The following is a 56,413-nucleotide window of genomic DNA, read 5'->3' on the forward strand; positions in this document are numbered from 1 at the left end:
CGCAAAGCCACCTCCTATGGAGGTGGATTTTTACTTATTGCATTAGATGTTAATTTTCAATTTGCCACTGAATAAACTCCAGCGCCAACTCGGGCGTGACAAATACCGTAGCATAGATATTGTCCGGGTTGTGTGGGTCCGGATGCACTGCTATTAATTTGTGTGGCAGCTGTGTTTTGCGGGTCTCACCGGTCGCTGGGTTGTACTGTTCTATATGGCCCAGCATACTGTAGCGATACTGCTGCCCGGCTTGCAATAACCAAACACCGACAAAGCTGTTGTCGCTGCTACTATTCACTTCAATATCGTTTTTTTTGCCATCTACGTAACGATACAGCTTACCATCACGGTGATAATGTAACTGGCCTTGTTGATCATACTGAGCAAAGCTGCCGGCAGAGAATGTTAATTGAGTTAACTCGTTACTTATCAGGTCAAGCTGCCACAAATTTTGGCTGTTGCCCTGCAGTCGCGTCAATATAAGGCCGCTGTTGTCCGGCAGCCACACCGGTTGGCCAATATCGTTGTTTTCCAGCTTGGTTATCAGTTGCTGGCGCTGCGTATCATATAAATGCAGATTACCCTGTTGTACAAAAGCGATATAGCGGCCATCACCTGACCAGCTAATACCGTTGACCGGTTGATTATCTGCTATTAACTCAGTCACTTGCTTGTTCCGGCCATCAACACTTAGCCATAATTGCCAGTTGCCGGTCCAGTTGGCAGCAAAGGCATAACGGCTGGCGTCTGTCGGGGATATTGCTATTGCCATATCGCTGCCGGCGGCATTATTTAAAAAGCTGATTTCGCGGTTTGCAGTATCAAAAGCCCGCGTCACCTTAACCAACTGCATACCGCTTTGAGTAGTGGTGTTGGCTGTCATCGGTGAGATGTAAGCCTGGTTTTCTGTCAGCAGAGACATCTCACCAACGATAATATTGTCCGGCAGTTTTAGCAGACTACGGCTTTTATCCGTCAGATTAATCTGCAAAATGCCATTGCCACCCGGTAACAGTAAGCTGCTTTGATCGGCGCTCCATTCCAACCCCAGTAGCAATATCGGTATTGGCAGGCTGGCTACGCGGCTGTGCTCGCGGCTGACAGGATCATAAATATAGATATCAGGGTGGTTAGACTCAGGCATCAGAACATAAGCCAGTTTGCTGCCATCGGCAGACAGTGCCAACAAGGTGACGCCGAGCCCAGCCGAGGGGGCATCAAGCAATGTTTGCACTGTGCCATTGATCAGGTTTTCTGCCAGCAGTGCGTTGCCAGAATATAGGCCGGCACTGCTTTTGCTGTAATATAGCCACTGACCATCTGGGCTAACTTGTGCTGTACCAAGGGTCATACCGGTACAGCCGGTTAAACGCGTTACGCTATAAGTTGGAAATTGGCTAAAATCATAATTTTGATACTCACAATGGCTACCGTCTTCATTTACTGCCTGAACCAATAATTTATTACTCTGCGGCTGCCAGGTTTGCACACTGTATATTTTGCCTTGCTCTTCAATCGCCACTTCCTGCAACAGGTTGCCGGTGTTTATGCCCAATTTGCGTATCATGGTGCGGACACTGCCATCGGGTTGAGAATGACTGTAAGCCAGTAACTGTTTATCCGGCGACACTAAAGGTCTGGATTCAATGCCCTTAAACCAGGTGATTTTCTGTTGCGTGGTGATGTTGAGCGTAATGTCGCCGCTTGTTCGTTTTTCTGTTGCTACCTGTTGTAGCGCGGTATTGTCCGGCAATATTCGGTAGCCGATAAAAACAACAACAAACAGCGTGGCCAGAGCCAATACTATAGCGGGTATCGTCAAACGCCGGCGTGGCAGCGCAGTATTATTGTTTACCGCCGTATCTTCATTAACTTTCGCAGGATTAAAACCGGTTAATTGCAGGCTATAGCCTTTGCGGTGATGAGTTTTAATCGGCGATTCTGTCAGGCTTTCGTGCTGCAACGCTTTACGCAGTTCAGATATGGCGCGGTTTATTGCATTGTCATCGACATAGCTTTGCTGCCAGATGGTATCAATCAGTTGTTGGCGGGAAATGATCTTGCCCGGATTAGCTGCAAAATACTGCAGCAGTTTACACAGCAGTGGCTCCAGCTCTTTACGCTGTGCTGCGTGTTTAATGCTGAAATCAGCCGGCGTAAAGATCCATGGACCAAGCTGTATAACATCCATCTGTTAATTATTCTTTCTATTTTGAACAAGCTGTAACTGTAACAGAAGCAATTGCTGATTCAAGTTAAATAACCACTGCGCGCTAAAGCTTATAAATTCATCATAAGGTTTTCATAAGGTTTGTTTTATTTATTTAAAAACAGAGGTTTATATTTTTTTTTCTTAGCAATAAATTGCTTAGCTTCTGATAAGGGACTTTTTGTCACCGGCTGGCTAGAGTGAGCTCAACAACGTAACGGACAGGCAGTGAGTCCGCAGTTGTCAATAGACAAACATACTTACTGAACCAGAAGGAATAGCAAAATGAAAACATTCACGTCTAATGTCGCCCGCTTAGTTGTCGTTAGTGCATTGTTTGCCAGTTCTGCCGTGTTGGCGCAGCCGCAAGCTGGCAATTCAGAGCAACCGCAAACAGTTAACGAGATAAATATCAATCAACAGCAGCTTGTTGATGATTTACACCAGCAGCTGGTTAGCGGCATTAAGCAGCAGGTATCAACGACGTTGCAATCTATGGCTGAATCATTAAAAAGCCTGATTACAAACTGAATTACTTTAAAGCCTGATACATTATTGTTTATCAGGTTTTGTATTAAATTAACAATAAAAACAAGGAGTTTAGTATGAACCCATCTCAAGTTGACATAGCTGCACCTGTTTTAACTGCGCATGTGGCGCCGACTTTTGCTAAGTCGATTGTATGGTTGCTCGCATTCTTTTTGCTTTATTTGGCGGGGGCAATTTTATATGCAGCTGGTTACGGCGCCTATTTAGGCGGCAGTGGCACAGTTGCTCCTGACGATATCGGCGACATAGTCGTGCAACATATGGCTACTCCAACTGGGCTAACCTTATCTTATCTACTTATAAGTGTCCTGACACTGCCCTGGGTGTTGAAGGCAGCAAACCTCAGCGGTTCGCCGTGGCGTCAGACGCTGGCGCTAAAAGCGGTAACTGCAAAGCAATTGCTACCATGGATAGTGGCATACCTGATCTTCGCTGTGGCGCAAACTCTGATCAATCATTTGTTTGAAGTTGACGCTGGTGACTTTATCGGTGCGATTTTGGGCAGCCGTGATATTGGCCTGTTGCTGGTATTTGTGGTTGCGGCTCCGATACTGGAAGAAGCTGTATTTCGTGGTTATCTGTTCAAAGCCTGGCGCACTGGTTTTCTTGGTTTGTGGGGCACTTTATTACTGACATCTCTACTGTTTACCTTGTTACATGCCGGCCAGTATCCGGGTATTTTACTCGGCATGCTGTTTGCGTTCAGTCTGTTATTAGGGCTGGCACGTGAGCGCAGTGGTTCTTTGTATGTTCCTGTGGCACTGCATGCACTTAATAACCTGATCGCCTGGATATTGGTGGTGTATTTGGGATTGGCGTAACAGCGGTATTCTTGAGCAAAATAATGATAAATAAGGGCTTATTATGGAATTGAAGAATAGTATAAAAACACTTTGTGGCTCGCTGGTGCTGGTCGCATTAAGTTCAACAGCCGTTTTGGCAGAAACATCAATATGGAAAGTCAGCAAGGGTAATGACTATCTGTATATCGGCGGTACCGTGCATCTATTGCCGGAGTCCGCATTTCCACTGCCCGCAGAGTTTGATCAGGCTTATGCTGCGACCGATACTCTGGTGCTGGAGGCGAAAATTCCTGAGCCTACTGATACCGAAATGCAAACCGCTTTGATAAAAGCCATGGCTTACACTGATGGCCGCAGTTTATCTAAGGTACTGTCGCCTGAAGTGTATCAGCAGGTGGCAGACTATTTTGCCCCTTACGGCGTGCAACTTCAGCAGTTGGATGGCTACAAACCGGGCTTTATTATACTGCAGATGCTGTCGATGGAAATGATGAAGGCACAAATGGCCGGCGAAGGTGTCGACAGTTACTTCAATAAAAAAGCTAAAGCCGATGGTAAAACGCTGGCTTATTTGGAAAGCGTGGAAAGCCAGATTAACTTGTTGGCTAACATGGGGGACGGTTATGAAGATGCCTTTATAAAGATGAACCTCGAGCAGTTCGATGACTTTAAAGCTTACTTCACAGCTATCATCGCCGCATGGCGTGCCGGTGATATGGCTGCGCTGGATAGCCTGGCGGTAAAGCCCGCCTGTGAACTGGACCCAGTATTGTATCAAGCGCTGTTTGTGCAGCGTAACAACGACTGGCTACCACAAATTAAGCAAATGTTTGGCAATAACAGCAAAGAACTGGTGTTGGTAGGTGGCGGTCACCTTGCAGGTGCAGACAGCGTACTGGCATTGCTGGAGCACGCGGGCTATACCGTTGAGCAAGTTAATTAGGAGGCGGTTATGTTACTGCGCAGAGGATTAAGCAAGGATGGTGCAGCAGTTCTGTTTGCCGCAGGTTGTTGGATAGCGCTGTGGACCTGGTTCAACTTGCAGCTGATACACAGCTTAAGCATATTTGTTTAACCGGTGTTCAGCAAAACTTCACCCCGGCCCTGTAATCTGCGGCGTTATCTATTAGAATAACCGCACCAGCGATAAGACGCATGATTACAGGGATCCTTCTATGGCATTAAATGTAGTGATTCTGGCGGCCGGCAAAGGCACGCGGATGAAATCAGATTTACCCAAAGTACTGCACAAGGTAGCAGAGCGGCCGATGGTACAACACGTAATCGATACCGCCAGAGCCTTGGGCGCCGCTAAACCACAGTTGGTTTATGGCTACGGTGCCGATGCGTTGCAGGCCGGCCTTAGCGAACAAGCATTGCACTGGGTATTACAGGCCGAGCAGCTCGGCACCGGCCATGCCGTGGCGCAGGCGATACCGAATATCGCTGATGACGATACCGTGCTGGTGCTATACGGCGACGTACCGTTAACCCGTTTAGAAACCCTGCAGCAATTGCTGGCGGTTAAACCGGCTGATGGCCTGGCGATTTTAACGGTCAATTTGGCCAACCCGACCGGTTATGGCCGTATTGTGCGTGAAAACGGCAAAGTAACCGGCATTGTTGAGCAAAAAGATGCCAGTGCTGAACAGTTACTTATTAAGGAAGTGAACAGCGGCATTATGGCGCTGCCCGGCAAACAATTAAAAAGTTGGCTCGGCCGCTTATCTAACAGCAATGCCCAGGGCGAATACTACTTAACTGATGTTATCGCTATGGCACACAATGAAGGCGTGGCTATTGCCACCGCCCAGCCGCAAAATCCGATGGAAGTGGAAGGCGCTAATAACCGCGTGCAACTGGCGGCGTTAGAACGGGCTTATCAGCAGCGTAAAGCTGAAGAGTTAATGCTGGCCGGCGCTAACCTGCGCGACCCGGCGCGGATAGATGTGCGTGGCGAGGTTAGCGTTGGCAATGACGTGATGATTGATATCAATGTTATTTTTGAAGGTAGAGTAGTGTTAGGTAAAGGTGTTAGCGTTGGAGCCAACTGTATATTAAAAGACTGTGTTGTTGGCGATAACACACAAATTAAACCGAACTCGATGATCGAAAAAGCCAGTGTAGGCGCCGATTGTTCAGTAGGCCCCTACGCCCGGTTGCGGCCGGACAGCGTGATGCTGGATGACAGCCATGTTGGTAACTTTGTCGAGATGAAAAAAACCACCCTGGGTAAAGGCTCTAAAGCCAACCATTTAACTTATCTTGGCGATGCAGTAATAGGCGACAAGGTCAATGTAGGTGCCGGTACTATTACCTGCAACTATGATGGCGCGAATAAGTTTGTTACTACCATTAAAGACGGCGCCTTTATCGGTTCGAACAGTGCGTTAGTGGCGCCGGTAACCGTGGGCATAAACGCCACTGTTGGTGCCGGTTCAGTATTGACCCGTGATGCCGCCGATGGCGAGCTGGTGGTAGCCCGCGCTAAACAGCGGCATATTGCTGATTGGCAAAGGCCTGTAAAAATTAAAAAGTAACCGAAACTAAACAGCCCGCAATAGCGGGCTGTTTTATTATTGTTCGGATGGAGTAGCTCCGGTTGCAATTCCCGCTCTGGCTCGTCACAGCAACTAGCTAGGGCCTCCTGCCCAAGCCCTTTCAGGCCAGCGTAGCTGTTCAAATTCGTTCCTGACGAATTTGTCGCCTACTGCCTGCGGCAGGGCTCAGACACTCTGTGACGCCCAAATCGGGATTCCAACCTACACTATCAGTGTGTAACTCATTCAGCTTTGTCTACGAGCACCGCAATAGCGCCATCGCCGGTAACATTACAGGCAGTGCCAAAGCTGTCTTGTGCCATATACAGCGCAATCATCAGTGCTATGGCTGCTTCGCCGAAACCCAGCATTGAACCCAGCAGGCCCACCGCAGACATTACCGCACCGCCGGGTACGCCAGGCGCTGCCAGCATTACTACGCCAAGCATTAAAATAAACGGCAGTACAGTTAATAACGACGGCATTTCGAGGCCATTTACCATGGTAACAACGGCCATGGCGCAGGTCACGATAGTAATGGTAGATCCGGACAAATGAATGGTTGCGCACAGCGGTACGGTAAAGTTAGCCACATCCGGTTTCACGCCATTGGCTTTAGTGGCTTGTAGTGAAACCGGAATGGTCGCCGCGCTCGACATGGTGCCCAGTGCTGTAAAATAGGCGGGCATCATGGTTTTAATTGAGGTAAAAGGCGACTTACCGGCTTTAATTCCAGCAATAGTGTATAGCGTAATAATCCAGCACCAATGCATGACAACCGCCAGTACAAGTACGATGCCGAAGGTTTTCAGTGTGGTAAATACGGTACCCGCTGCCGCCATTTGTGCGAACTCACCCGCGATATACAATGGCAGTAGTGGAATAATGACTTTTTCCAGCATTAGCTGAATAACATCACGGCCTTGATCTGATAACTGTCTTAATTGCCGGGCTTGTGTTGCAGCAATACCTAAACCAAAAATAAATGCCAGTGCTAAGGCTGTCATTACACTAATTGCCGGAGGAATGTCCATTTCGATAAAAGCGGTTAAATGTGTCACTTCTGTTGGCGCAGCAGCAGTATTTGCGCTGGTTAGCATAGGCACTACTACACTGGCAACCAAAAACGCTAAGGTGCCCGCAATGACGGTAGACAAGTAGGCAAAACCCAGCGTGCGACTAAGTAATTTGCCGGAGTTTCGCGGTAAAGCTGCGATTCCGCTGGTAATAAAAAACAGAATAAGTAGTGGCACGGTGAAGAACAACAGTTCGCCAAACAAGCCTTTAAAGGTAATTAATAGTTGTGTTAGCCAATGTGGTGCATACAAGCCACACAACATACCCAGCACTATGCCGGCAATCAGTTTAATTATTAAAGCCATAGTTGTTTCTCGTTATAGTGTGAAGGTCCCTTAGCGTGGCTGAGCATACCATAAGTTGTTTCGGCTGGCTGCGCTTTGCTGGTCGGCTGTGTTTCACGTGGAGCATAAGCCAATTCAGCTAAAAGTCAGCCAACGCATACTATCGTCTGATATTTAGTTACACTGGGTGTGCGTGGCAAAAAATTTGAAACATAACAGCGTTTTAATAAGGCAGATAAACGGATGAGAAAACTTATAGCATTAGCATGGTTAACCTTGCTGTTAAGTTGCAGCCAATTGCAGCAAATGTCAGCTTACAATGTCAGCGAGGCGGATTTAGAACAGTTATTACGTGGCCAGGTATCCAAACTGACGCAGCAGGCCACCGTAGCCGGCATCCCGCTGAAAATGCAGGTTGACAACATGCAGGTAGAAATAGGCCCGGATAATTCAGATCGGGTAAGGTTAAATACGTCGGCCAGTGCTGCGCTGTCGTTATTTGGTTTAAGTTATCCGGCTAACTTGCAACTGCAGGTAGAAGGCGTGCCATATTACGACGGTACGGAAAAAGCCGTGTATTTGCGCTCGGTAAAGTTGCTGGATTCCAATATTGAAGCCTCCGGCTATCGTGGCAACCTGGCACCGGTAAGCAATGAACTGTTTAAACTGGTTAACAGCTTTTTGGCAACGAACCCGGTATACCGGCTGGATACAACTAACCCCACCGTTAAACTGCTGACGGCGGTGCCGCTGAATATGGCGGTACAAAATGGCCGCATAAGCTTTATGCCGGGTAAAAACTAATACAGATCGCGCCGGTAGCGGCCTTGCAGTTGCAAGCGGTTTAGCTCGTTTTCACCCAGGGTGTCGCTTAATACCCCGTGCACTGCGCTGCCCAAGCCTTGCAGGCTGCCGCAGACGTAGATAGCCGCCCCTTGCGCCAGCCACTGCTGTAAGCGATCGCTGTGTGCTGCCAATGCATGTTGGACGTAGTATTTATCCGGCTGATCTTGTGAAAAGGCTAAATCACAATGTGTGATAAAACCTTGCTGTTGCCACTGACGAATGTCTTTAGCAAAGAAAAAGTCGGTGTGCTGGCGCCGCTCTCCAAACAACAGCCAGTTTTGCTGTTGCCCGCGTTTAACCCGTTGCGCCAGCAAAGCGCGAATGCCGGCGATGCCGGTGCCGTTGGCGATAAAAATAACCGGTTTGTTGTCTGCCGGTAAGTGAAATGCACTGTGGCGGCGTAGCCGCAGCTGCAGCGGTTGTTCCTCCATGGCCCAGGCCGTTAACCAGCCGGAGCCGATTCCTAAACTGCCGTTTGCTTGCTGCACCTGGCGCACCAGCAGCGTTAACGGCCCTTCTTCCGGTATTGAGGCAATGGAATAACTACGCAGCGGCAGCTTAGGTTGCGCGGCCAACCAGGACGCTAAAGGCTCGCCGGCGGCCGGTGGTTGCACTTTGTCCAGTTGTAACTCTGCCAGTGCCCAGCATAACGGCACATGGCGGTCATGGTAGTACACTGCCTGACAGCCGTTAATCAAATGCTTGGTCAGCCACAGCGCCACGCTGCATTTGCTGTTTTCCGGTTGTACTTCAAGCAAATCACCGGCTTGCCACTGCAGTGAGGTGGGCACCTGCAGCTTAACGACATAGCAAGGCAAACCGCTGCTGGCCGGGTTAGCAATATAGCGGCTTGCAAGCGCAGCGTTAAACCAGTTTGATTCGGCCGGTTCAGCCGGTAGTGTTTGTCGGGTCAGGCTGCTCAGCAGTTGTTGCCATTGTGATAAGGCTTGTGGCTGGCGCTCTGAGCTGTCCAGCTCCAGCAGCGGCTGCAATGCTGTTGCTTGCCGGCTGTGCAGCCATTGATCCAGCCAATGGCCAAAACCGCAAAACTGCTGATAGCTGCGATCGCCCAGCGCCAATACAGCATACTGCAATTGTCCCAGTGATTGTTGCCACTGTTGCGCCAGTTGATAAAACCGGCTGGCATTGTCCGGCGGCTCGCCTTCGCCATAGGTGCTGACGACAAACAATGCCTTTTGATGTTGTTGTAATTGTTGTTGTGTTAATTGGTCTAATCCGGCTAACGCAACCTGAAAGCCGGCCTCGCGCAGTTGCTTTGCTGTGCGTTCTGCTAACTGTTGTGCCATACCGGACTGGCTGGCATAGCCAACTAACCAGCTTAAGGGCGTGCTGCTGCCGGCAGCGCCGGGTGTGCGATAAACCAGATACAAGCGCAGCGCTAAACCGGCTAGCGCCAGCTGAGTGCTTAGCCACAGCAGCTGTGCATCAAATGCGCTAAACGGCGCCAGCGGTAAATAAAACCAGTACAGCAGGGTAAGTATCAGCGCCAGAAATAAATGCTGCTCCAGCCAGGCTGCTGCGACTGGCGGTGGTAGCGTGTTGCAATAGCGTTTTAACCGCAGTGCGGCGGCCAGCGCTGTAGCGTTAGTGATATAAAGCAGCAGTAAAGAGCTGAGCGGTGCTGAGGTCGGTAGCAAGATGGCATACAGTGGCAATAACAGCAGCAGGGCCAAATTCAGCCATTCCAGGATATTTTGCCAGCGCTGTAACATAAAGCCTCAAAGAAAAAGCAGGGGTAGCAAAACCTACCCCTTAATGTGCAAGACAAGTAAAACAACGACCAGAGAAGCCCATCCGGGGCCGGAACAACGTTCATCCCTGAACGGAGAAGACTATAATACGACTAATTATCAAATGCAAATAATTCTCATTAAATAATTCGAGCATATGGATATCGCAACATTTTGCTTGCAAAAGCAGCAATAGCCAGTAAAATATCTTTCGTTTCGAAACTTAAGCGAAAGAAATGAATAAACGTAATACCCAACAACGGCGGCATCTGATTGTCAGCCAACTGCAGCAACAGGGCGAACTGTCGGTAGAGCAGTTGGCTGTGCAGTTCAATACGTCGGAAGTTACCATTCGCAAAGACTTAACCGTGTTGGACCAGGCCGGTTTACTGTTGCGCCGTTACGGTGGCGCTGTGCCGGTACCGCAGGACTTTGTCAGCGATTCCAGTTTAGAGAAGGTTTCAAAGCGAAAGCTGGCAATTGCTAAAGCCGCTGCCGGGCTGATTAAAGATCACTACCGCATTATTATCGACAGTGGCCGCACTACCGCCGCCTTGTTGCCGGAATTAGCCGGCAAGCGCGGCCTGGTGGTTATGACCAACTCGCTGGCGATTGCCAATACCCTGCGCGAGCTGGAGAACGAGCCAACGCTGCTGATGACCGGCGGCACCTGGGATCCGCAATCGGAAGCATTTCAGGGCCAGTTAGCCGAGCAAATGCTGCGCAACTATGATTTTGACCAGCTGTTTATCGGTGCCGACGGCATCGACCTGGCCCGCGGCACCACCACTTACAACGAGTTATACAGCTTAAGCCGGGTGATGGCGGAAGTGGCCCGCGAAGTGATTGTGATGTTGGAGTCCGACAAGCTGGGGCGCAAAATTCATAACCTGGAATTACCCTGGGCGATGGTCAAAGTGCTGATCACCGATGAAGGCTTATCGGTAGCCGATGCCAAACAAATTGAACAACAGGGTGTGAAGGTAATTCGGGTTCAGGCCTGATTCACTGCCACATCTTAACGTAACATCATAATAGTAAAGATTTTCGGAGAATAATTATGTGTGGAATAGTCGGCGCCGTAGCGCAACGTGATGTAGTGGATATTCTGGTAGAAGGTCTGCGTCGGTTAGAATACCGCGGTTATGATTCGGCCGGTGTGGCCGTGGTAACTGAAGCGGGCGAACTGACCCGTTTGCGCCGTTTAGGTAAAGTAAAAGAGTTATCTGACGCTGTTGCAGCACAGCCGGTTAATGGCGGCACGGGTATTGCCCACACCCGCTGGGCTACCCATGGCGAGCCAAGCGAGCGCAATGCTCACCCACATGTATCCAGCAATATTACCGTGGTGCATAACGGCATTATTGAAAACCACAGCCCGCTGCGTGATGCCTTAAAAGCTAAAGGCTATGTGTTTACCTCTGACACCGACACCGAAGTTATCGCCCACTTAGTCGAAGAAGAACTGAAAAGCGCCGGCTCACTGTTGGCAGCGGTACAAAAATCGGTGAAACAGCTGCACGGCGCGTATGGCACGGTGTTAATGGATAAAACCGATGCCAGCCGCGTGGTAGTGGCCCGCTCAGGCAGCCCGCTGGTGATTGGTTTAGGCATTGGTGAAAACTTTATTGCCTCTGATCAGCTGGCGCTATTGCCTGTGACCCGCCGCTTTATCTTCTTAGAAGAAGGCGATGTAGCTGAAATTACCCGCCATAGCGTCAGCATTTTCGATAAAAACGGCGTGGCCATCGAGCGCGAAGTGCACGAGTCAAATGTGAGCTACGACGCCGGCGACAAAGGCCAGTACCGCCACTTTATGCTTAAAGAAATCTACGAGCAGCCGCATGCCATTAACAACACGCTGGAAGGCCGTTTAAGTGCCGATTCTGTGTTGGATGAAACCTTCGGCAACGGCGCTGCCGAGCTGTTCAAAAAAGTAAAACATGTGCAAATTGTTGCCTGTGGTACCAGCTACCACTCCGGTATGGTAGCGCGCTACTGGTTAGAGTCGTTAGGCGGCATTTCCTGTAACGTTGAAATTGCTTCAGAATTCCGTTACCGCAAATCCTTTGTACAGCCAAACAGCCTGCTGGTGAGCATTTCGCAATCAGGCGAAACCGCCGACACCTTAGCCGCACTGCGTCTGGCCAAAGAAGCCGGCTATTTAGGCAGCTTAACCATTTGTAACGTGGCCGGTTCATCACTGGTACGTGAATCAGATTTAGCCTTTATGACCCGCGCCGGTGCCGAAATCGGCGTGGCCTCTACCAAAGCCTTTACTACGCAATTAGTTGGTTTGGCGATGCTGACGATGGCCATTGGTAAATATAACGGCTTAACCGCCGCGCAACAGCGCGAGCTGACTGATGCGTTAAAGAGCCTGCCAGCGAAACTGGAGCAAACCCTGGCGCTGGCACCACAAATTGAAGCCCTGGCCGAAGAATTTGCCGACAAGCACCACTCACTGTTTTTAGGCCGTGGCGATCAGTACCCAATCGCGATGGAAGGTGCGTTAAAGCTGAAAGAAATTTCCTACATCCACGCTGAAGCCTACGCCGCCGGTGAGTTAAAACACGGCCCGCTGGCACTGATTGACGCAGAAATGCCAATTATTGTGGTAGCACCTAATAACGAGCTGTTAGAAAAGCTGCAATCTAACGTGGAAGAAGTGCGCGCCCGCGGCGGTATTTTATACGTATTCGCCGACGCCGACGCCCGCTTCCAGTCAGACGCGACTATGCGCGTTATCAACGTGCCACACGTCGCCGACATCCTGGCGCCTATCGTCTACACCCTGCCACTGCAGTTACTCAGCTACTACGTCGCCATTATCAAAGGCACCGACGTAGACCAGCCACGTAATTTGGCGAAGTCAGTTACGGTGGAATAAGCTCGTAAGTTGTTTATAGTAAAAATGTGGGGTGAAAATAAAATTTCACCCTGCAAAATAAAGTATCATCATGTAAAATGTACTGGCTCAGACTTTATCTGACAGTTACCAGTTTTTCACGGTGTCTGTCAGATTAGATTTGAGTCAGATTCTTCTGCTCCCAAACCCGCTTTCCATCCAGCAAAGTATCCATTGGCGTTCTGCCATTGCACATCTTGTCTCTTGCCCTGATGAGTTCGGTCATTGTTGTAATAAACCAGCCATTCGTCCAGACTTGGCTTCCAGCGCCTTCAAACGCTTCTCAAAGTTCTCCAGATCGTGTCGTAGCCAGATACGAACACCGTGTTGTAGCTGATACCATGAGCATGGAGGATTTTAGTCAATTCGTTGCTGACTATCGACTGGGTGAGGACTTTGAAACAACACTTGAGCAGGAGCTGCTGCGCCACTTTGACGCTATGATTTCACCTTTCGATCCCGAAACCAAAGTCAGCCAGCATGACAATTTGATCTTATTTGAAACTAAAAGCCATCTGGCTTTATTTCAACGTAACGACGACCACTGGTTACTAACCAAGGCGGTATTGCCGTCGCAGAAATAGCACAGCAAGGTCGATTCATACTTATCTGCCAGTGCTGTCGTAACTCTTGGCAAAGATCAACAAATTGGCGCAATATCCGGACGATATTGCGCTATCGGCTTTTTTATTGCTGGTCAGATGATGGCAGCTGTTTAGCGTCAAACTGCTGCGTTTTCTCTGCCAGTAGTGCTGTTAACTGCTGCTCCAGCTTTTCTACTTTCTCGCGGGTGCGAAGCAATACCTGGCGCTGCACGTCAAATTCTTCGCGGCTGACAAAATCCAAATCGGCCAATTTATGCTGTAGCACCTGCTTTACTTTGGCTTCGACATCATCGGCAAACTGACGCACTTGTGGCGGAATGGCGTTGCCGATTTGTTTGGCGATATCTTCAATTTTTTTCGGGTCTATCATGCTGTTCTCCTGTGTCGCAGCAATAGCTTACGACGTTATGCAAAACCAATACGGTTATTCTACAGACCAAAAGCGCAATGGCGAATGCTATTTGCCGGCAAATTTCGTTACAATGCCTGCTTAAGTGTAAGGGTGAGTCAATGAAGTTAAATCCGCAACAAAATGCTGCTGTTAAATTTATCTCCGGGCCTTGCCTGGTGCTGGCCGGTGCCGGCAGCGGTAAAACCCGGGTGATTATCAACAAAATTGCCTATTTAATTCAGCAATGCGACATGCCGGCACGGCATATCGCGGCGGTTACTTTTACCAATAAAGCGGCGCGCGAAATGCGCGAGCGGATTAACCACGAACTGCCGAAAACCGCCACCCGTGGCCTGACTATCTCTACTTTTCATACCCTCGGGCTGGAGATCCTGAAAAAGGAATACCGCCATATTGGCTATAAAGCCAACTTTACCCTGTTTGATGATCAGGACAGCATGGCGCTGTTAAAAGAGCTGAGCGAAAACGATATTCAGGGCGATAAAGACTTACTGCGCGCACTGCAAAGCCGTATCAGCAGTTGGAAAAATGAATTAACGCTGCCGGCCAAAGCCATTAGCGAGGCGCAGGATGCGCAAAGCATCAGCTTTGCTAATTATTATCAGCATTACACGCAACAGCTTACCGCCTACAACGCACTGGATTTTGACGACCTTATTTTAATGCCTACTTTGCTGTTTCAGCACAACGCAGAGGTACGGCAAAAGTGGCAGCAGAAAATTCAGTACCTGCTGGTGGATGAGTATCAGGATACCAACACCAGCCAATACCAGTTGGTGAAATGGCTGGTGGGTGAGCGTCAGCGTTTTACCGTGGTGGGCGATGATGACCAGTCTATTTACTCCTGGCGCGGGGCAAGGCCGCAAAACCTGGCACTGTTAAAAACTGACTTTCCGTCATTAAATGTGATTAAGCTGGAGCAAAACTACCGCTCGGCCGAGCGCATTTTAAAGGCCGCCAATATATTAATTGCCAATAACCCGCACGAGTTCGATAAGCAGCTGTTCAGTGAAAACGGTTACGGTGTGCCGTTAAAAGTGTTGCCCTGTAAGCACGAAGAAGACGAAGCGGAAAAAGTGGTGGCCGAGATCATCTCGCACCGCTTTATTAACCGCAGCCAATACCGCGACTATGCCTTGTTGTACCGCGGTAACCATCAATCGCGCTTATTTGAAAAAGCGCTGATGACCAACCGCATACCCTACAAAATATCCGGCGGTACCTCGTTTTTTTCCCGCAGTGAAATTAAAGATGTGATGGCGTACTTGCGTTTGATAGTAAACCAGGACGACGATAACGCTTTGCTTCGGATTATTAACGTGCCGCGGCGTGAAATTGGTGCGGCAACCTTACAACAGGTGGGCAACCTGGCCAATGAAAAACACATCAGTTTGTTTGAGGCCTGCTGCGACAGCGAGCTGTCGATGCATTTATCCGCCCGCGCCCATAATGCGGTAAAACAGTTTGCCCAGTGGATAAGTAACATAGCCGATAACGTACAACGCGCCGACCCGGCTGAAGCGATACGCGATTTAATTCGCCAGAGCCATTATGAAGCCTGGTTATTTGAAACCAGCACCAGCCCGAAAGCCGCCGAAATGGCGCTGAAAAACGTTAACGAGCTGTATCGCTGGATCAGCGAAATGCTGCAAGGCAAAGATGACGACGAACCGATGACCTTGCCCGAAGTCGTCACCCGCTTAACACTGCGCGATATGATGGAACGCCAGGAGCAGGACGACAATGCCGATCAGGTGCAACTACTTACTCTGCACGCCTCCAAAGGGCTGGAATTCCCCTATGTATTTATGGTGGGCATGGAAGAGGGTATTTTGCCGCATCAGGTCAGCATAGATGAGGATAACGTTGAGGAAGAGCGCCGGCTGGCCTATGTCGGTATTACCCGTGCCCAACGCGAACTGATTTTTACCTATGCCAAAGAACGCCGCCAATTTGGCGAAGTGATACGGCCGGAGCCCAGCCGGTTTTTGTACGAATTGCCGCAGGATGATTTAGAATGGCAAAGCACAGTACCGGTGAAAACAGCCGAGCAGCGTCAGCAAACCGGCCAGGCGCATATAGACCGCTTACGCCAGCTGCTGAAAAACAACTGACGGTGTGTTGGCCAGCTCTTGTGCCGACAACAAGCCGGCAACATACTTACCCTGCATAAAACAACAGCCTTCTGCCAGCAGCAGGTTAAGTAAATCGGCGTTGTCCACACCGTCGGCCAGTAAACGGAATTTATAACTTAACGCCAGCGACTGCAGCATTTGCAGTAGTTGGCGTTTTTGTTCATTGCGCGGTAGCTGCCGGCAAAAAGCAGCGTCCAGTTTAACAAAGTCGAACAACTGCTGTAGTAGCAAGCCCACAGGCGCGGCATCAGCGGCAAAGTTATGCAATGCCAGCCGCACCCCGGTTTGCTTCAACTGCTGCAACGATGCCTGTGCAGTCGATGTCGTTTGTAACACTTCGCGCTCGGTAAACGCCAGGCACAAGCGATGTTTATGCTGCACTGTGGCTATTTGCCGCTTTAATACCTCAAACAGTTCAGCTTGCTGCACGTGCTGTATGCTCAGACGCACGGTTAACAAACCGGTGTCGTCGCTACTTATCGCTAACTGCCGGCAGGCCTGGTGTAGCATCAGCTGCTCAATTTGTGGCATTAAGCCGGCTTCAGTGGCGTATTTATTAAAATCGTACTGGGTACCCAGTTGCGGATGCTGCCATTGCGTATGCACCTCATAGCCCATCAGGCTACGGGCCTGGCCACACAACACCGGTTCATATACCGCGGTAAACTGTTGCTGCTCTAATGCCTGCTGCATTACCTGCTCCATCGTCAGGGCCTGCAACATTTGTTCGCGCATGGTTTCGTTAAAAATAACAAAGCGGTTGCGCCCCATCGATTTTGCCTGATACATAGCCGCATCAGCATCGCGCAATAAGGCTTCAGCTTTACTGTGATCACTGTCGAAATAAGCAATGCCGATGCTGGCACCGGAATGCACTTGCTGCCCCTGCAGTAAAAATGGCTGCCGTACCTTATCGATAATCCGCTCGGCCACGTCTTCAGCATCGGTGTCATGCAACAGGCTGGTCAGCAACACGACAAACTCGTCACCGCCAAGACGGGCAACTAAATCGTGCTCGCGCACCGTGCTTTGCAGACGTTTGCTAACTTCAATTAAAAACGCATCGCCAACATGATGGCCCAAACTGTCGTTAATCAGCTTAAAGCGGTCTAAGTCGATAAACAGTAACGCCATACTCAGCTGCGGCTGGCGTTTACTCAGGGCAAATTGTTGTTTTAGTTGTTGCAGAAACATTTGCCGGTTAGCCAACCCGGTCAGTGCGTCATGATTGGCTTCATAAAACAGTTTTTGCTCGGCCTTTTTACGCTCCTCTACCTGTAAGCGTAAAAACAGATTGGTTTGGCGCAGCTCGCGGGTGCTTTCGAATACCTTGCGCTCTAACTCTTCCTGATGCCGTTTTTGTTGCTCTGTGCCCAATTTACGTTGAATAGCCACCGCGATGTGCTGTGACACAAAACGTAAAATGTTCAGCTCGACCTCACCATAGCTGTAACTTTGCTCATAAGACTGCAGCGCGATAACACCAATAACCTGCTGGTCGATCAATAACGGCGCGCCAAGCCAACTGGTCGAATGCAGGGCCGGTCGCATGGGGTCAGCCATACCGCGTCTGATTTCGCCGGCTTCAACCAATTGTTGCGCACTGGCACTGTTAATTAAGCGCGCATCCGCACAGCGAATCACATATTCAGTAAAGCCACGGCTTATCGGACGCTCGCGCGCCGGCGGCGAATATTGATCAAGATAAAACGGGAAGGTTAGTTTGGTTCTGTCCTGATCCAGCAAGGCGATGTAACAGTTTTCTGCCGGCATCAGCTCCGACAACACCACATGCACCGCTTTATAAAAACTGTTCATATCACGGCTACTGGCCGTTAACTCTGAGATCCGGTACAACGCCGCCTGCAATTGCTCGGCATTCGTGCGCTCTTTAATTTCTTTTTGCAGCGACTGATTGATCTTTTGTAACTGCTGCGTACGCTGGCGCACTGTGTCTTCCAGCAGTTCGCGGCTTTTCACCCGGTCCAGAGCGCTGATAGTGTGGCCACCTATGCTGCTGAACAACGCAAGGTCACTGTCGGTATATAGCTGTTTGGCATTATACGACTGAATGGCCATTACACCGATAACCTGAGTACCGCGGCACAGCGGAATACCTAACCAGTGGTCGCTGGCTGAACCTTGTTGCTGAATATGGCCTTGCAAAACCAGTTGGCTGAATTGTTCACGATCACATAACAACGCTTGCCCGGTGCGCGCAACGTAGCCGGTTAACCCCGACGAGAATGCGCCGGATGGCACTTGTGCAATAAGTTGCTGGTCTTTTTCATCAGAAAAATACTGCGGCGAATAATGCTCACTGTCACTGTCGTAAAACACCACATAGAAATTTTCAGCGTGCAGCAGTTCAGATACCATTTTATGGATAGCCGGATAAAAGTCCCGCATATCACTAATAGTACTGGCTAATTCTGACAGCTTTAACAGAGCACCCTGGGTGATGTACGCCTGTTTATAACGTTTTGTCAGTAACGTTAAGCGGCGTATTTTATTTTCAGCCAGTTGCAAACGTTTGTTCAGTTGTGTTGCTTCCTTCAACCCTGACTCTTGTGATTTTTTGTCGACCATACCAGAACGACTTATTATTTAATTGCGCCCATTATGCACAAAATTTAACCACATGGAAGAGCCTACACGGCATTAGCAGCCTCTGTGCTTAGGCAAAATTATTTTATTCAGGTACAAAAAAGCCTAAGGCTGCAATAACGCAGCCTTAGGCGCGATAGAAATAATAAAACAGTTACACGCCGTCAGTCATAAATTTAATGGCAGCGGCAATTTCATCATCAGAGCAATCGGCACAAGTACCGCGGGCCGGCATATTGCGGATCCCCTCAATAGCATGCTTAAGCAGGGTATCGAAGCCCTGTTCCATCCGTGCTTTCCACGCCACATCACCCTTTTTTGGTGCATCCAGTGCGCCGGTGCCATGACAGGCAAAACAGGCTGTCTGATATACTTTTTCGCCACTGCGCGGGCCGGAAGCCGCTTCTGAAGCCACCACTGCACCAGCAACATACACCTGACCGACCGGAGCCAGACGTTTAGCTAACGCTTCCTTATCTGCTTCTGCACTGGCTTGAATGCCAAAAGTTGTTAACAGCAAGGCGAAAGCGATAGTTATTTTTTTCATCTTCTGGGTTCCTGTCGTAAAGTCCGCACAAAGTTTGCGCCATTATAGCCTCCAAGCTGCGGTAAGGGGAAGCCCTGTACTGCAGCCAGTGTTTCACCTCGGTAACAAGCATGGTTACTACATATACTTTTCGCTTAGGTTAGCGGTTTTTTTTAAAGCAAAATTATTTAACGGTTTCGCTTTGAATCTGGCGGCAATATGATAGTCTATTTGACCGGTGTGTTAGGGCAACCTGTGTGTTAACTACCGGCAGGAAAGCGCTACTAAACGTTTTCCACAAAACAAAAGTATAAGAATAATAATATGGGCACTGTAGTACACCCCTATTTTTTTAAACTAAAAACAATGACTTAAGTATTATAATAACCGGATCTTTGTTCGAGAAGCCGGCATTTCCGCTTTGGTTTTGCACAAAGTTATCCACAGGTTTGCCTAAACGCGCCGCTGCGCTGTTACTGGCAGCCAGCCTGGCTCTGTGGCATGCTATAGCTTTATTTCTGCAGGACAAACATTCATGGTTACCATCTGTGGCACGCCGCTGATCCTGGTCGACGGATCCTCCTATTTATTCCGCGCTTATCATTCGCCACCGCACTTAACTAACTCCCGCGGTGAAGCTACCGGCGCCATCTATGGTGTGGTTAACATGTTGAAAAGCTTGCTACGCCAATATCAGCCAACACAGATGGCAGTAGTGTTCGATGCTAAAGGGCCGACCTTTCGCAATGAAATGTACAGTGAATACAAAGCCCACCGCCCGCCAATGCCGGATGATCTGCGCAGCCAAATTGAACCGCTGCACCGCATTATTGAAGCCATGGGCCTGCCTTTGTTATGTGTTAGTGGTGTAGAAGCCGACGATGTGATTGGCACACTGTCACGCCAGGCCAGCCGTGAAGGCCGGCATACGCTGATTTCAACCGGCGACAAAGATATGGCTCAGTTGGTAGACGAGCATGTTACGTTGATCAATACCATGACCAACACCCTGCTTGACCCGCAAGGCGTAACAGAAAAATTTGGCGTTGGTCCGGAGCTGATTATCGATTATCTGGCACTGATGGGTGACAAAGTCGATAACATCCCGGGCTTACCCGGCGTAGGCGAGAAAACTGCCGCCGCATTATTGCAGGGTTTAGGTTCTATTGAGCAGATATATCAGCAATTGGACAAGGTGCCGGCACTGAGCTTTCGTGGTGCCAAAACCATGGTTGCCAAGCTGGAGGAGTTTCATGAGCAGTTAAAATTGTCCTATCAGTTGGCTACCATCAAAACCGATGTCGAGCTACCGTATCAATTGGCCGATCTGGCCATTAAAGCAGCGGACAATAGCCGGCTGGCAAAGCTGTACACCGAATGCGAATTCCGCCGCTGGTTAGCCGAAGTGTTGGATAACGAACCCGCTGCAGCCAGAGCAAAGCCACAAACCGCGCAAACGGATATGTTCGCCGGCACTGATGATACCGACAGTAACGTCGCCAACGCAGCCGCGGCAAATTACCTCACCGTACTGGACGAAGCAGCATTTAATGCCATGCTGCGGCAATTGCACAGCTGCGAACTGGTTGCCTTTGATACCGAAACCACCAGCCTGGACTATATGCAGGCAGAACTGGTGGGCTTGTCAGTAGCCACTGCCGCCGGCTGCGCCTGGTATGTACCGGTAGCACACGATTATGTCGGCGCGCCGGAACAATTGAAGCGCGATTGGGTACTGGCGCAACTAAAACCCTGGCTGGAAGATGACAGCAAAGCCAAAGTCGGACAGAACCTGAAATACGACCAAAGTGTGCTGGCGCGCTATGGCATAGCATTAAAAGGTGTGCGTTTTGACACCATGCTGGAGTCTTATGTGCTGAACTCAGTGGCATCGCGCCATGATATGGACAGCCTGGCGCTGAAATATCTGGGGCAGAAAACCATCAGCTTTGAAGATATTGCCGGCAAAGGCGCCAAACAACTGACCTTTAACCAGATAGAGCTGGAGAAAGCCGCGCAATACGCCGCCGAAGATGCCGATATCACGCTGCAGTTGCATCAGAAACTATGGCCGCAGCTGCAACAGCATAGCGGCCTGGTCAGCGTATTACGCGATATCGAAATGCCGCTGGTAGATATCCTGTCGCGCATCGAACGTTACGGCGTATTAATAGACAGTAGCTTGCTGGCAAAACAAAGCGAGCAATTAGCCAACCGTATTGCTGAGCTGGAGCAGCTCGCTTATGAGCAGGCCGGCAAGCCGTTTAATTTATCTTCGCCCAAGCAGTTGCAGGAAATTCTGTTTGAGCAAATGGGCCTGCCGGTACTGAAAAAAACGCCCACCGGCGCGCCGTCTACCGCTGAAGAAGTATTGGCAGAACTGGCATTAGAATATGAATTTCCCAAGCTGATCACAGAACACCGCGGTTTAAGCAAGCTTAAATCTACTTATACCGATAAGCTGCCGAAAATGCAGCATCCGCTAAGCGGCCGGGTGCATACCTCTTATCATCAGGCTGTCGCGGCTACCGGCCGTTTAAGTTCTACCGATCCTAACCTGCAGAATATCCCTATCCGTACCGAAGAAGGCCGTCGCATTCGCCGGGCTTTTATTGCACCGCCCGGCAAAAAAATTGTCGCCGTCGACTATTCACAAATTGAACTGCGTATTATGGCGCACTTGTCGCAAGATAAGGCCTTGCTGGATGCTTTTGCACAAGGTCGCGATATTCACCGTGCTACTGCAGCAGAAGTGTTCGGCGTTAAATTGGATGAGGTTACATCAGATCAACGCCGCAGCGCCAAAGCCGTGAACTTTGGTCTGATTTACGGTATGTCGGCATTTGGCCTGGCGAAACAACTGGGGGTTAGCCGCAACGAAGCGCAGCAATATGTCGACCGCTATTTTGAACGTTTCCCCGGCGTACTGGACTATATGGAACGCACCCGTAAACAAGCTCACGAGCAAGGCTATGTCGAAACCTTGTTTGGCCGGCGTTTGTATTTGCCGGAAATTAATGCGCAAAATATGATGCGCCGAAAAGGCGCAGAGCGTGCCGCCATTAACGCACCAATGCAAGGCACCGCAGCTGATATCATTAAGAAAGCGATGATAGTGGTAGACAACTGGCTGCAACAGCAGGCTAACCCGGCCGCCAACATGATTATGCAAGTACACGATGAACTGGTGTTTGAAGTTGATGCCGACAAAGTTGACGCGGTAAAACAACAACTGGTGGCGCTAATGGCCACCGCAGCTGAACTCGATGTTCCACTGTTGGCAGAAGCCGGTTCCGGCGATAACTGGGACGAAGCACATTAGCAGGGAACTTAATTCTGCCTACGCAGTCAGAGATTATAGTTAAGTTAATCTCTCTCCTGTCACACTTTCATGCCCCGTTATTTAGCGGGGCTTTTTTTATCTTAACGCATGCTAAAACAAGTAATTAAATTACCAAAAAAAGTAATAAGCACAAATAAAAAGCACTTTTTGTAGTTTTATTACAGAAAAAACTTGCATTTCTGCGCTGGCAGATTAAAATTTCAACTGTAGGGTACAGAGGTAAGATGTTCTATCTTTCAGGCCAGCGTTGTTGCGCTACCGCCAATGAAAGTAGGCTTATTTAGCCGCCCCATTGCTTGCAATGGGGCGTTTTTTTTGCCTGAAAAACCAGCAGAATCAACAAATTTATCGGTAACAACGGTGAAAGCTACTATGTTGCCCGGCAACACAGCGGAAGCGAAACTGAAAATTTCTTAGATTTTTTAGAGCAAATACTTCAAACATTAAAAATTTGCTGTATAATGGCGTTGTCTTAGCGATAAGACACCCTGTTGATTTGAAATTATAGCTTCTCCCCGTTTGCTATGGCCGACACCCAAGGGTGTCGGTTTTTTTATGTCTGCTATTCAGCAGCAGCGACGTTTTCTGCGCCGTACCACAAGTCCAATACCTGCTCTAACTCCGGCAAACCAAGCTTGTTTAGTGAGCTGAAAGCATGCACAGTAATGTCACCCATAAACGCCAGTGTCGCCTCACGTACTTCCAGCACCGTTTTCTTGCGGGCGCCGGAGGCCAGCTTGTCGGCTTTAGTCAGTAAGATCAGCACAGACAGTTTGCTGTCAATTGCCCATTGAATAAGATCCTGATCTAAATCTTTTAACGGATGGCGAATATCCATCAGTACCACCAACCCTTTCAAACTGGCGCGTTTTGTAAGATACTCCGCCAGCGACTTTTGCCACTTTTCTTTTACTGCCAGCGGTACTTTGGCAAAACCATAGCCGGGTAAATCGATCAGTCGGCGCTGCTCGTCCAAACTAAAAGTATTAATCAGCTGGGTACGGCCCGGTGTTTTACTGGTGCGGGCTAAACTATTTTGCCGCGTCAGCGTATTTAACGCACTGGACTTACCGGCATTAGACCGGCCGGCAAAGGCAACTTCAATGCCAGTATCTGCCGGTAATGCCCTGATATCAGGGGCACTGGTTAAAAATGTGGTGCGCTGATAATTAATTTTTGACTTGTACACTGCCTTCTCCGGCGAATAATTTGACGTCATTGTAGCGGATCTGAGAGATCGGCAGAAGCTTTTGCGCGCTGTATGGGATTTTACTTTGAGCAGTTTCGTGTAAAATAGGCATAAAAATTAGGGTTATTATACTTGGTTGCCAGTATGCTGGCGGTTTAATGCGGACAGAGACGGATAAAAAATGAAAAAAATTCTACTTCCACTGACGCTGTTACTCGGTCTAATCGGAACAGCCCAAGCGTTTGACGGCGATGCCGAAGCAGGTAAAGCGAAAGCTGCAGTATGTGCCGCCTGCCACAGTGCAGATGGTAACAGTGTAGTTGACATGTATCCCAAAATTGCCGGCCAACATGCACCTTACCTGTATAAGCAGCTGAGGAACTATAAACAAGGTATGGAAACAGGCGGCAAGCAAGGCCGTAACAACAGTATTATGTTTGGTATGGTGGCAGCCCTGTCAGATCAAGATATGAAAGATTTAGCCGCTTACTTTGCTTCACAAAAAATGAAAGCCGGTACTACGCCGGAAAATGTTATTGCCCGCGGCGAACAACTGTACCGTGGTGGTGATGCTGAACGTGGCATTGCAGCCTGCATTGCTTGTCATGGTCCGCGCGGTTCAGGCACCAGCCTGGGAGGTTTTCCGAAAATCTCTTTCCAGCATGCCAATTATCTGAAAACCACCTTGAAAGAATTCCGCAGCGGCCAACGCGCAAATGACCTGAATGGTATGATGCAGGATATCGCGAAAAAATTGACCGATGACGATATCGAAGTGTTGTCACAGTATCTGGGCGGGTTACATTAAGCCGGCTTATCACCGCGTTAATCGCAAAAAAGCCGGCGTTAATCGCCGGTTTTTTTATGCGCTGCAGCGTTATTTGTGAGATATATCTCACATTTTCTGTGAGAAAAGAGCGGGCATTACAAATTTATTGAACTTTCCCCATACCATGTATTCTCCATAAGTGGCTGAAAATAATCTATAAAAATGCTTAGCAAAACTAAGAAACGTTTTTTTTTTCACCAATGTCTTGCCATCTGAGCAGATAAGAGTAAATTGTTCAGCAGTTACACTTTGTAACGAATTAAAACAGGGACTAGCCGCAGGGAAGTAATAGTACCAGTACGCAAGTGCGCGGTGCCTTAGTTTTAGTCACATCAGGAAGATGTGCTGCGTGGTTTCACGCTCAGGGATGATTACGAAAGCATCAGGAAGATCGTAAAAAATAAAATCAGATAGCCAGGACGGCGCTATAACAAACGGAATAAGAACAGACAGGGCGTTGAAGCAACATCAGGAAGATGACAGCGAATGAGAGAAGTGTCCACTTGACACAAATATATCCGGGGCGATAAGACATCTTATCGCCCTTTTTCTTTTAGTTAGTTTAGCCTGTTATTATGCCCAATAACCATTGCCCGCTTTGCTATGCAAACAGTATTCTACCTTTCCATCAAGACACGCGCCGCCATTATCTCCAGTGCCAGCAATGTCAGCTGGTGTTTGCCGATCGCAGCAGCTTGCTGTCTGACACCGAAGAGTTGGCGCAATATCAGCTGCACGAAAATAATCTGGACGACCCGGGTTACCGCCGATTTTTAAACCGGCTGGCGCAGCCGTTGTTATCCAGTTTACCGGCGACAGGTTTGTCGGGACTGGATTTTGGCTGCGGTCCCGGGCCCCTACTGGCTAAGATGCTGCGCGAAGCCGGCCAACATATGGCTGTATGGGATCCTTATTTTGCGGCCGATACAACGGTACTGCAACAACGCTACGACTTTATCAGCTGCAGTGAAGCTATAGAGCATTTTGTTAACCCGGCACACGAATGGGCACAGTGGCTAAAACTACTGAAACCAGGTGGCATTCTGGCGATTATGACCAAGCGTTATACCACTGCAGCTGCGTTTGCCGGTTGGCACTATAAATTGGACCCGACCCATGTCAGTTTTTTTTCAGTAAACACCTTTGCTTATTTGGCAGAGCGTGATGGTTTTACTCTGAATATTGCCGATAAAGATGTGGTAATACTGCAGCGCCGAAAGCATTAGTGTTTCGGCGTAAAACTGGTTAAAATGTGCGCCCTTTTTTACAGGTAACAAACATGACTCGTCAGAAAAAAACCCGCTCCGCCGGCCCGAATGGTTTACGCCATTTGTCAGCGGAAGATGCCCGCAAAACCCGCGAGCCCAAAGAGGAAACCAAGAAAAAGGGATCCGGCCTGAAGTCAGGTAACCGCAATAATGTAGTGGCAATAAAAACTGAGGCCGTAAAAGAGTCCGGTAAGAAAGACAAACGTATTGGCAGCAAAACGCCGGTTTCGTTAACGCCGCAGGCTGAAAAACCACAACAGCCGCCGGTATTACTGCAGCCCAAAGCCAGTTTGGCTAAGGCCAAAGCCGCTGAGTTAACGCCGCAGCAGGAACTGGCACTGATAGAAAACGACAGCTATCTGCAACAATTACTGGAGCGGGTAGAGCAAAACGAGGTCCTGACCGGTAAAGATGCCAAGTATTTTAATGCCAAAACCGCAAGGCTGGAGCAACTAATGGATATGCTGGGGCTGGGCGTTGACACGGACGATGCTGAGATTGATCCGCTGGCGGCATTTGAGAGTAAAGACTGGCGTAAAGATTTATTAGGTGACGAGGACTAACATTGAACAGCACAACTGTAATGTTACTGGTGGTGGCCGTAATTGTGGTAGCAGCATTGGCATTTTATGCCGGTAGCTTATTATGGCAACTGCAGCAGCAAACTAAGTTGCAGCAACAGCAAAAAGCCGACAAAGAACAGTACTTACGCGACAGTATAGTACTGATTTGCAAGGCCATGCTGGAGCAACAATGTGAACTGTCGGAAGGAGCACTGCGGTTGTGGGTGTTGCTGGATCATCTGGTACCGGAGCATAAACCTGACCCGGTGCAAAGCTATCCCGGCCTGCACCAGATGTATCAGGTAGTTAAGGATATGCCGACACATAAAGCACGCAAACAGCAGGATAAAACGCTGACACAGCAACAAGACAATGTCAGGTTACAGGCAGAGCAAGACTTAAAAGACTTTATTCTTGCCGATGCAGCTGCTTTGTTAGCTCGCTTCCGGCCGGCATAACCGGCCGTTATAACGCCTTACTGCCGGTATATCTGGCCGGCTTTCATAACAAATCTCACCTCACCCATCCGGTTGATATCCTGCAGCGGATCGCCGGCTACTGCGATAATGTCGGCAATCTTACCCACTTTAATACTGCCCAGCTCGTTTTGGATGCCTAACAGCTTTGCCCCTTCAATGGTGGCGCTATGGATGGCCTCAAGTGCCGGCATACCGGCTTCTGTCATATAGACAAATTCACGCCAATTGTTGCCATGTTCAAATACGCCTGCATCGGTGCCAAAAGCTATTTTAACCCCTGCTTTATAAGCTTCAGCAAAAGTTTGCTGAATTCTGCCGCCGATAGTGGCCGCTTTTGGCCGCACCAACTCAGGGAAAAAACCGGCAATGGCTGATTTTTCCTCTGCCCATTTGCCGGCGCTGATGGTTGGCACAAAATAGGTGCCTTGCTTACGCATCATCGCCATGGTGGTTTTATCCATATAGGTGCCATGCTCAATCGAATCAACGCCGGCTTTTATTGCCCGTTCCATGCCTTCTTTACCATGCGCATGTACCGCTACTTTCATGCCGTAATCTTTAGCTGTGCTGACAATAGCGGCCAGCTCTTCATCGGTAAATTGTGGGTTGCTGCCACTTTTCGCCACGCTGAGCACACCGCCGGTTGCGGTAATTTTTATCAGGTCTGAACCTTCTTTATAACGTTGGCGTACCGCTTTGCGTGCATCGTCAGCACCGTTAATGACCCCTTCTTTCGGCCCCGGGTCCGCCATTAACGCAAACGCTATACCGTTAGTCGGGTCGGCATGACCGCCGGTGGTGGCAATAGATTTGCCGGCAGCAAAAATACGCGGGCCTTTGACATACCCTTTGGCAATGGCTTTTTTCAGCGCCGTGCTGATCTGGTGGTTGTCACCGAGCTCACGTACTGTGGTAAAACCGGCTAACAGCGTTTTCTCCGCAAAGGTGGCGCCGCGCAAGGCATAATCGGCCTCATTCATGGTAAAGCCTTCGCTATACACTGTCGGGCTGAACTGGGTATAAAAATGTGTATGCATATCCATCAGACCAGGCATCACAGTATGGCTGCTCAAATCAATCAGGGTATCAGTTGCGGTTGCCGGGCGGAAGCCGGCTTCCACTGCGGTAATTTTATCTTGTTCTATTACAATGGTTTGATTAGTCAGAACTTTGTTATCTTCTGCGGTAATCAACTTACCGGCGTGGATCAGGGTAGCAGCATGACCGGGTAAACCGGCCAGCAAGGAGCCAAGCAACAGCGCAACGGGCGTTTTTTTCATTTTATTTAAGCCTTTTGACATTGTGGGTAGTTAAACAGTGATAACAGAGCTGTGGTATACAACAAGCTGCTTGAGACAAAGTGCCGGTTTTTACCGACCATTCTTTGGTGCCGCCTGCTGGTTGCTACACTATGGCGAAGCTAAACGGATAACCGGCACTTTTCAGCTGATAGTGCTCCCGGCCATCGCACCATATAGCATTGGTTTGCTCAGCCAACTGATAATAGACATTCCGGCTTAGTTTCGCCTGTAAACCACGCCAAAGCTGTAAATAAGGCAACAACTGCTGCTGTGGATCTTGCTGCAGTAACAACGGGTAAGCAGGACTGACAACCAATTGTTGCTGTAAATTAGTACTAAGCACCAGGGCCTGGCCGGTATCGGTTGGCTGCCAGTGCCAGTCGGTAATTAACAGCGGCGCATCAGCCACGCTAATGCGCACCTTTTCTACCGGCGTTTGCAGAAAATACTCCTGCTGCTGTCGCACCAGTACAGAGGCGAATAACTTTACCAATGCCGGCCGTTGGATCAGGCTGTCTTGATAAAACCAACGGCCTTCGGCGTCGATATGAATGGCGATGTCACCACAAAATTCCGGTTGCCAGCTCTCTACCGGCGGCATATCTGCTTGCTGCAATTGTTGCTGTAACGAAGCTAAATTAATCATGCAGGGGGTTCAAAGCTAAGATAAATGCTAACAGTTTAGCAAAAGTGAGTGCTGTAGTGGTATGCCATGTTGGCCGGCGGAATTAAAGTGGGGTGACTGATGGGGCTCGAACCCACGACAACCGGAATCACAATCCGGGGCTCTACCAACTGAGCTACAATCACCACAGAGAGGCGTATATTTTAGCGTTTTTTTCCGCTGCTACCAAGCTTTTTCCGGCATCAGAAGTTAACAATTTGTGCCATGCTCCGCGCCTGGCCAGCTGTTTTCTATGCTATTATTTGCGCTGTTTGCCAGATCCAGACCAAAAAAAGGACGACACTATGGAAGAAATTACTAAGTTATTTCAGGAAAACCACGAGGTACTCCTCGGTTACCTGCTGCAAATCGTCGCTGCCATCGTTATTTTTTATATTGGTCGCTTTATCGCCAAAGGCGTGCGGCGCTTTCTCGATAAGTCGCTGTTATCACGCGGCGTAGATAAGGCCGTGGTGTCTTTTGTTACAAGTATTGTGTATGTGGTTATTCTGATTGCGACTGCCTTAATGGCGTTGTCGCAAATTGGTGTGCAAACCACCTCGTTTATTGCCATCCTCGGTGCCGCTGGTTTGGCAATAGGTTTGGCATTACAGGGCTCTTTAGCCAATTTTGCCTCCGGTATTTTAATTATTCTGTTCCGGCCGTTTAAATCCGGCGATTTTATTGATGCCGGTGGTATTACCGGTACTGTGGATAAAATTGAAATATTCCAAACCATTATGAAAACACCGGATAACAAGCTGGTGATAGTACCCAATGCTCAGGTTACCGGCAGCGCTATTACCAATTATTCCGCTGAACCCATCCGTCGCGTTGATTTGTTAATCGGTATCAGTTACGACGCCGACTTGCGTAAAGCGAAACAAATTCTTACTGATATTATTAAACAGGATGCCCGGGTATTGGCCGATCCTGCACCGGTTATCGCAGTAGCTGCCCTGGCAGATTCATCGGTAAACATCCATGTCCGGCCCTGGGTTAACTCTGCGGACTACTGGGGTGTGTACTGGGACACGCTGGAAAAAGTAAAACTGACTTTTGATGAACAGGGTATCGGCATTCCGTTTCCGCAAATGGATGTGCATATTAAGCAAGACAAGCAGGAGTAAACATGAAGTATTCTTTTTTGGCGGCTGCTCTGGCCGTCAGCGCCTTTAATGTCATGGCAGATGATAACAGTGACAAAGTATGGACCACCTCAGCCGAGCTGGGTGCCATTACCACATCAGGTAACACAGTGGGTACCTCTGTCACCGGTAAAATAGATGCCAAACAAGAGCTGCAGCAATGGAGCAACCAGTATGTTTTCAGCGCATTTTTTAAAGAAGATGAAAACGACGACGGCGTGACCGAACGGTCGGCAGAACGTTATCTGATTTCAGCCAAAGCGGCTTATAAACTGGATAATGAGTTTGATAAGTTATTTGTGTTTGGTTCTTACACCGATGACAAATTCGGCGCTTACCTCAAGTACACCACCTTAGCTGTAGGTTATGGCACCCGGCTGTATAACGTCGAAGATAAGTCGCTGGATGTCGAAATTGGTCCGGGTTATTTCAATGGCGAACGTTCCACCGGTGAAACAGAAAACGGTATGATCGTACGTGGTGCAGCAGCGTTTAACTGGACAATCAGCGAGTCAGCCAGTTTTGCCCAGACATTAAGCGTTGAGTACGGTGAAGACAACACCCGTACTATTGCCGAGACTTCATTGCTGGCCAAAATTAACGGTTCGTTGCAAATGAAAGCGGCCTTTTTGGTGCAGAACGACTCTGATGTACCGGTCGATAAAAAGAAAACCGATACACAAACGTCTCTTACCTTGGTGTACTCATTCTGATGAATACGGGCCCGCTTTATGCGGGCCCTTTACTATCAACAGTTTGATCTACCGTCATTTTGTATCACCGCCGAATAATTGCGCTATGCTTGCTGTAACAGATAAATTATCAGTTCCCAAGCAGGTGTAATGATCGTAAATAAGCAACAGCATAAACCATCCGTACTACACCGGCCCTGGTTTGGCGCTGCCATGTACCTTGTATTTGGTCTGCTGTGGATCAGCGGCAGTGACAGGTTATTAGCAGTGCTGATAAGCGACGCCGCCACACTGACACAATATCAGAGCTACAAGGGCTATTTTTATGTCAGCCTGACGGCTGCAATCGCGTGGTTTTTACTCAATCAAAAACAACTTTACGCCAAGTCACTGCGTGTTTCTGAACGGGCATTAAGTGATACCTTTGACTACGCCGCTGCCGGCATTGCCCATGTCTCATTACAAGGTGCTCTGTTACACGTAAATCGGGCTTTTTGTCAGATGTTAGGTTACAGCTACGCTGAGCTGACAAAACTGACTTTTCAGCAGCTAACGCACCCACTCGATTTAGAAAAAGATCTTGAATCATTACAGCGTGTTATTAACGGCGAGACTGAAGAGTATACATTGGAAAAACGTTATCTGCGCAAAGACGGAAGTACACTGTGGACCAGATTATCGGTGGCTATTGTCCGCACTAACGAAACTGCCTATTTCATTTCCGTGATCCATGATATCAGCGAGCAACGCGCCACACGGCAAAAACTGGCAGAAAGCGAATTGCGCTTTCGCACCCTGCTGGACAACACGCCGCAAATCGCTATCCAGGGCTACAATGCCGACGGCACAACCATATTTTGGAACAAAGCCAGCGAGCTCATTTATGGCTACAGTAAAGCAGAAGCGCTTGGCAGTAATCTGCTTGATCTGATTATTCCCCCGGCGATGCATAAAGCTGTGGGTACCGCCATGGCGCAAATGGCGGCTACGGGTGTCGCTATCCCCTCCGAAGAGCTGCTGTTGCAGCGCAAAGACGGCAGTATGGTTGCAGTTTTTTCCGGCCATGCGGTAGTGCAGCTGGCAGACGGTGAACCACAAATATACTGTATTGATGTTGATTTAACCGCGGGCAAGCAACAAACTAACTGACAATCCGGATTTGGCTGTACCCCAGGCCCTGCTGCTTTTCTACTTTAATTTGCAGCGGGATCCGCTCTTTTAACGCTTCTACGTGACTGATAATGCCAATCATCTTGCCGTTGGCGTGCAGGTTATCCAATGCATTAAGTGCACTGTCGAGCGTATCCGCATCCAGGGTGCCAAAACCTTCATCCAAAAACAGCGAATCTATACGGGTTTTGTTGCTGACTAAATCTGACAGCGCCAGAGCTAAGGCCAAACTGACCAAAAAACTCTCTCCGCCGGACAAGGTCTTGGTATCACGCAGGCTGTCCGCTTGCCAGGTATCCAGCACCACTAATTCCAGTTCAGTCTCACTATGCCGCGCCAGCTGATAGCGGTTGTGTAGCAGCGCCAGCTGACGATTCGCCAACACAATAAGTTGTTGCAGAGTCAGCCCCTGGGCAAAGCGGCGGTATTTGGCGCCATCGGCCGAGCCAATCAGGCTGTTTAACCGCTGCCAGTGCTCATATTGCTGTTGTTGAGCGGCAATCAGCTGCAACAGCTGTTGCTGTGTATCACGCCGTTCAGCATTACTGCTGAGTTGCTGCTGCAGCCGGCCCTGCTGCTCTGTCAGCCGCTGCACATCCTGCTCCTGCTGTTGCAATGTATCACTCAGCTCTGCTGCCGTCAGCGGCGTTTGCTGCTGTTGCGCCAACAGGTCGCGTCGTTGCTGCCAATCTGTCAGCAGTCGCCGGGCTGCCACCTCAGCTTGCTGCAGGCGTTGCTGCAGCTGTTGTAAGCTGCTTAGCTGTACATCAGTTAACAGGGCCGCTTTAAAATCCGCTTCGCTGGCAAAACTGCTGCCGGCCAACGCTTGCTGCCATTGTTGCTCTGCCTGGTGTAGTTGCGCCGCAAGTTGCTGTTGCTGACGCGCCAACACCTGCTGTTGCCCCTGCCATTGCTGCACTTGTTGTTGTAATTGCTGTAAGCCGGCCGTCAGCTCTGCCGGCGTTATAGCCGCAGCGGGCACTGCAGGTTCCGGTTGTTGCATCGCCTGCCACTGCTGCTGCCAATCGCTGTATTGGCTGTTCAGCTCTGCTTGTTGTTCGTCTAAGCGCTGGCTTTGCTGGTGCGCCAGTTGCAAACGGTGTTGCAGTGCAGCCTGCTGCCGCTCTGTGTCCTGCACTTGTTGTTTTACCTGCAGCAACTGCTGTTGTGCCAGTTCCAACTGATGAAGTTTCTGCCCGGCGTTATCGAGCTCTGTCAGCAGAATCTGTAACGACTCTGCAATGCTGTCTGCTGTGCTACCGGGCGCTGCGCGTTCAATATCGGTATGCAGTGCGGTCAAATCCGCACTAAGCTGCGTTATTTGCTGCTGCAACTGCTGTATCTCTGCCTGCAACGCGGCGTCTGTTTTATTTAACTGATCGCCGCGCAACCGTGTTTGCTCCAGCTCTGCCTCCCGTGCCTGTAACTCCTGTTCAGTCGTGCTGCTACTAAGCTGTTGATAAGCACTCACTGCCGGGTGTTCAGTGGCGCCGCACAGCGGGCAGGGTTGCTCTGGCTGCAAGCGGTCACGATGCGCAGACAACTGCATTATCAGTTGTTGCTGCTGCAGTAACTGCTTTTTGTCGCGGATCTGCTCTTGTAATACCTGATACTGCCGGCGCAATGCCGCCAGCTCTGTCTGCACCGGCTGTAGTGCCTGCTGTGCGCTACTGAGCTGCTGTTTTAACACCTCACATTGTTGCTGCCATTTGTGCTGTTGCTGCAACTGCTGTTGCACCTGCTGCAAACGGTATTGCTGCTCACGACGTTGTTGCTGTTGCTGGCGCAATTGCTCAAAGGCTACACCATCTAACTGCGTCGCCAGTTGTTGCGCCGTGGCGCTAAGCTCGCTCTGTTGTGCTGTTAACACTGTCTGTTGCTGCACATCTTGTTGCTGCTGAGTGTGTAACTGCTGCATCTGCTGCCGGTTGGCCTGCTGCAGCCGTTGCAAAGACTGCGTGCCCTGCCACAGCATATCAGCCTGCCGCTTGATTGCCTGTGACAGCTGCGTTGTCAGGCTTTGCTGTTCCTGCCGGCACTGCTGCTCTTGCTGTTGCAATGCTTGCATGGCGCTGTGCAGCGGGGCCAGCTTACTGGCAGGCTGATAAGCGCTCAGCCTGGCCAACTGTGGCTGGTGGGCGGCTGTATCGGCCAGCGCCTGCTGTAATTCCTGCTCTGCGCGCTGTAGCTCTTGCTCTGCACTACTCAGATATTCGCGCCACTGCAGCAACTTGCGCTGCTCTGTCACAGCCTGCTGCTGTTGCATCAGTGCAGTTTTTAAACCTGCCAGCTCTGCGGCTAACGTTTGTTGCTGTTCCTCGCTAAGCAACTCTACTGCACCAGCTCTGGCTTGCAGCAATTCCAACTGGCCTTTTTGCTCACGGCAATCAACAAACACCTGTGCTGAAATACGGCCATAGATGTCAGTGCCGGTAAGCTCTTCCAGCAATTCTGCACGCTCGTTGGCATCGGCATTTAAAAACGCAGCAAAACCACCCTGCGCCAGCAGCATTGATTTGGTAAAACGGCCAAAATCCAATCCGGTAATCTCAGTAACCAGCCGCAGCTTGTCGCTGGTTTTCTCTGCCAAAATAGTGCCGTCCAGCCTGGCCAGTTCGGTTTTTGCCGCCTGCAGGTTGCCGTCACTCTGCCCTCTGGCACGGCGCTGGCTCCAAAATGCACGGTAACCGACACCAGCTACTTCAAATTCGACTTCCGCCAAACATTCACTGGTATGCCGTGTCATCAGTTCATTACTGGTGGGTGAGGTTTTTAAACGCGGGGTTTGGTGATACAACGCCAGGCAAATAGCATCAAGAATGGTGGTTTTGCCGGCACCGGTCGGCCCGGTAATAGCAAATATATTACTTTGACTAAACGGCGCCTGACGAAAATCAATCTGCCACTCGCCGCGCAGTGAGTTCAGGTTTTGCAGCCGTACCGACAAAATTTTCATTGCGCCTCCTGCACCTTTTCCAGCACCTGCTGATGCAGGCCGGTTAACTGCTGCTGTTGTTCCGCACTCAGCGATTCCGTCTCCAGCCGCGCCTGCCACACTTCAGTGGCGGATAACTCGGCCAGGCTTTGTTGTGCAGCTACCGTTAAACCGGCCGCCTGGCTACTGCGTTGCCGGCGCAGCCGCAGCAGTTCTACCGGCAAGTCTTGTAGTAACTGCTCTACCCTTTGTTGTAAGTCAGAAAGATAGGCATCGGTTTCGCTGATCACTAACTCTAACCACAAGCGTTCACCCGCTGCTAACTCAGCAACCGCCTGCTGTACCTTTGCCGTTAGACCGGCCAGGTCGGTTTTAATACTGCGCAGCGGCTGAAAACACGGAATAGCCAGACTGGTCACACTTTTATTACCCGCGCTGAACTGCAGTAACCAGGCCTGCTTTTGTTGGCCTGCTTCATCGAAACTCAGCGCTATAGGTGAGCCGCTGTAGCGAATGTCCGTGCCGGCTTTTAATTGCTGACTTTGATGGATATGCCCCAGCGCGATATAGTCTGCAGCGGGAAACGCATCTGCCGGAAAGGCCTCAAGGGTACCAATATAAATATCACGTACCGACTCAGACCGGCTCACGCCCAGTGTGGTAAGGTGGCCGGTCATAATAATCGGCAGTTGTTGTTGATGCTGTGCATTATATTGCTGCGCCAGCGCATACAATTGCTGATAATGTTCTGCTATCGCTTGTTGCAGGCTGCGTTGCTTATCAGCAGCACTTTGTCCGCCCTGGCTTTGCAGTAGATCCCGCGCGCGTAAAAACGGTACTGCGCACAACAGCGCCGCCGGTTGTTGTTGTCTGTCTTTTAGCAACACCAGTTGCTCTGCCAGTTCAGCGCTGCCGCCGGCAAATACCTGCGTATTAAGGTACTGCAACAGGTTTTTGCTTTCGTTCAGTACCGCCGCAGCATCATGGTTACCGGCTAAGATCACTAACTGACAGCGACTGCGTTGCAAGGCGCCGATAAAGCGGTTGTACAGCTCCCGCGCATAGCTGGGCGGGGTGGCGGTGTCAAAAATATCGCCGGCAACAATAATGGCGTCAATTTGCAGCTCATCTACCTGTGTGATCAACCAGTGCAAAAATGCCTGATGCTCAGCAGCACGGCTACGGCCGATAAAGTGCTGGCCCAAATGCCAGTCTGAAGTGTGCAAAATGCGCATAATAAAAACACCACTGCAATCAGTGGCCAGAGCATACCGGATAGTGCAACAGACAGCAAAACGCCGATCCGGCGGTGAAGCACAGATCGGCGTTTATTTTACTCAACGCGGCGCAGGCCGCTATTGTTGCTCATTGCACCTTATTATTGTGCAACTTCCAGCTTGTCTATCACGCGGCTGACATCAGTGGTGTTTTTTGCTATCGCTACCGCTAAGTCTTTTTCCGCATCAGACTCCACTTCGCCCTGCAGCGTTACCACGCCGTTTTTGGCATCAACATCAATGGCGGTGCCGCTGACTTCTGATTCAAACAATAAACGGGTTTTTACCACAGTGGCAATTTTGGCATCTTTTAAGCCGCTGTTATCTTTGCCGGCAGCTTTGCTGTCAGACGCCATAACTGTCAGCTGATTATCTACCCCGGTGACACCGTCCAGGTTTTCTACCAGCTCTTCTGCCAGTGCTTTATCTACGTCACTTTCTACTTTACCGGTAAGTGTTACCGCACCGTTTTTCACATCGGTATTAATATCAAACGAATTCAAGTTGCCGTTCAATAACAGGGTCGTTTCAACTTTACCGTCAATCCACGCATCTTTGGCACCGTCTTTCCAATCGTTGGCAGTCACTGCAGTTGTGGTTAACGCCAAAGCCATCATCATTGTTAAAGTTGTACGTTTCATGTTGTCGCTCCTTTGTAGTGAGACGTTAAACCTGATGCCAGTTTAGTGCCAAAACATAAGCAGCTGTTTTTAATCACCATTTTTTAAACATTCAGTTTATGTTAATTTTTTGTTTGTAGTTATTGCCGGGTAACCGGTAATTCTTTCAGTAGTGGCTGTAGCTGGTCATTGCTAATTTGCAGCTCTGCCACCAATTGGGCTAAGGCTACTCTGGCCGGCTTACTGCGCAAAGTGGCCGTAAGCCGGCGCAGCACCCGCAGTTGCTGTTGCAGCAAACCGGACAGCTCAGTAAGGGCAGGCTGCTGTAAAGCTTGTTCCGGTAACGTGGCGGTTTGATGCAGATACCAAAACTGCACTGCAGCCAGCTCATTATTCACATCGATCACTTTAGTTGGCTGAGCGCCGGTGCCAGGCAGACGCTGCGCTGCTTCGCGGTGCAAGGTGGCTAACTGTATGAATTTATAGCGTAAATTGCTGCTGGCTACCTGTTGTGTCGCACGACAAAAAAATTGCTCCGCGGATACACACACCGTATAGGCACCATGCAGTAAGCGCGCTTCAGCAGCACTCAGCTGAGTTGACTGCGTCCAACCGGAATATCCCATGACATTGCTCCTTATACTTATCGCTGTCACAGTTCATATTCAATTCATATACCAAGATGTAATATTATGATTTATCTGATATTTTTTTATCGCCTGTCATTTAACCTGCTGCAACAGGTAACTTCTACCTGGTGATATTGTTATATTTACCGTAGCGGATGCTGTACTTCACTGAATTGAAATAAACTAGTTTTAGCGTACTGAAGCAGGGTACAGTGTATAAGCCGGCAGCAAGTCAGGCGTAACAACCGGGAACGGATAAATGACACAACCACGTTTATTTTTGCACGTACAGGATAACGAACTGGCAACACAGTTGCTGCAATCTGCTGCTGTACGCCGCTTCGTGGTAGTAAGAAGCAGCGACACCGCGCCCTGGTCAGAACAACTGTTGCAACAACCCTGTGATTTGGCGTTTATTCAGGCCGATCAACACAGCGAGACGGATTATCAGCGGCTGACTGCCAGTAAGTTGTTGGCTGAGATTGATTTTATTTTGATCAGTGACGGCAGGCCGGATCCGGTATTGGATAAACTGATGCGCGGAGGTGCCGGCTATCACTTTCGCCGGCCGTTAGACCTCGGTTGTATTCTGGATACCTTAGAGGATTTTTATCAGCAACTGAGCGACAGCCGGCAACCGGTAAAAGCTAATACCAGCGCCCTGGATCAGTTTGGTTTGCTGGTTGGCTCATCCCGCGCTATGCTCAAGTTGTACCGAACCTTGCGTAAGGTCGCCGTTACTGAAGCCAATGTATTGATTGTCGGTGAAAGCGGTGCCGGTAAAGAACTGGTCGCCAATACACTGCATTTAGCCAGTTACCGCGCTGAGCAGCCTTTTGTCGCCATTAACTGCGGCGCCTTAAGCCCCGAATTAGTTGACAGTGAGTTGTTCGGCCATACCAAAGGCGCTTTTACCGGTGCGCAGCGTGAGCATCAAGGCGTGTTTGCCCAGGCAGAAGGCGGTACTTTATTTTTGGATGAGGTAACCGAAATGCCGCTTGAGCAGCAGGTTAAACTGCTGCGGGTGCTGGAAAGCGGTGAATACCGCCCGGTAGGCAGCGATAAGGTATTACACGCCAACGTGCGTATTGTTGCTGCGACTAACCGTGATCCGCAGCAAGCTATTGCTGAAGGGGTGCTGCGGGAAGATTTGTATTTCCGCTTAGCGCAGTTTCCGGTGCAGGTGCCGCCGCTGCGTGATCGCGGTGATGATATATGTGGCTTAGCCCAACATTTTCTGGCGTACCGCAACGCACAGGAGCAGCAACAAAAGCAACTGGCTGCAGACACTGTGGCGCTAATTGCCAACCATAGCTGGCCGGGTAATGTGCGGGAATTAAAACACGCTATAGAGCGCGCTTACATCCTGGCCGACAACCATATTCAGCCTGAGCACTTACTGTTAGAACAATCTGCCGACAGCGATGAGGACGAATGCCTCGCTGAAGTACCCTGTGGTTTGCCATTGGAAGAGCTGGAAAAAGCAGCCATTTTAAATACGCTGGAGCAAAATGCCGGCAATAAAACCGACACAGCGCGGCAGTTAGGTATCAGCGTTAAAACCTTGTATAACAAGCTGGAAAAGTACCAGCAAGCCGAATCCTGAATTGCAACTGTAGCAAAGGCAGCAGCATCATGCTGCTGCCTGCGGTTTAGCAGTCTTTGTCTTCGGCGTCAGCTTTATCTTTGACATCCTCACACAAGTCCTCAACTTTGTTACCGGCATCGGTGACGACTTCATCGATTGTCTCACCGGCCTCTTCGGCATCGTTGTCACCGCAAGCTACCACTGAAAACGCCAACCCGGCTATCAGCATCAGGCGAAATAATAAATTAGTTAATGTCATACTTAGTCCTCTTCAACGAAAAAAATTACAGTCTGGGCGATTTACCGCGTAATGCGTTAACCAGCAACGAAATAACCAGCAGCACGATAAAGATAAAAAAGATTACCTTAGCTATACCGGCAGCTGCACCGGCAATACCACCAAAGCCCAGCACAGCAGCAATCAGTGCAATAATTAAAAATGTTAATGCCCAACCCAACATAGTTTGCTCCTTAGTGCGCGATGGCACAGATATATAAAAAACTACGCCTGCACTACTGCCAAAGCCGTGCCAGAATTTTATTTATTGATAAGGCATTGAATATAAATAAATTTATTTTAAGCTATAACGAAAGAATGAATATTGGCAGGCAGATGATGTGAAACAGTTACCTGTAAACAGGTAACTGTTTCACACTAAACGGGATCTTGGCGAAAACGCTGAGCAAGCCGTTACAGCTGTTGCAGTAACGCCGTTAAGTCGGTGCTGTCAAACTGATAGGTGGTGTTGCAGTATTCGCAGCTGATGTCCAGTTTACCCTCTGCGATATGTTCTTTAATAACCTCTGTGCCCAGGCTGATAATAGCCGCGCTGCATTTTTCACGCGAGCAACCACAGACAAAGCTAACGTCTTGTGGCGTAAACAACTCTACTTCTTCCTGGTGAAACAAACGGTACAGCAGTTGTTCTGTCGGCAGGTTAAAGATTTCGTCTTGCGTCAGAGTGTCACTCAGCATAACTAAATCGGCAAAGTCGGCTTTGGCTTTTTGTTGTTCAACCGGCAGCACTTGCAGCATAAAGCCCGCAGCACGGTTATGCTGTTGCTGAATATCGGTGTACAGGTATAGCCGGGTGGGCAATTGCTCTGATTGCGCAAAATAAGCTTCCAGCGTACTGGTTAAACTATCGCCGGTAAGCGGAATAATACCCTGATAGCGTTCGCCCTGTTTCGGCGTAATAGTAACCAGCATATAACCTTCGCCAATTAAACTACGAAAGCTGTCGCCCTGCAGCTCAGACTGCATCCGCACTACGCCACGAAATTGTTGCTTATCAGTACCATTTACCGCCGCAAAACGCACCGGGCCATCGCCCTGAACCTGCACGGCAATATCACCGTCAAATTTCAATGTCGCCGTTAACAGGCTGGTTGCCGCCACTAATTCTGCCAGCAACTGCTTTACCGGCAGCGGATAATCATGTTGCAGCAACATTTGGTCCAGGCTGGCAGACAGTTGTACCAGTTCGCCGCGGACGTGCTTTTGCTGAAATAAAAATCGATATAACTTATCTGAGTTCATGCTGTTCTCTTACTGCTGCGATTTTAATAAAAGCAGCTTCCGCCGCTCTTTTTTGTCAGGTTTAGTGTCCGGATGCGGCGCAAACAGGCTGTTGGTTTTGCGCAATTCGGCACGTTTTTCACGTTGTATTATGCTGTCTGCCGTTTCTTCATACAGTGCCTGCGCCAAAGGCGCGGCCAAACGTTTATCAGACAAACCCAGTACCAGCACTACTTTTTCATCTACACCCTGGCTAATACGCACCATTGCCCCGGGTTCCACCGTTTTGCTGGCTTTGCACCGCTGGCCATTATAATGTACTTTACCGCCGTCGATCATCTCTTTAGCCAAACTACGGGTTTTATAGAAACGACAGGCCCACAGCCATTTATCTAAACGTAATGTTGCGGTGTCATACTGAGCAGATTGTTTCGGTTGCGCCATAATTTACACTGTGTTGCCGAACTAAGACCGCCATTATAGTGCCAAACAGTCTGATTTGGCGGCAACAGCAAGAAAAACACCGTTAATATGTTGTAAATGTGCCACGCCGACTTGTTGGTAGCACGACAACCGGGTAAGATAAATTCCGTTTTTAATGCAGAAGTCCGTTTTATACATACAGAAATTCTGTTTATTGAGCTAAGAATTTTTACAGACATTAAGAAGTGCGCAATGAAGCCGTTAGCAGACACGCAGCAATTAGTGAAGCGACTACAACAAATACCTCTGAACCGGGTGCAGCCTGTGCTGAATCTGATATTGGTGTTGCTATTGGCATGGCTGTTTGCCCGGTTAAGCTGGCAACTGATACCGGCGCCCACTGCAGCCCCTTTACCGCCGGCCGGCGTCGACAGCACTACCGTAACAAAACGTGGCGGTGTAAATTTAACCTCGTTGCTTAATTTTTCATTATTCGGCAAAGCCGCTGTACAAACAACAGCAGAGCCGGTAGCGGTTGTCGCTGAGGCGCCGAAAACGCAGCTGAATGTTAAACTAACCGGCTTAGTTGCCATGACAACAGCGCCGGGCCAGGGTAGCGCCATTATTGAAAGCCGCGGTGCCGAGGCAACCTATGCCGTTGACGACACCATAGCAGGTACCAATGCCGTATTAAAACAGGTGCTCATTGATCGGGTGTTGTTGCAACAAGCCGGGCGCTATGAAACCCTGATGCTGGATGGCATTGAATACACCAAAATTGCCCAGGCCAATGCCGGATTAGGCCGTGCCGATGAGCAGGGTGCAGAAGAAACAATGGATATGGCGCCGGAGCCTGAACCAATGGAAATGGCACCGATGCAGGCTAACGAAGCGTTAGAGCTGCGCCGGGAAGAGCTGATTGCCGAGCCGATGAAGTTTTTCGACTATATCCGCATTACGCCACACCGGCCCAACGGGCAGTTGGCCGGCTATCGTTTAATGCCGGGTAAAGACCCGGCTTTGTTTACGCAGCTTGGCTTACAAGCCAATGATCTGGCAATAGAAATCAACGGTATTCCGTTAAATGATATGCAGCAGGCCATGAGCGTAATTAACGAGTTACGCGAGGCCAAAGAGGCAGCAATTAAAATAGAACGCGATGGTGAGATCAGAGATATTCTGGTGAACCTGTCACAATAATTATTAAAATTAATTGGTTATAAGCTAATGAAATCAGGGCAATCTGCTTTTTTCTCCCGTCGCTCGCTGGCCAGCCTGATGGTTGCTGCCGCACTGACCGTGGTTATTCCGGGTGTTACTGTCGTAGCACAGGAAGAGGTGATGTACTCACCTAACTTTAAAGGTACCGATATTAATGAGTTTATTAATATTGTTGGTATGAACCTGAAAAAAACCATTATTGTCGACCCCCAGGTACGCGGCCGCATCAATGTGCGCAGTTATGAAATGCTCAATGAACAACAGTATTACCAATTCTTTCTTAACGTACTTGAAGTGTACAGCTTTGCCGTGGTGGAAATGGACAACGGTGTATTAAAAGTTGTACGCAACAAAGACGCAAAAACCAGTAATATTCCGGTAGTCAGCGATGATGCACCGGGCCGGGGCGACGAGATGGTTACCCGCGTAGTGCAGGTGCGCAATGTGTCGGTTCGTGAATTAGCCCCCTTGTTGCGCCAGTTCAGCAACCAGGCCGGTGGCGGCCATGTGGTCAACTACGACCCGTCCAACGTGATTATGATGACTGGCCCGGCAGCAGTGGTAAACCGGCTGGTAGATATTATTCAACGGGTAGATAAAGCCGGCGACCAGGAGCTGGAAATTGTCAAAATGCAGTATGCTTCGGCGCCGGAAATTGTACGGATCCTCGAGAGCATTTATAAAAGCCAGGGCCGCGCCGAACAACCGGATTTTCTGGTGCCGCGCATCGTAGCAGATGAGCGCACCAACAGTGTTATTGTTAGCGGAGAATTACAGGCTCGCCAGCGTGTTATTGAGTTGGCAAAACGGCTGGACAGCGAACTGCAAACCAGCGGCAATACCCGGGTGTTTTATTTAAAGTATGCCAAAGCTGAAGAGCTGGTACCGGTATTAAAAGGCGTTAGCGAGTCTATCGTAGCCGAAGTACAGGGCGGCGCAGCAGGCGCACAGGGCGGACGTGGTGCCGCCGCCAATACCGGCCGTGCCATCAGTATCGAAGCTCATGCCGACAGCAACTCGCTGGTGATTACCGCTCAGCCGGATATGATGCGCTCGTTAGAGGAAGTATTACGTCAGTTAGATATCCGCCGTGCTCAGGTGTTGGTAGAGGCCATTATTGTTGAAGTATTTGAAGGCGACGGCACCGACTTTGGTGTGCAGTGGCTCAATGCCAACGGCGGCGGTACTAATTTTAGCAACGGCAATACTATTCCCATTATCAGCGTCGCTGGTGGTGCTGCGGTGGCATCACAAGTCACAAAAGGCTCTACAACTACAACTATCATAGATGGCCGGGAAGTTGTTACCTCGGTACCTGATTCTAACCGCGACTATTCTGCTTTGGCCCAAGTGTTAAGCGGTTTAAATGGTGCAATGATGGGTTTTTATAAAGGCGATTGGGCTGCCATTTTACAGGCCGTACGCACCAGTACCAATTCTAACGTATTGGCCACGCCGCATATTACTACCATGGATAACCAGGAAGCGTTTTTCCTCGTTGGTCAGGAAGTACCGGTTATTACCGGCTCTACCACCGGTTCAAATAACACTAACCCGTTCCAACAGGTACAACGCCAGGAAGTGGGTATTAAACTGAAAGTAACACCGCAAATTAACGAAGGTGATGCAGTACAACTGACCATTGAGCAGGAAGTGTCCAGTATTGGTGGCGCAACTGCGGTAGATATCACCATTAATAAACGCGAAATTAAAACCACAGTTATGGCCGATGATGGCGCAACCGTGGTGCTGGGCGGTTTAATTGACGAAGACGTACAGGAAAGTGAATCTAAGGTACCGCTGCTGGGTGACATTCCTATTTTGGGGCACTTATTTAAATCGACCAGTGTTACCAAGCAAAAGCGCAACCTGATGGTCTTTATTAAAGCTACCATAGTGCGCGAAGGCTCGGCTATTTCCGGTATTTCAAAAACCAAATATAACTATATCCGCGCCGAGCAATTAAAACGCGAAGAGGAAGGCATTCGTTTAATGCCCAATACCAAACAGGTTGTGTTGCCGCAGTGGGATGACTCACTGGCATTGCCGCCGACTTTTGATGAATATATGAATAAACAGCAACCCGTTGCTGCTGAGCCCGGGAAACAAGACTAATGGATGCGTTGGAAGCAGAGCAGGTAAAACCTGCCAGCAATCGCATTCGCCTGCCGTTTGGTTTTGCCAAGCGCCACGGCGTGCTGCTGCAACAACAAGCGCACGGTTGGCAATTGTATATCCATACCGCTACGGCACCGGCAGCGGTGTTGGAAGTACGCCGCATGCTGGCCGAGCCTTTTGTGTTGCAGCGTTTATCCGCGGTAGAGTTTGAGGCGATGCTGGAGGCCTGCTATCAGCGCGATTCGTCAGAAGCCCAGCAACTGATGGAAGACATTGGCAACGAGGTAAATTTAGCTTCACTGGCCGATGATATTCAGGAAAGTGAAGACTTACTGGAAAACGAAGACGACGCGCCTATTATCAAGCTGATTAACGCCATGCTGGGCGAAGCCATTAAATTAGGTGCCTCAGACATCCATGTCGAAACCTTTGAAAAAGCGCTGATAGTACGTTTTCGGGTCGATGGTATTTTGCGTGAAGTACTGCGGCCAAACCGGCGTTTATCCAGCTTGCTGGTATCGCGGATTAAGGTAATGGCCAGGTTGGATATCGCTGAAAAGCGCGTGCCGCAAGATGGTCGCATCAGCCTACGGATTGCCGGCCGGGCCGTGGATGTGCGGGTGTCAACTATGCCATCCAGCCACGGCGAACGGGTGGTAATGCGCTTACTGGATAAAAACAACTCACACCTGAATTTAGCCGACCTGGGTATGACACTGTCGGTACAGCAAGCGTTTTCGCAGCTGATTTTAAAACCGCACGGTATTATTCTGGTTACCGGCCCTACCGGTTCCGGTAAAAGTACCACCTTGTACGCCGGCTTAACCGAAATTAACACTAAAGATCGCAATATTCTTACCGTAGAAGACCCGATTGAATACGAGCTGGAAGGCATTGGCCAAACCCAGGTTAACACCAAAGTCAGCATGACCTTTGCCCGCGGTTTACGCGCCATTTTACGCCAGGACCCGGACGTGGTAATGGTAGGCGAAATACGCGACCTGGAAACTGCACAAATTGCGGTACAGGCCAGTTTAACCGGCCATTTGGTGTTATCTACCCTGCACACTAACACAGCCGCCGGTGCGATAACGCGGCTGGAAGATATGGGTGTAGAAGCCTTTTTGCTGTCATCCAGTTTACTCGGCGTACTGGCACAGCGCCTGGTACGTACTCTGTGCCCGCACTGCAAAGAAGCGCACGAACCGGATAAAGAAGAGCGGAACTTACTCAGCGTAACTAAAAAAGAAGGCGTGCTGATTTACCGCGCCCGGGGCTGTGAGCACTGTAACCAAACCGGTTATCGCGGCCGTACCGGTATTCATGAGCTGCTGCTGGTAGATGAGCATATCCGTGAACTGATCCACAACGGCAAAGGCGAACAGGCGATAGAAAAATACGTACGCCAGCATAGCCCGGGCATTCGCGCCGATGGTTTCAGCAAGGTACTCAGCGGTGAAACCACGCTGGAAGAAGTACTGCGCGTAACGCGTGAGGATGTGTAATGGCGGCGTTTGAGTATCAGGCGCTGGATGCGCGCGGCAAAAATGCCAAAGGCGTACTGGAAGCAGACAACGCCCGCCATGCCAGGTCGTTACTGCGCGAGCAAAAATTAACGCCGGTTAGCGTGGCACTGGCCTCGCAGCAGGAAAAACTGCTGGCATCCGGTAAACAGTGGTTTAAACGTAATATCTCGGCCTCTGAACTGGCCTTGCTTACCAGACAATTAGCCACGCTGGTAGAAGCCGCATTACCGATTGAAAGCGCTTTATTGGCGGTGGCCGAGCAATGCGACAAACCGCGGTTGAAAAATATGATGATGGCTGTGCGCTCTAAAGTGGTAGAGGGTTACAGCCTGGCAGAAGGCCTGGCCGAATTTCCTTACGTGTTTGATCATTTATTCCGCTCTATGGTGGCGGCCGGAGAAAAATCCGGCCATTTAGACCAGGTATTGAACCGGCTGGCCGATTACACCGAACAACGTCAACATATGCGCAGCCAAATTCTGCAGGCGCTGTTGTACCCTATTATCCTTACCTGCTTCGCCGTGCTGGTTATCTCTATCTTATTAGCCGCGGTGGTGCCGAAAATTGTCGGCCAGTTTGAGCATATGGGCCAAAGCCTGCCCGGTTCCACCTTATTTTTAATTGCCGCCAGTGACTTTTTACGCGCTTACGGCATCTTTGTGCTGATTGCTGTTATGTTGGCGCTGGTGCTGTTTAAGCGCGCCCTGCTAAAGCCGGCTGTGCGGTTTCGCTGGGACCAACTGGTATTAAAAAGCCGTATTATCGGCAAAGTAACCAAGGGGCTGAACACCGCCCGGTTTGCCCGCACCTTAAGTATTCTGAATGCTTCGGCGGTACCGTTGCTGGAAGCTATGCGCATCAGTGCTGATGTGCTGAGCAATACCTTTATGAAACAAGCCGTAACCGATGCCACCGCCAGAGTGCGCGAAGGTACTTCACTGCGCAACGCGCTGGAGCAAACCAAGCTGTTTCCGCCGATGATGTTGCATATGATTGCCAGCGGTGAAAAAAGCGGCCAGCTGGATTCTATGCTGGAGCGCGCCGCTAATACCCAGGATCGCGAATTTGAAACCTTGGTTACCGTATCATTAAAAGTGTTTGAACCGGTGTTAGTGGCGGTTATGGCCGGTATGGTGTTATTTATTGTCATGGCGATTTTGCAGCCAATCTTAGCGTTAAACAATATGGTAGGTGGTGGTTAATATGGTTAAGCAACTTAAAGCAACAGCACAACGCGGTTTTACGCTGTTAGAAGTTATGGTGGTTATTGTTATTCTGGGCATTATTGCCAGCATGGTTGTGCCCAACCTGATCGGTAATCAGGAGCAGGCTGCACGACAAAAAGCGGTGGTAGATATTCAGCAACTGGAAAGTGCGCTGGATATGTATCGCTTACGTAACGGCTTTTACCCCACCACAGAACAAGGTATGCAGGCCTTAGTTACCGCGCCGGCCTCGCAACCGGTGCCACGCTCATTCCCGGAAGGCGGCTTTATCCGTCGCTTGCCAAAAGATCCGTGGGATGAAGACTATATCCTGGTAAGCCCGGGTCAGGTTGGCCGGATTGATATTCTCAGTAAAGGCCCGGATCGCACCGCCGGTACCGATGATGATATCGGCAACTGGAACCCGGACGCCAACCAAGGCAACAGCAACTAATGCTGCCACTGCCCGCGGCCAGGCAACACCAAACCGGCTTTACCTTAGTTGAGGTGATGCTGGTTATGCTGTTAATTGGCTTGCTGGCGACCACAGTGGTGATGAATTTCAGCGGTGAATCACGCGAAGAGCGGCTGGAAAAAGAAGCCGAACGGTTTCAGCAGATTTTTCATTTTGTCGCCGAAACGGCGCTGTTAAAACAGCAGGAATGGGGTTTGTATATCATGCCGGACCGCTACGGCTTTTTATACTACAGCAACAGCGATGCCAAATGGCTGGCGGCAGAACAGCCGGCCGGGTTGCAACAGCACAAGTTGCCGGCCGATATTAGTCTGAAACTGGAGTTGGAAGGCCTGGCAGGTGAAGAATCGAACCTGCTGAGCCAGTTAGACTGGCAGCTTGATGACGACGAACAACCGGAGCAGGACACCGACATTCCGGTATTACCCCAGGTGTTTATTTTGTCATCCGGTGAAATCAGCCCGTTTCAGCTGCTGTTTGTGGAAAGCTCCGATCTGACACCGCTGTACAGCAGTGTCAGCACCGATTTTGCTATACCGCTGAACCGCACCGCAGTGTCGACGGAGCTGCCATGAAGCGCAATGGCTTTACCTTGCTGGAGCTGCTAGTTGCCATGGCAATTTTTGCCACCGCCGGAATGGCCATTATGCAAGCCAGCTCGGCGCATATCCGCAGCTTAAGTCAGTTGGATGATTTAACTGTTGCCAGCTATATCGCCAACAACCAGATGCAGCTGGCATTGTTAGATAAAGACTGGCCCGGCAAGGAAAAATCACAGCAACAGGTTGAAATGGCTAACCGGCAATGGTTATGGCAACAGCAGTTGAGTAAGCTGCCGGATGACGACTTACGCCTGGTGCAAATCAGCGTTAGCCTGGCAGAAACACCGGACGAGGTGTTATATCAGTTACAAAGCTATAAAGGTAAGCCCGGTGGTTAAGGCCAACAGCGGTTTTACCTTTATTGAGATGTTGCTGGCGGCAGCCATTTTTGCCCTGGTGGGGTTGGCGTCTGTCGCCATACTCAGCAGCGTAACGCAAAGCGACGAGTTATCACAGCAAGCCAGTGAGCGCTTAGTGCAGCTGCAACGCACTATGCTGATGCTGGAGCGTGACTTTATGCAGATAAGTGTGCGCCATGTGCGCCTTGACGGCGAAGCACCACAGAAATTCCGCCTGTTCGGCGAAAAGTTTTTGCTAGATAGTGAAGATCATGGCGTAAGTTTTACCCGCCAGGGCTGGCGTAACCCCGGCATGATTTTACCGCGCAGCGAAATCCAAACCGTGGCTTACCGCTTACAGGAAGGCACTTTGCAACGCCTGTTTACCCTGTATCCGGATGCCGTAACCGGCACCGAGCCGAAAATACAGCTGCTGCAAACCAACTTAACCGGCTTTGAAGTGCATTACCTGCAAGGCGGGGAATGGCAGGAACGTTGGCAAGACGCCAATTTCCCCGCTGCCGTAAGGGTAACCCTGGTTGATGAAAACCTTGGCCGGCTGGAGCGCATTTTTATGTTGCCGGACGCCGTTGTCAGCGAAGGCGGTATAGAATGACAGCACCGTGCAAGCAACAAGGCGTCGCGCTGGTGGCCGTGTTGATGATCATTGCCATCGTGGTGGTGATCGCCGTAAACATGACCGGCCGGCTGCAACTGCAGTTGCAACGCCAGCAAAATATGCAGCAACAACAACAGGCGCTGTGGTTTGCCATGGGTGCTGAGCAATTTGCCAAAGTATTACTGGCGCGCACCCTGGCCGGGCAGGAAACGGTAAATTTGTCCCAGGATTGGGCGCAGAGCGGCGCTACCTTCCCGGTAGAAAATGGCACTATTTCAGGTGATATCAGTGATTTGCGCAGCTGTTTTAACTTAAATGCGCTGCAAAATATCAGCCCGGCCAACGGTGCACAGCCGCAGCAAAGCCCTGCACAAAAGGCCTTTCAGCGTTTGCTGGAGTTGAAAGTAACCGAACTGAGTATGCCGGCAGAATACCTTACTGCCCGTATTGGTGACTGGTTGGATGAAGACAGCTTACTCAGCACCGCCGGCAGCGCCGAAGACGATGATTATGCCGCGCTGAATTTTGCTTATTACACAGCCAATACGCTGATGGCCGACCCGTCAGAGCTGCGGGCAATACTGGATTTAACACCAAATGACTATCAGTTACTGCAGCCTTATGTTTGCGTGGTGCCGGAAGATAACCGGCTGTTGTTAAATGTGAATACCTTAACTGAAGATACAGCCGTATTGCTGGCCGCGCTGATCCCGGAATTAACGGAGCAGGCCGCAATGGATTTAATCGCCAACCGGCCGGAACAAGGCTTTGCCAACGCAGAAGAATTACTGGCCGACCCGGCACTGGCGGGTATAACAGTGCCGGATGAGGTAAAAAGTATGCTGGCAGTGAAATCTGACAGCTTCCGCTTGCTGGCCACAACAGCTTATTTGGAGACAGGGTTTGTGTTAACGTCGGTGCTGAAAATAAATGATAATAACCAGGTTAAAGTACTGGCGCGGCGCTTTGGAGGCCAGCAGTGAGTGAACAATTGGTGATCCGGCTTGGCAGCCGGGCAGAGCAAACCGTCAGCTGGCTGGTATGGGCCAGCCATAGCAAAGAAGTTATCGCCAGTGGCGAACTGTCCGGTGCCGAACAACTGCCGGACTTAGCCATACGGCTGGGTCAGCGCCCGGTTATCGCATTAGTACCGGCATCTGATGTGGTATTAAAACAGGTTAACTTGCCGGGCAAACCCACGCGGCAGCTGCTGCAAGCACTGCCGTATATGCTGGAAGAAGATCAGGCCGAAGACATTGAGCAGCTGTTTCTGGCCTTGGGCAGCTTGGTGCAGCATGACGGCCAGTACTGCCAACAAGTAGCCGTGTGCCGCCACGAGCGGATGGAGCAATGGCTGCATTGGCTGCAATCAGCCGGTTTCAGTGTCAGCCGCATGCTTCCCGATGCCTTACTGATACCCGAGCAACAATTACCGGCCTGTATTCAGCTGCACGAGCAATGGTTGTTAAAGCAAAACAGTTGGCAGGTTAGTGCCATAGACGCGGTATGGTGGGGCGACTACCTGCAACTGGCGGCCTTACCGATGCTAACCAGCTACAGCCCCTGGCCGGAAGAAATACTGCAGCCATATCAGGCTGCCGAGCCGGAGCTACCTTTGGCGTTACTGGCCGCGCAGTTGACCCACAACGACTTTAATTTGCTGCAGGGTGACTATAAACCGAAACGGCACAGCAATCCGCAACTGCAATTATGGCGCAGCAGTGCCATTTTGGCCGGTCTGTGTCTTACGCTGTATTTACTGCAACTGGGCATCACCAACTGGCAACTGGGCCGGCAAAGCCTGGCATTGCAACAACAAAGCCTGGCTTTGTATCAGCAAGCCTTTCCGGGTGAGCGGGTGGTTAACCTTAATCTGCAACTGCAGCAAAAACTGGCGGCTGCCGGTGCCGGCGGTGCAGAGCAAAGCTTTCTCGCTTTGCTGGCTCAGTTACAACAACAACTGGCAAAGGTGCCGGATATCAGTTTGGAAAACTTGCGCTTTGATGCCAAACGCGCTGAATTGCGTTTTCAGGCAAAAGGCGATGGCTTTCAAAGCTTTGAGCGGCTGAAAAACGCGCTTGAGCAAGCCGGCTTCAGCGTCGAACAAGGCGCACTGAGTAATGATGGCGGCAAAGTTCAGGGCAGTGTCGCGATGCGGGGCAAAGTATGAAACAACAGTTTTTAAGCTGGTGGACCGGGCTGCAACAGCGCGAGCAACGGCTGGTGGCCGGGGCCGCCGTAGTGGTAGTCATTGGCTTGTTTTATTGGTTACTGTGGCAACCACTGCACCAGGCAAAACAAACGCAACAACAAAAACTGCAAACTGCACAGCGCCAGCTAAGCCAGTTACAGCAGCTGATCCCGCAGCTTAAAGCGGCCGGCGCAGCAACCGCCCGTAGCGGTGGCAGCCTGGCGCAAATTATCAGTAACAGTGCACGCAGCGGTGGCATTAAAGTCAGCCGGATGCAGCCGCAAAATGAACAACTGACATTGGTGCTGGAAGATGTCAGTTTTGAGCAACTGTTAAGCTGGCTGCATGCCTTGCAGTATCAGCACGGTATTAAACTGGTAAATGTCGATCTGGCAACAGCAGACAAACCCGGCATAGTGCGGGTAAGACGCATGGTCGTAGAGTAGGTATAAAAGCAGGATGACAAAAACAAAACTTATTATTACCGGTGTCTGCAGCTATTTGCTGTTTACGCTGCTGTTAACGCCGGCGGCCTGGTGGCTGAAACTGGCACCGCTGCCGCCACAACTGCAATTGGGTGCGGTATCCGGTACCTTATGGCAAGGCGATATAGCCGGCTTACGTTATCAGCAACTGCAATTTGACAGCTTACGCTGGAAATTACACGGCTGGCAGTTATTTAGCGGCAAGCTGCAATTTGAGCTGCAAAGCGGCAGCGCACAGAACAGCGCAGTGCCGTATGTTACCGGCACTGCTAATTATGATTTTTCCGGTGCAGCACTGCATAACACCCTGGTAAAACTGCCGGTAGCGCAATTGCTGCCGATGCTACCCCTGCCCTTGCCGGTGCAGGCAACCGGCGAATTAGTACTGGATGTACCTCAATATCAACAAGGCCAGCCCTGGTGCAGCGCACTGAGCGGCAATGCCAGTTGGCAGGACGCCCGCTTACAAAGCCCTACCGGTACCTGGCTTGAGCTTCAAAGCCTGTTTGGTGACTTAAGCTGCGCAGACGGCACTGTCGTACTGACTACCGACGGCGCTAACCTGCTGGGCTTGGACATTAAAGCGGTGATTAATGCACAGCAACTGTTGCTGAACGGCACACTGAAACCGGATAGCAGCATGCCACAGGAAGTGCATCAGGCGATGCAGTTCCTCGGTAAACCGGATGCACAGGGCCGCTATCGTATCAGCTTCTGAGGCTGCGAATATCATCCAGCAGTACGCTGTAATCAGTAATCGCCGGAAATTCGGTAATTTGCCGGCTAAGTTGCTGGCTGTCGGGGTTGGCCACCGCCAGCAAATGTTTAATGCCGTAATCCTGCGCGGCTTTTAAAATCGGCAGGCTGTCATCAACAAACAAGGTGCGCGCCGGGTCAAAACCGAGCCGGTGTTGTAATTTTTGCCACAGCGCCCAATTTTCTTTTGTTACACCAAATTCATGCGTTGAAATCAGCGTATCAATGTAATTGGCCAGCTCTGTACGCTCTATTTTTAACGATAAGCTGTCCGGGTGGGCATTGGTTACCAGCACTATGTCACGGCCACTGTGCTTTAACGCGGTCAGAAATTCCGGCACATCGGCGCGCATGGCAATTTTGTGCATCACTTCGCGCTTTAACTCCGTAATAGGCAGTTGCAACCGCTTGCCCCAATAATCCAGGCAATACCATTCCAGCTTACCGTTTAGTTCGGCGTATTCGGCTTTTAACTGCGCTTCTGCATCGCTGACACTGATGCCGCTAATCTCTGCCCAGCGCTGCGGTAAATGCTGTAACCAAAAGTAGTTATCAAAGTGCAGGTCCAGCAGCGTACCGTCCATATCCAACAGCACCGTATCAATATCAGCCCAGTTCAGCATAGGTTTTTCCTGTTAATCGTTTTATAGTACAGGCTCGGGATTGTAGCAGAGGTGGCAGCATGACGCAGCGGCACGACGATAAACACCACAGTAAACAAAAACCACAAATTTTAAGTGCAGATATCGTGGCGCAAAGCCGCTTATTTAAAATTGAGCAGTTGGAATTGCAATTCAGCAATGGCGAGCAGCGTACTTACGAGCGCATGCGCGGCAGTGGCCGTGGTGCAGTAATGATTATCGCCTGCCCCGATGCAGAGCATTTTTATCTGATCCGCGAATACTGTGCCGGTACGCACGATTATCAGCTTGGCTTTCCCAAAGGCTTAATTGACCCGGGAGAAGATATCGTAACGGCAGCTAACCGCGAGTTAAAAGAAGAAATTGGCTTTGGTGCCGGCCGGTTTGTACAGTTAAAATCACTGGCGTTAGCCCCTGGCTATTTTAATGCTACAATGCATATAGTTCTGGCCTTTGATTTATATGCAGAAAGCCTTGAAGGCGACGAGCCGGAACCGCTGGAATTAGTGCGCTGGTCACGTAATGAAAGTACCGCACTGTTACAGCAGGCCGATTTTACTGAAGCCAGAAGTGTCGCCGCCCTGTTATTAGCGCAGCAATATTTGGAAGCGAACCCGGATGTTTTTAAGCAGACTGCTTGACCCCGTAAAATCTGCCGCCCGCGAGGCCGGGGCAGAATTATGGCAGTTGTACCAAAGCGGTGATTTCGAGCAACAACAAAAAGCTGATTTAAGCCCGGTAACCTCAGCTGATTTAGCTGCCAACCGGATTATCATCAATCGTTTATCTGAATTAACGCCCGACATTCCGGTGATCTCGGAAGAGTCTTATTGCATTCCCTTAGGGCAACGACAAGACTGGCCACGCTACTGGCTGATTGATCCGATGGACGGTACCCAGGAATTTGTCGCCAGAAGCGGCGATTTTGCCGTCAGCATCGCCTTGGTAGAGCACGGTTGGCCGGCACTGGGGGTAATTTACTGGCCAAAAGAAGATGTGCTGTACTACGCTACCCGCGGCCATGGCGCCTTCAAACAACAGCGCAATTTAATTAACCGCATCAGAGTTAACGAACATCAGAGCGGCGATATATTAAAAATTGCTATCAGCCGGCGCCAGCCATTACAGCCTATTGTTGATTTACTGCAGAATAAACACGACGTTGAATATGTTGCGCTGGGCAGTTGCTCATTAAAAAGCTGTCTGGTGGCAGAAGGCAAAGCCGATTGCTACCTGCGCCTTGGCCCCACCGGCGAATGGGATACCGGAGCGGTGCACGTAATAGTAGAAGAAGCCGGCGGTAAGATTCTTGACAGTGAATTTACCCCGCTCAGTTACAACCGGCGTGACACTCTGGCCAACCCTGATTTTATGGTGATGGGCCAGGCCAGCATTCCCTGGCAGCAACTGATCAAAGCCAGAGTAACAGAGCGCAACCTGACAGCCTGATACTGAAAGTTTTCATAACTACCCACAAATAATGCATAGCTTTGCTGCATACCAGTGTTGACGCGGTTTTTAGCCAAATCAGCGCAATTGCCAACTATCTTTTCTGTCGGAAAAACGCTATTATGCCGTCGGGTTTTTGCGCAGAAAAACAACATTTCGTGACAAAAGCACCGGAAATTTAAGTCCGCCAGAGACTGCACCCTTACCTACAGTACCCTTAGGAGTTACATCATGTCCGAGCTGGATCTGGGCCAATACGGCATCACAGATGTCACGGAAATTATTTATAACCCTTCGTATGATCAATTATTTGCGGAAGAAACCCGCAGTGATTTACAAGGTTATGAACAAGGCAAACTGACCAAATCAGGCGCGGTTTCAGTCGATACCGGCATCTTTACCGGCCGCTCGCCGAAAGATAAGTACATCGTGCGCGATGACACCACCCGCGACACCGTATGGTGGTCTGATCAAGGCAAAAACGACAATAAAGCCATAACACCTGCCGTCTGGGCTGATTTAAAAGCTTTAGTCACCAAACAATTGTCCGGCAAACGCTTATTTGTTGTTGATACTTTCTGTGGCGCCAATGCCGATACCCGCTTAGCTGTGCGCTTTATTACTGAAGTAGCCTGGCAGGCACATTTCGTAAAAAACATGTTTATCCGCCCGACGGATGCCGAGCTGGAAACTTACAAGCCGGATTTCATTGTAATGAACGGCGCCAAGTGCACCAACCCGGATTGGCAGAAGCATGGTTTAAATTCAGAAAACTTCGTTGCCTTTAACCTTACTGAGCGTATTCAGCTGATCGGTGGCACCTGGTACGGCGGTGAAATGAAAAAAGGTATGTTCTCCATGATGAACTACTTTTTACCGCTGCAGGGTATCGCCTCTATGCATTGCTCTGCCAACGTGGGTAAAGACGGCGATGTGGCGGTATTCTTTGGTTTATCCGGCACCGGTAAAACCACCTTATCAACCGATCCGAAGCGCCAGTTAATTGGTGATGATGAACACGGCTGGGATGACGCCGGCGTGTTTAATTTTGAAGGCGGTTGCTACGCTAAAACCATTAACCTGTCTGCCGAGAACGAACCGGATATTTATAATGCCATCCGTCGTGATGCATTGTTAGAAAACGTCACTGTGCTGGCCGACGGCACTATTGACTATAATGACGGCTCGAAAACCGAGAATACCCGGGTGTCATACCCGATTTATCATATCGATAATATTGTTACTCCGGTGTCTAAAGCCGGTCATGCGAAAAAAGTTATCTTTTTAACAGCAGATGCCTTTGGTGTATTACCACCGGTGTCTAAGCTGACCAAAGATCAGGCTAAATACCATTTCCTGTCTGGCTTTACCGCTAAGCTGGCCGGTACCGAGCGCGGCATTACCGAGCCTACCCCTACCTTTTCCAGCTGTTTTGGCGCGGCGTTTTTAAGCCTGCACCCAACGCAATATGCAGAAGTGTTAGGTAAACGTATGGCAGCCTCCGGCGCTGAAGCCTACCTGGTTAATACCGGTTGGAACGGTACCGGCAAACGTATTTCGATTAAGGCCACCCGCGCCATTATCGATGCTATTTTAGATGGCAGCATTGAAAATGCTGAGTTTGTCCCGTTGCCGTACTTTAACCTGGCCATGCCAACCGCATTGCACGGTGTTGACGATGTGTCGATGCTTGACCCACGCAACACTTATGCTAACGCCGCAGACTGGGACGTTAAAGCCAAAGACTTAGCCAAGCGCTTTGTTGATAACTTTGCCAAGTTTACCGATAACGCTGAAGGTAAAGCTTTGGTAGCCGCCGGGCCGCAACTTTAACAACAGCACCAAACAAAACAGGCCGCGTAAGCGTAATGCCGATCAGATAAGAATTTTTCAGATCG

General features: G+C 49.9%; 51 protein-coding genes, 1 tRNA gene and 1 pseudogene. 33 read left to right on the forward strand and 20 right to left on the reverse strand.

Translation table 11 applies throughout. The features are described 5' to 3' along the window. Positions 1–49 precede the first annotated feature (49 nt). Positions 50–2,191: a winged helix-turn-helix domain-containing protein gene (locus HRH59_RS16525; RefSeq protein WP_173502387.1), complete on the reverse strand. Its 2,142-nt coding sequence runs from the start codon at positions 2,189–2,191 to the stop codon at positions 50–52. 303 nt (positions 2,192–2,494) lie between these two features. On the opposite strand from HRH59_RS16525, the gene HRH59_RS16530 reads away from it, so the two are divergent. The 4 genes from HRH59_RS16530 to glmU all read left to right on the forward strand — a co-directional run bounded on the left by HRH59_RS16530 (position 2,495) and on the right by glmU (position 6,101). Continuing rightward, positions 2,495–2,740 carry a hypothetical protein gene (locus HRH59_RS16530; protein WP_173502388.1) on the forward strand — a complete coding sequence of 82 codons (246 nt, stop codon included), beginning with the start codon at positions 2,495–2,497 and terminating at the stop codon, positions 2,738–2,740. A 74-nt stretch (positions 2,741–2,814) separates the two neighbouring features. Further along, positions 2,815–3,579 carry a CPBP family intramembrane glutamic endopeptidase gene (locus tag HRH59_RS16535; protein ID WP_173502389.1) on the forward strand — a complete coding sequence of 255 codons (765 nt, stop codon included), beginning with the start codon at positions 2,815–2,817 and terminating at the stop codon, positions 3,577–3,579. A gap of 43 nt (positions 3,580–3,622) precedes the next feature. Next, complete coding sequence (locus HRH59_RS16540) at positions 3,623–4,504, forward strand: TraB/GumN family protein (protein WP_173502390.1); 882 nt, start codon at positions 3,623–3,625, stop codon at positions 4,502–4,504. Positions 4,505–4,736: 232 nt separating this feature from the next. Further along, positions 4,737–6,101 (forward strand): bifunctional UDP-N-acetylglucosamine diphosphorylase/glucosamine-1-phosphate N-acetyltransferase GlmU, encoded by a 1,365-nt coding sequence (gene glmU / locus HRH59_RS16545; RefSeq protein WP_173502391.1) that lies wholly within the window; start codon positions 4,737–4,739, stop codon positions 6,099–6,101. Positions 6,102–6,343: 242 nt separating this feature from the next. Here the strand turns inward: glmU and HRH59_RS16550 are convergent, their stop codons facing one another. Next, positions 6,344–7,483, reverse strand: coding sequence for a dicarboxylate/amino acid:cation symporter (locus HRH59_RS16550; protein WP_173502392.1), 1,140 nt, complete (start codon positions 7,481–7,483; stop codon positions 6,344–6,346). Positions 7,484–7,705: 222 nt separating this feature from the next. On the opposite strand from HRH59_RS16550, the gene HRH59_RS16555 reads away from it, so the two are divergent. Next, the gene (locus HRH59_RS16555) at positions 7,706–8,266 is read left to right on the forward strand and encodes a DUF1439 domain-containing protein (protein WP_173502393.1); all 561 of its coding nucleotides are present in this window, start codon (positions 7,706–7,708) and stop codon (positions 8,264–8,266) included. Here HRH59_RS16555 and HRH59_RS16560 read toward each other — a convergent pair. Continuing rightward, entirely contained in the window at positions 8,263–10,041 is a 1,779-nt protein-coding gene (locus HRH59_RS16560; RefSeq protein WP_173502394.1) for a flavodoxin domain-containing protein, read from the reverse strand. The genes HRH59_RS16555 and HRH59_RS16560 overlap by 4 nt on opposite strands. Positions 10,042–10,295: 254 nt before the next feature. Here HRH59_RS16560 and HRH59_RS16565 point away from each other — a divergent pair, with 254 nt between their 5' ends. Beyond that, positions 10,296–11,063 (forward strand): DeoR/GlpR family DNA-binding transcription regulator, encoded by a 768-nt coding sequence (locus HRH59_RS16565; RefSeq protein ID WP_173502395.1) that lies wholly within the window; start codon positions 10,296–10,298, stop codon positions 11,061–11,063. Positions 11,064–11,119: 56 nt separating this feature from the next. Next, the gene (gene glmS, locus HRH59_RS16570) at positions 11,120–12,949 is read left to right on the forward strand and encodes a glutamine--fructose-6-phosphate transaminase (isomerizing) (protein WP_173502396.1); all 1,830 of its coding nucleotides are present in this window, start codon (positions 11,120–11,122) and stop codon (positions 12,947–12,949) included. 133 nt (positions 12,950–13,082) lie between these two features. Here the strand turns inward: glmS and HRH59_RS16575 are convergent. After that, positions 13,083–13,221, reverse strand: a pseudogene (locus HRH59_RS16575) (IS481 family transposase); the annotation flags it as partial. Between the two features lie 87 nt (positions 13,222–13,308). Between HRH59_RS16575 and HRH59_RS16580 the strand changes: the two are divergent. Next, on the forward strand, positions 13,309–13,551 hold the full coding sequence (locus tag HRH59_RS16580) for a hypothetical protein (RefSeq protein WP_173502386.1): 243 nt from the start codon (positions 13,309–13,311) through the stop codon (positions 13,549–13,551). A gap of 103 nt (positions 13,552–13,654) precedes the next feature. On the opposite strand, the gene ubiK is transcribed toward HRH59_RS16580, so the two are convergent. Further along, positions 13,655–13,942, reverse strand: a complete 288-nt coding sequence (gene ubiK, locus HRH59_RS16585) for a ubiquinone biosynthesis accessory factor UbiK (protein ID WP_173502397.1) — start codon at positions 13,940–13,942, stop codon at positions 13,655–13,657. Positions 13,943–14,082: 140 nt separating this feature from the next. Here ubiK and rep point away from each other — a divergent pair, with 140 nt between their 5' ends. Then, complete coding sequence (rep, locus tag HRH59_RS16590; protein ID WP_173502398.1) at positions 14,083–16,098, forward strand: DNA helicase Rep; 2,016 nt, start codon at positions 14,083–14,085, stop codon at positions 16,096–16,098. On the opposite strand, the gene HRH59_RS16595 is transcribed toward rep, so the two are convergent. Together HRH59_RS16595 and HRH59_RS16600 are read right to left on the reverse strand one after the other, a co-directional pair. Next, positions 16,072–18,678 (reverse strand): sensor domain-containing phosphodiesterase, encoded by a 2,607-nt coding sequence (locus tag HRH59_RS16595; RefSeq protein WP_218573549.1) that lies wholly within the window; start codon positions 18,676–18,678, stop codon positions 16,072–16,074. The genes rep and HRH59_RS16595 overlap by 27 nt on opposite strands. A gap of 202 nt (positions 18,679–18,880) precedes the next feature. Next, the gene (locus tag HRH59_RS16600) at positions 18,881–19,273 is read right to left on the reverse strand and encodes a c-type cytochrome (protein WP_173502400.1); all 393 of its coding nucleotides are present in this window, start codon (positions 19,271–19,273) and stop codon (positions 18,881–18,883) included. Between the two features lie 514 nt (positions 19,274–19,787). Here HRH59_RS16600 and polA point away from each other — a divergent pair. Further along, positions 19,788–22,574: a DNA polymerase I gene (gene polA, locus HRH59_RS16605; RefSeq protein ID WP_173502401.1), complete on the forward strand. Its 2,787-nt coding sequence runs from the start codon at positions 19,788–19,790 to the stop codon at positions 22,572–22,574. A 583-nt stretch (positions 22,575–23,157) separates the two neighbouring features. Here polA and yihA read toward each other — a convergent pair. Further along, positions 23,158–23,784 (reverse strand): ribosome biogenesis GTP-binding protein YihA/YsxC, encoded by a 627-nt coding sequence (gene yihA, locus HRH59_RS16610; protein WP_331460195.1) that lies wholly within the window; start codon positions 23,782–23,784, stop codon positions 23,158–23,160. Between the two features lie 181 nt (positions 23,785–23,965). Between yihA and HRH59_RS16615 the strand changes: the two genes are divergently transcribed. From HRH59_RS16615 to HRH59_RS16630, 4 genes are all read left to right on the forward strand, one after another. Beyond that, positions 23,966–24,592: a c-type cytochrome gene (locus tag HRH59_RS16615; protein WP_173502403.1), complete on the forward strand. Its 627-nt coding sequence runs from the start codon at positions 23,966–23,968 to the stop codon at positions 24,590–24,592. A 695-nt stretch (positions 24,593–25,287) separates the two neighbouring features. Continuing rightward, positions 25,288–25,839, forward strand: coding sequence for a class I SAM-dependent methyltransferase (locus tag HRH59_RS16620; protein WP_331460196.1), 552 nt, complete (start codon positions 25,288–25,290; stop codon positions 25,837–25,839). Positions 25,840–25,892: 53 nt separating this feature from the next. Further along, entirely contained in the window at positions 25,893–26,444 is a 552-nt protein-coding gene (gene yihI, locus HRH59_RS16625) for a Der GTPase-activating protein YihI (RefSeq protein WP_173502405.1), read from the forward strand. 2 nt (positions 26,445–26,446) lie between these two features. Then, positions 26,447–26,902: a DUF2489 domain-containing protein gene (locus HRH59_RS16630; RefSeq protein WP_231702543.1), complete on the forward strand. Its 456-nt coding sequence runs from the start codon at positions 26,447–26,449 to the stop codon at positions 26,900–26,902. A 17-nt stretch (positions 26,903–26,919) separates the two neighbouring features. On the opposite strand, the gene HRH59_RS16635 is transcribed toward HRH59_RS16630, so the two are convergent. The 3 genes from HRH59_RS16635 to HRH59_RS16645 all read right to left on the reverse strand — a co-directional run bounded on the left by HRH59_RS16635 (position 26,920) and on the right by HRH59_RS16645 (position 29,034). Then, on the reverse strand, positions 26,920–28,203 hold the full coding sequence (locus HRH59_RS16635; RefSeq protein WP_173502406.1) for a metal-dependent hydrolase family protein: 1,284 nt from the start codon (positions 28,201–28,203) through the stop codon (positions 26,920–26,922). Between the two features lie 124 nt (positions 28,204–28,327). Then, complete coding sequence (locus tag HRH59_RS16640; RefSeq protein WP_178089602.1) at positions 28,328–28,870, reverse strand: DUF1285 domain-containing protein; 543 nt, start codon at positions 28,868–28,870, stop codon at positions 28,328–28,330. 88 nt (positions 28,871–28,958) lie between these two features. Beyond that, positions 28,959–29,034, reverse strand: a tRNA-His gene (locus tag HRH59_RS16645). Positions 29,035–29,193: 159 nt separating this feature from the next. Between HRH59_RS16645 and HRH59_RS16650 the strand changes: the two genes are divergently transcribed. The 3 genes from HRH59_RS16650 (at position 29,194) to HRH59_RS16660 (ending at position 31,877) form a co-directional block, all read left to right on the forward strand. Continuing rightward, complete coding sequence (locus HRH59_RS16650; RefSeq protein WP_173502407.1) at positions 29,194–30,018, forward strand: mechanosensitive ion channel family protein; 825 nt, start codon at positions 29,194–29,196, stop codon at positions 30,016–30,018. A 2-nt stretch (positions 30,019–30,020) separates the two neighbouring features. Then, positions 30,021–30,749 (forward strand): DUF481 domain-containing protein, encoded by a 729-nt coding sequence (locus HRH59_RS16655; RefSeq protein ID WP_173502408.1) that lies wholly within the window; start codon positions 30,021–30,023, stop codon positions 30,747–30,749. 129 nt (positions 30,750–30,878) lie between these two features. Further along, on the forward strand, positions 30,879–31,877 hold the full coding sequence (locus HRH59_RS16660) for a PAS domain-containing protein (protein ID WP_173502409.1): 999 nt from the start codon (positions 30,879–30,881) through the stop codon (positions 31,875–31,877). On the opposite strand, the gene sbcC is transcribed toward HRH59_RS16660, so the two are convergent. From sbcC to HRH59_RS16680, 4 genes are all read right to left on the reverse strand, one after another. Beyond that, positions 31,870–34,854 carry an exonuclease subunit SbcC gene (sbcC, locus tag HRH59_RS16665; RefSeq protein ID WP_173502410.1) on the reverse strand — a complete coding sequence of 995 codons (2,985 nt, stop codon included), beginning with the start codon at positions 34,852–34,854 and terminating at the stop codon, positions 31,870–31,872. The two genes, HRH59_RS16660 and sbcC, sit on opposite strands and share 8 nt — an antisense overlap. After that, positions 34,851–36,068: an exonuclease subunit SbcD gene (gene sbcD, locus HRH59_RS16670; protein WP_173502411.1), complete on the reverse strand. Its 1,218-nt coding sequence runs from the start codon at positions 36,066–36,068 to the stop codon at positions 34,851–34,853. Before sbcD ends, sbcC begins: the two co-directional genes overlap by 4 nt. 143 nt (positions 36,069–36,211) lie before the next feature. Continuing rightward, positions 36,212–36,751 (reverse strand): BON domain-containing protein, encoded by a 540-nt coding sequence (locus HRH59_RS16675; protein ID WP_173502412.1) that lies wholly within the window; start codon positions 36,749–36,751, stop codon positions 36,212–36,214. A 119-nt stretch (positions 36,752–36,870) separates the two neighbouring features. Then, positions 36,871–37,356 carry a hypothetical protein gene (locus HRH59_RS16680; protein WP_173502413.1) on the reverse strand — a complete coding sequence of 162 codons (486 nt, stop codon included), beginning with the start codon at positions 37,354–37,356 and terminating at the stop codon, positions 36,871–36,873. 262 nt (positions 37,357–37,618) lie between these two features. Between HRH59_RS16680 and HRH59_RS16685 the strand changes: the two genes are divergently transcribed. Continuing rightward, positions 37,619–38,965: a sigma-54 interaction domain-containing protein gene (locus tag HRH59_RS16685; RefSeq protein ID WP_173502414.1), complete on the forward strand. Its 1,347-nt coding sequence runs from the start codon at positions 37,619–37,621 to the stop codon at positions 38,963–38,965. Positions 38,966–39,011: 46 nt separating this feature from the next. Here HRH59_RS16685 and HRH59_RS16690 read toward each other — a convergent pair whose 3' ends face one another. The 4 genes from HRH59_RS16690 to hslR form a co-directional block, all read right to left on the reverse strand. Next, positions 39,012–39,206 (reverse strand): hypothetical protein, encoded by a 195-nt coding sequence (locus HRH59_RS16690; RefSeq protein WP_173502415.1) that lies wholly within the window; start codon positions 39,204–39,206, stop codon positions 39,012–39,014. A gap of 25 nt (positions 39,207–39,231) precedes the next feature. Next, on the reverse strand, positions 39,232–39,408 hold the full coding sequence (locus HRH59_RS16695; RefSeq protein ID WP_173502416.1) for a DUF1328 domain-containing protein: 177 nt from the start codon (positions 39,406–39,408) through the stop codon (positions 39,232–39,234). Between the two features lie 230 nt (positions 39,409–39,638). After that, positions 39,639–40,487 carry an Hsp33 family molecular chaperone HslO gene (hslO, locus tag HRH59_RS16700; RefSeq protein WP_173502417.1) on the reverse strand — a complete coding sequence of 283 codons (849 nt, stop codon included), beginning with the start codon at positions 40,485–40,487 and terminating at the stop codon, positions 39,639–39,641. Between the two features lie 9 nt (positions 40,488–40,496). Then, positions 40,497–40,910 carry a ribosome-associated heat shock protein Hsp15 gene (gene hslR, locus HRH59_RS16705; RefSeq protein ID WP_173502418.1) on the reverse strand — a complete coding sequence of 138 codons (414 nt, stop codon included), beginning with the start codon at positions 40,908–40,910 and terminating at the stop codon, positions 40,497–40,499. 231 nt (positions 40,911–41,141) lie between these two features. Here hslR and gspC point away from each other — a divergent pair, with 231 nt between their 5' ends. The 12 genes from gspC to HRH59_RS16765 are packed head-to-tail and all read left to right on the forward strand — an operon-like array spanning position 41,142 to position 52,387. Then, the gene (gene gspC / locus HRH59_RS16710; protein ID WP_173502419.1) at positions 41,142–42,089 is read left to right on the forward strand and encodes a type II secretion system protein GspC; all 948 of its coding nucleotides are present in this window, start codon (positions 41,142–41,144) and stop codon (positions 42,087–42,089) included. A 27-nt stretch (positions 42,090–42,116) separates the two neighbouring features. Next, positions 42,117–44,225: a type II secretion system secretin GspD gene (gene gspD / locus HRH59_RS16715; RefSeq protein WP_173502420.1), complete on the forward strand. Its 2,109-nt coding sequence runs from the start codon at positions 42,117–42,119 to the stop codon at positions 44,223–44,225. Beyond that, the gene (gene gspE, locus HRH59_RS16720) at positions 44,225–45,733 is read left to right on the forward strand and encodes a type II secretion system ATPase GspE (RefSeq protein ID WP_173502421.1); all 1,509 of its coding nucleotides are present in this window, start codon (positions 44,225–44,227) and stop codon (positions 45,731–45,733) included. The genes gspD and gspE overlap by 1 nt, the downstream gene beginning before the upstream one ends. After that, the gene (gene gspF, locus HRH59_RS16725) at positions 45,733–46,956 is read left to right on the forward strand and encodes a type II secretion system inner membrane protein GspF (RefSeq protein WP_173502422.1); all 1,224 of its coding nucleotides are present in this window, start codon (positions 45,733–45,735) and stop codon (positions 46,954–46,956) included. Before gspE ends, gspF begins: the two co-directional genes overlap by 1 nt. Position 46,957: 1 nt before the next feature. Then, positions 46,958–47,413 carry a type II secretion system major pseudopilin GspG gene (gene gspG, locus HRH59_RS16730; RefSeq protein ID WP_173502423.1) on the forward strand — a complete coding sequence of 152 codons (456 nt, stop codon included), beginning with the start codon at positions 46,958–46,960 and terminating at the stop codon, positions 47,411–47,413. Continuing rightward, entirely contained in the window at positions 47,413–48,009 is a 597-nt protein-coding gene (gene gspH / locus HRH59_RS16735) for a type II secretion system minor pseudopilin GspH (protein WP_173502424.1), read from the forward strand. Before gspG ends, gspH begins: the two co-directional genes overlap by 1 nt. Continuing rightward, complete coding sequence (gene gspI, locus HRH59_RS16740; protein WP_173502425.1) at positions 48,006–48,374, forward strand: type II secretion system minor pseudopilin GspI; 369 nt, start codon at positions 48,006–48,008, stop codon at positions 48,372–48,374. The genes gspH and gspI overlap by 4 nt, the downstream gene beginning before the upstream one ends. Next, positions 48,367–48,990: a type II secretion system minor pseudopilin GspJ gene (gene gspJ, locus HRH59_RS16745; RefSeq protein WP_331460197.1), complete on the forward strand. Its 624-nt coding sequence runs from the start codon at positions 48,367–48,369 to the stop codon at positions 48,988–48,990. Before gspI ends, gspJ begins: the two co-directional genes overlap by 8 nt. Next, entirely contained in the window at positions 48,987–49,976 is a 990-nt protein-coding gene (gspK, locus tag HRH59_RS16750) for a type II secretion system minor pseudopilin GspK (protein WP_173502427.1), read from the forward strand. The genes gspJ and gspK overlap by 4 nt, the downstream gene beginning before the upstream one ends. Then, the gene (gspL, locus tag HRH59_RS16755; protein WP_173502428.1) at positions 49,973–51,163 is read left to right on the forward strand and encodes a type II secretion system protein GspL; all 1,191 of its coding nucleotides are present in this window, start codon (positions 49,973–49,975) and stop codon (positions 51,161–51,163) included. Before gspK ends, gspL begins: the two co-directional genes overlap by 4 nt. Then, positions 51,160–51,630: a type II secretion system protein GspM gene (gene gspM, locus HRH59_RS16760; RefSeq protein ID WP_173502429.1), complete on the forward strand. Its 471-nt coding sequence runs from the start codon at positions 51,160–51,162 to the stop codon at positions 51,628–51,630. The genes gspL and gspM overlap by 4 nt, the downstream gene beginning before the upstream one ends. A 13-nt stretch (positions 51,631–51,643) precedes the next feature. Then, complete coding sequence (locus HRH59_RS16765) at positions 51,644–52,387, forward strand: type II secretion system protein N (protein WP_173502430.1); 744 nt, start codon at positions 51,644–51,646, stop codon at positions 52,385–52,387. Here HRH59_RS16765 and yrfG read toward each other — a convergent pair. After that, positions 52,377–53,048 (reverse strand): GMP/IMP nucleotidase, encoded by a 672-nt coding sequence (gene yrfG, locus HRH59_RS16770; protein ID WP_173502431.1) that lies wholly within the window; start codon positions 53,046–53,048, stop codon positions 52,377–52,379. The two genes, HRH59_RS16765 and yrfG, sit on opposite strands and share 11 nt — an antisense overlap. A 59-nt stretch (positions 53,049–53,107) precedes the next feature. Between yrfG and nudE the strand changes: the two genes are divergently transcribed. The 3 genes from nudE to pckA all read left to right on the forward strand — a co-directional run bounded on the left by nudE (position 53,108) and on the right by pckA (position 56,348). Then, positions 53,108–53,707: an ADP compounds hydrolase NudE gene (gene nudE, locus HRH59_RS16775; protein ID WP_173502432.1), complete on the forward strand. Its 600-nt coding sequence runs from the start codon at positions 53,108–53,110 to the stop codon at positions 53,705–53,707. Then, complete coding sequence (gene cysQ / locus HRH59_RS16780) at positions 53,685–54,515, forward strand: 3'(2'),5'-bisphosphate nucleotidase CysQ (RefSeq protein ID WP_173502433.1); 831 nt, start codon at positions 53,685–53,687, stop codon at positions 54,513–54,515. The genes nudE and cysQ overlap by 23 nt, the downstream gene beginning before the upstream one ends. 231 nt (positions 54,516–54,746) lie before the next feature. Then, on the forward strand, positions 54,747–56,348 hold the full coding sequence (pckA, locus tag HRH59_RS16785) for a phosphoenolpyruvate carboxykinase (ATP) (protein ID WP_173502434.1): 1,602 nt from the start codon (positions 54,747–54,749) through the stop codon (positions 56,346–56,348). The last annotated feature ends 65 nt before the right edge of the window (positions 56,349–56,413 follow it).

The sequence above is a fragment of the Rheinheimera lutimaris genome, from assembly GCF_013283795.1.
GTDB classification, from domain to species: domain Bacteria; phylum Pseudomonadota; class Gammaproteobacteria; order Enterobacterales; family Alteromonadaceae; genus Alishewanella; species Alishewanella lutimaris.

Excerpts from the sequence above, each read along its gene's own strand:
- HRH59_RS16525 (WP_173502387.1), bottom strand. The coding sequence starts at position 2,191 with ATGGATGTTATACAGCTTGGTCCATGGATCTTTACGCCGGCTGATTTC.
- HRH59_RS16530 (WP_173502388.1), top strand. The coding sequence starts at position 2,495 with ATGAAAACATTCACGTCTAATGTCGCCCGCTTAGTTGTCGTTAGTGCA.
- HRH59_RS16535 (WP_173502389.1), top strand. The coding sequence starts at position 2,815 with ATGAACCCATCTCAAGTTGACATAGCTGCACCTGTTTTAACTGCGCAT.
- HRH59_RS16540 (WP_173502390.1), top strand. The coding sequence starts at position 3,623 with ATGGAATTGAAGAATAGTATAAAAACACTTTGTGGCTCGCTGGTGCTG.
- glmU (WP_173502391.1), top strand. The coding sequence starts at position 4,737 with ATGGCATTAAATGTAGTGATTCTGGCGGCCGGCAAAGGCACGCGGATG.
- HRH59_RS16550 (WP_173502392.1), bottom strand. The coding sequence starts at position 7,483 with ATGGCTTTAATAATTAAACTGATTGCCGGCATAGTGCTGGGTATGTTG.
- HRH59_RS16555 (WP_173502393.1), top strand. The coding sequence starts at position 7,706 with ATGAGAAAACTTATAGCATTAGCATGGTTAACCTTGCTGTTAAGTTGC.
- HRH59_RS16560 (WP_173502394.1), bottom strand. The coding sequence starts at position 10,041 with ATGTTACAGCGCTGGCAAAATATCCTGGAATGGCTGAATTTGGCCCTG.
- HRH59_RS16565 (WP_173502395.1), top strand. The coding sequence starts at position 10,296 with ATGAATAAACGTAATACCCAACAACGGCGGCATCTGATTGTCAGCCAA.
- glmS (WP_173502396.1), top strand. The coding sequence starts at position 11,120 with ATGTGTGGAATAGTCGGCGCCGTAGCGCAACGTGATGTAGTGGATATT.
- HRH59_RS16580 (WP_173502386.1), top strand. The coding sequence starts at position 13,309 with ATGAGCATGGAGGATTTTAGTCAATTCGTTGCTGACTATCGACTGGGT.
- ubiK (WP_173502397.1), bottom strand. The coding sequence starts at position 13,942 with ATGATAGACCCGAAAAAAATTGAAGATATCGCCAAACAAATCGGCAAC.
- rep (WP_173502398.1), top strand. The coding sequence starts at position 14,083 with ATGAAGTTAAATCCGCAACAAAATGCTGCTGTTAAATTTATCTCCGGG.
- HRH59_RS16600 (WP_173502400.1), bottom strand. The coding sequence starts at position 19,273 with ATGAAAAAAATAACTATCGCTTTCGCCTTGCTGTTAACAACTTTTGGC.
- polA (WP_173502401.1), top strand. The coding sequence starts at position 19,788 with ATGGTTACCATCTGTGGCACGCCGCTGATCCTGGTCGACGGATCCTCC.
- HRH59_RS16615 (WP_173502403.1), top strand. The coding sequence starts at position 23,966 with ATGAAAAAAATTCTACTTCCACTGACGCTGTTACTCGGTCTAATCGGA.
- yihI (WP_173502405.1), top strand. The coding sequence starts at position 25,893 with ATGACTCGTCAGAAAAAAACCCGCTCCGCCGGCCCGAATGGTTTACGC.
- HRH59_RS16635 (WP_173502406.1), bottom strand. The coding sequence starts at position 28,203 with ATGAAAAAAACGCCCGTTGCGCTGTTGCTTGGCTCCTTGCTGGCCGGT.
- HRH59_RS16640 (WP_178089602.1), bottom strand. The coding sequence starts at position 28,870 with ATGATTAATTTAGCTTCGTTACAGCAACAATTGCAGCAAGCAGATATG.
- HRH59_RS16650 (WP_173502407.1), top strand. The coding sequence starts at position 29,194 with ATGGAAGAAATTACTAAGTTATTTCAGGAAAACCACGAGGTACTCCTC.
- HRH59_RS16655 (WP_173502408.1), top strand. The coding sequence starts at position 30,021 with ATGAAGTATTCTTTTTTGGCGGCTGCTCTGGCCGTCAGCGCCTTTAAT.
- HRH59_RS16660 (WP_173502409.1), top strand. The coding sequence starts at position 30,879 with ATGATCGTAAATAAGCAACAGCATAAACCATCCGTACTACACCGGCCC.
- sbcC (WP_173502410.1), bottom strand. The coding sequence starts at position 34,854 with ATGAAAATTTTGTCGGTACGGCTGCAAAACCTGAACTCACTGCGCGGC.
- sbcD (WP_173502411.1), bottom strand. The coding sequence starts at position 36,068 with ATGCGCATTTTGCACACTTCAGACTGGCATTTGGGCCAGCACTTTATC.
- HRH59_RS16675 (WP_173502412.1), bottom strand. The coding sequence starts at position 36,751 with ATGAAACGTACAACTTTAACAATGATGATGGCTTTGGCGTTAACCACA.
- HRH59_RS16680 (WP_173502413.1), bottom strand. The coding sequence starts at position 37,356 with ATGGGATATTCCGGTTGGACGCAGTCAACTCAGCTGAGTGCTGCTGAA.
- HRH59_RS16685 (WP_173502414.1), top strand. The coding sequence starts at position 37,619 with ATGACACAACCACGTTTATTTTTGCACGTACAGGATAACGAACTGGCA.
- HRH59_RS16690 (WP_173502415.1), bottom strand. The coding sequence starts at position 39,206 with ATGACATTAACTAATTTATTATTTCGCCTGATGCTGATAGCCGGGTTG.
- HRH59_RS16695 (WP_173502416.1), bottom strand. The coding sequence starts at position 39,408 with ATGTTGGGTTGGGCATTAACATTTTTAATTATTGCACTGATTGCTGCT.
- hslO (WP_173502417.1), bottom strand. The coding sequence starts at position 40,487 with ATGAACTCAGATAAGTTATATCGATTTTTATTTCAGCAAAAGCACGTC.
- hslR (WP_173502418.1), bottom strand. The coding sequence starts at position 40,910 with ATGGCGCAACCGAAACAATCTGCTCAGTATGACACCGCAACATTACGT.
- gspC (WP_173502419.1), top strand. The coding sequence starts at position 41,142 with ATGAAGCCGTTAGCAGACACGCAGCAATTAGTGAAGCGACTACAACAA.
- gspD (WP_173502420.1), top strand. The coding sequence starts at position 42,117 with ATGAAATCAGGGCAATCTGCTTTTTTCTCCCGTCGCTCGCTGGCCAGC.
- gspE (WP_173502421.1), top strand. The coding sequence starts at position 44,225 with ATGGATGCGTTGGAAGCAGAGCAGGTAAAACCTGCCAGCAATCGCATT.
- gspF (WP_173502422.1), top strand. The coding sequence starts at position 45,733 with ATGGCGGCGTTTGAGTATCAGGCGCTGGATGCGCGCGGCAAAAATGCC.
- gspG (WP_173502423.1), top strand. The coding sequence starts at position 46,958 with ATGGTTAAGCAACTTAAAGCAACAGCACAACGCGGTTTTACGCTGTTA.
- gspH (WP_173502424.1), top strand. The coding sequence starts at position 47,413 with ATGCTGCCACTGCCCGCGGCCAGGCAACACCAAACCGGCTTTACCTTA.
- gspI (WP_173502425.1), top strand. The coding sequence starts at position 48,006 with ATGAAGCGCAATGGCTTTACCTTGCTGGAGCTGCTAGTTGCCATGGCA.
- gspK (WP_173502427.1), top strand. The coding sequence starts at position 48,987 with ATGACAGCACCGTGCAAGCAACAAGGCGTCGCGCTGGTGGCCGTGTTG.
- gspM (WP_173502429.1), top strand. The coding sequence starts at position 51,160 with ATGAAACAACAGTTTTTAAGCTGGTGGACCGGGCTGCAACAGCGCGAG.
- HRH59_RS16765 (WP_173502430.1), top strand. The coding sequence starts at position 51,644 with ATGACAAAAACAAAACTTATTATTACCGGTGTCTGCAGCTATTTGCTG.
- yrfG (WP_173502431.1), bottom strand. The coding sequence starts at position 53,048 with ATGCTGAACTGGGCTGATATTGATACGGTGCTGTTGGATATGGACGGT.
- nudE (WP_173502432.1), top strand. The coding sequence starts at position 53,108 with ATGACGCAGCGGCACGACGATAAACACCACAGTAAACAAAAACCACAA.
- cysQ (WP_173502433.1), top strand. The coding sequence starts at position 53,685 with ATGTTTTTAAGCAGACTGCTTGACCCCGTAAAATCTGCCGCCCGCGAG.
- pckA (WP_173502434.1), top strand. The coding sequence starts at position 54,747 with ATGTCCGAGCTGGATCTGGGCCAATACGGCATCACAGATGTCACGGAA.